The sequence below is a fragment of the Micromonospora sp. NPDC049366 genome, assembly GCF_044466625.1.
Classification (GTDB): domain Bacteria; phylum Actinomycetota; class Actinomycetes; order Mycobacteriales; family Micromonosporaceae; genus Micromonospora.
The window spans coordinates 1-55304 of the sequence record NZ_JBITMV010000016.1 but is presented as its reverse complement, the minus strand read 5'-3'; the positions used below and the strand labels follow the sequence as shown (position 1 = coordinate 55304).

Here is a 55304-nt window from a genome sequence, read left to right as displayed (position 1 = left end):
CTTCACCTGGATCGGCGACGAGGCGGCGGTCGCGCCGGTGGTGGCCGAGGTGGAGCAGCGGTTGGCGCCGTTCACGCCACGTCCGCACTGGGGCAAGGTCTTCGGACTGGACGCCGAGGCCGTCGCCGCCGCCTGGCCGCGCTACCGCGACTTCCGGGCCCTCCTGGACAAGCTCGACCCCGACGGCACGTTCCGCACCGACGAACTCGACCGCCTCTTCCCCCGCTGACCCCGGTCAGCGGCGGGAGAGGGCGGGCTGGTCGCGGAGGGTGTTGCGCTCGACGGCCCGGCTGATGTCGCTGGGGGAGACGATGCCGATGAGCCGGTCCTCGGTCACCACCAGGGCCCGCCCGTCGGCGCACTGGTTGAGCCGGGGGAGCAGGTCGTTGAGCTGCTCGTCCGGCTGGGCGAGCACCAGGTCGTCGGCCCGGCAGGCGACCTCGCCCAGGGTCGTCGCCGGCCGGCGGTCCACCGGGATGCCCCGCACCCGGTCGAGGGTGACCAGGCCGATCGGCCGCCCGTCCTCGATCAGGGGCAACGCCGAGTGCCGGTACGCGAACAGGTAGTTGTCCACGAAGTCCGCCACCGTCATCTCCGCCGACGCGGTCTGCGGCTGCGGGGTCATCACGTCGGCCACCCGCACGCCGCGCAGCGCGCTGCCCATCCGGGCCTGCCGCTCCTCCATGCTGGCGGCACCGATCAGGAACCAGCCGATCAGGGCCAGCCACAGCCCGCCGACGCCCACCCCGGAGAAGAACTGCCACAGGCCCAGCCCGATGAGCAGCACGCCGAGCGCCCAGCCGGCGCGGGACGCGACCACGGTCGCCTTCGTCCGGTCCCCGGTCCACCGCCACACCCCGGCGCGCAGCAGCCGGCCGCCGTCCAGCGGCGCGGCGGGCAGCGCGTTGAAGACCGCCAGCAGGATGTTGATGCCGGCCAGCCACGCCAGCACCCCCAGCAGCAGGCCGCGGTAACCGACCTGGGCGAGGATGATGGCGAACGCCCCGAAGACCAGCCCGATGCAGGCGCTCACCAGCGGCCCGATCCCGGCGATGCGTAGCTCGGCGCCCGGGTCCTTCGCCTCGCCGTGCAGCTCGGCCACCCCGCCGAACAGCCACAGCGTGATCCCGCCGACCTCCAGCCCGTTGCGCTTGGCCACGATCGCGTGGGACACCTCGTGGGCCAGCAGGCCGAGGAAGAAGACCACCGCCGCGACCAGCCCGGACAGGACGTACAGGGCCCCCGGACGGTCGGGGTAGGAGCGGGGGAACTGGTTGGCCGCCAGCCCCCACCAGATCAACGCGAAGATGACCAGGACGCTCCAGTTGACCCCGACGGGTACGCCCGCGACCCGGCCAAGCCGGAAGCTCGCCCTCATGGGTTCGTGGTACCCCCTCAGCGTCCCGCCATGCCAGGTTGCCCCGGCCGGTCTCCGGTCAGCGGCGCGGGCTCTCGCTGGCGACGGTCTCCCGACGCGGGAGCGCTGCCGCCTCCAGCGCCCAGTTCAGCGCGTAGTCGGCGACCTCCTCCCAGCCCTCCTGCCCGACGGTGAAGTGCGAGCGACCGGGGAACTCGTGGTACGCGGTCAGCGCCCGCGACTTCGTGTAGAGCGCGGCGTTGCTGCGCACGACCGTCGGCGGCACCACGTGGTCGGCGCCGCCGGCGAGCAGCAGCAGCGGCGCCCGGTCGTCCCGCCGGGTGTCGACCTGGGCGGGTGAGCGCGGGTCGAGGTTGGCGAAGGCTCCTTCGAAGAGCACCCGCCCGGCGCCGGGGACCGCGTAGCGCTGCCAGGCCCGGTCGGAGTCGGCCCGGCTCATCGTGTTGCCGAACGCGTAGTGGAAGTCGTCCTGGGTGAACGGCACCGCCTTGTGCCGGTTCGCCGGGTTGCGCAGGATGCTGAAGGCGGAGCGCAGGGTGCTCGGGGGCAGCTTGAGCACACCCTTGATCTGTGCGGAGTGGACGCCGACCGCCGCCGCGCCGAGCCCCCGGTCGACCAGGAGCTGCGTGATCAACCCGCCGAACGAGTGGCCCATGATGACCGGCTGGCGGGACATGGGCCGGATCATCCGCTCGTAGTGGTCGACGATGCCGCGGATGCTCTGCTCCGCGATCGGGCTGGGGTCGTCCCGGAGCTGCTGCACGTCGGCGTCCATGCCGGGCCAGCCGGGGGTGAGCACCCGCAGCCCGCGCTCCGCGTACCGGGCGGCCCACCCCTCCCAGCTGCGCGGGGTCATCCACAGCCCGTGGATCAGGACGACGGTGTCGACGTTGCCCTTCGGTGTGCTGCCCATAGCGCCCTCCCCGGCGTCGCGTCGTGCGGCACCGGCGGTTACCCGGCTGACGTCCGGGGAATCCTGCCCGCCCGGGGCACCCGGACCAGACCGTGTGGCCGGGGACCCGGCGGACGGCCCTGACAAATGTCACGGGCCCAACGTGACGGGCGCTCCGGGTACCTGGTCGGTCGCCGGCGGAGCATTTCCGGCATGACCAGTACGCATCCGGCCGTCGAGCTGAGCGGCCTCACCAAGACCTTCGGCGCGGTCACCGCCGTGGACGGGCTGAGCCTGCGGGTGGAGCCCGGCGAGGTGGTCGCCTTCCTCGGACCGAACGGCGCCGGCAAGACCACCACGATCGACATGCTGCTCGGCCTGGCCCGCCCGGACGCCGGCCGGGTGCGGGTCCTCGGCGGCAGCCCGGTGGACGCGATCGCCCGCGGCCGGGTGGCCGCGGTGCTCCAGACCGGCGGGCTGCTCAAGGACCTGACCGTCGGCGAGACGGTGCGGTTCACCGCCAACCTTTACCGGCGCACCCGCCCCGCCGCCGAGGTGCTGGAGCGGGCCGGCATCGCCGACCTCGCCGACCGGGTGGTCGGGCGCTGCTCGGGCGGCCAGCAGCAGCGGCTGCGGTTCGCGCTGGCCCTGCTGCCCGACCCGGACCTGATGGTGCTCGACGAGCCGACGACCGGTATGGACGTCGAGGGGCGCCGCGAGTTCTGGCAGGCGCTGCGGCGGGACGCCCGATCCGGACGGACCGTCATCTTCGCCACCCACTACCTGGACGAGGCCGACGCGTACGCGGACCGGATCGTGCTGGTCCGGCAGGGTCGGATCGTCGCCGACGGCACCACCGCCGAGATCAAGAACCTGGCCGCCGGCCGGCTGGTGCGGGCCACTCTGCCCGGCGCCGACCAGGCCGCCCTCGCGGCGCTGCCCGGCGTCGACGCGGTCGAGCTACGCGGCGACAGCGTGCTGATCCGTACCGGCGACTCGGACGAGGTGGCCCGTCACCTGCTGACCCGGACCGCTGCCCGGGACGTCGAGATCACCTCCCGCAACCTCGAGGACGCCTTCCTCGCCCTCACCACCGACCGGACCGGAGCCTGAACGATGACCGCCACCCTGCCGACCAGTGCCGCCACGACCGTCGACCCCCGCCGCCCGCCCGCCCTGGGCGGCTTCTCCCCGGCCCTGCTCGGCATCGAGCTGCGGCGGGTGCTGCGCAACCGCCGTACGCTCGCGTTCACGCTGATCATGCCGGCCGTCTTCTTCCTCATCTTCGGCCTGCCGGAGCGCGGCGAGCAGCTCCCCAACGGCCGCTCGGTCATCGCGTACGTGATGGTCAGCCTCGCCGTGTACGCGGCGATGGTCGCCACCACGAGCGCGGGCGCGGCGGTCGCCACCGAGCGGGCGCTGGGCTGGAGCCGCCAGCTGCGGCTGACCCCGCTGCGCCCGGCCGCGTACGTCGCTGTCAAGGTCGCCACCGCGATGGCACTCGGCGCGGTCGCGGTCTGCGTGGAGTTCGCCGTCGGCGCCGCCGCCGGTGTCCGGCTCCCCGTCGACGTCTGGCTGCTCTGCGGGGTCGCGGCCTGGCTCGGCTCGCTGGTCTTCGCCGCCTTCGGCCTCTTCATCGGCTACCTGGTGCCGGCCGAGAACGTCATGCAGTTCATCGGGCCGATCCTGGCCGTGCTGGCCATGTTCGGCGGTCTCTTCGTGCCGGTCGAGGTGCTGCCCGAGGTCATCGCCGACATCGCCCGCTTCACCCCGGTCTACGGTGTCGGCGAGCTGGCCCGCGCCCCGCTGACCGGGGACGGCCTGAGCCTGGGGGCGCTCGCCAACCTGGTGGCGTGGACGGTCCTCTTCGCGGTCGCCGCGACCCGGCTGTTCCGCCGGGACACCGCCCGGGTCTGACCGGGGCGGGACGTTAGCGTGGACCCGATGGACGTGTCGACGGGTCAGGCCCAGCCGGGGAGTCGCATGTGGCGGCTCACCGGCTGGTTGCTGGCCGCGGTCTGGCTGTTCTTCCTCAACGTGCCGTTCGCGACCGCGCTGCGGCAGGACGAGCCGTGGCGGCGGGCGCTCGGGCTGGGCACGCTGGTCGCCTTCGCCGTGGCGTACGTGCTGGTCTTCGAGTGGGCCCGGTCCCACCGGCAGGCCAGCCGGCCGATCCCGCGGCGCCGGGCGGTGACCGCCGTGCTGGGGTTGCTCGTCCTCGGCGTGCTCGGCATCCCCGGCACCGACGGCGACTGGATGACGACGCTGGTCTTCGTCGCGGCCGCGGCCGTGTTCCTGCTCCCGCCGGCGTGGGCCGCGGTCGTGGTCGTGCTGTCCGCGATCACCCCGCCGGTCGCCGGCCACCTGGTGCCGGGCTGGGCGGGGGAGAGCACGATCGTCTTCGCCGTGCTGCTCGCCTCGTTCGCCATGTTCGGGGTGTCCGCCCTGGCGCAGCGCAACGGCGAACTGCGGGCCGCGCAGCAGCAGATCGGGCGCCTGGCGGTCGCCGAGGAGCGGGCCCGCACCGCACGCGACCTGCACGACATCCTCGGCCACTCGCTCACCGTGGTGGCCATCAAGGCCGAGCTGGCCGGTCGGCTGCTGCCGGTCGACCCGGACCGGGCGGCGAGCGAGATCGCGGACGTGGAGCGGCTGGCCCGGTCGGCGCTGGCCGACGTGCGACGGACCGTCGGGGCGTACCGCGGGGTGCGGCTGGCCGAGGAGCTGGCCGGCGCCCGCTCGGCGCTCGCCGCGGCGGGCGTCGCGGTGGAGGCGCCGGACGACGTGCCGCAGCTGCCGGCCGAGCGGGACGAGCTGTTCGCCTGGGCGGTACGGGAAGGGGTGACCAACGTGGTCCGGCACAGCGGGGCGCGGAGCTGCACGATCCGGGTGCGCCCGGAGGAGGTGGAGATCGCCGACGACGGTCGGGGCCCGACACCGGAGGTGGCGACGGGACACGGTCTCACGGGCCTGCGGGAGCGGGCGGAGCGGCTGGCCGCGACGGTCACCGTCGGTCGCCGCCCCGACGGGCAGGGCTTCCTGCTCCGGGTCGGCGTGCCGGGAGCGCAGCGGTGAGCGCGCCGATCCGGGTGCTGCTCGCCGACGACCAGGCCCTGGTCCGGGGGGCGCTGGCCGCGCTGCTCTCGCTGGAGGAGGACCTCACGGTGGTGGCCGAGGTCGGGCGCGGCGACGAGGTGGTGCCCGAGGCCCGGCGCACCGACCCGGACGTCGCCCTGCTCGACGTGGAGATGCCCGGGCTGGACGGGATCGCCGCGACCGTGGCCCTGCGGGCCGCGCTGCCCCGCTGCCGGGTGCTGGTGGTCACCACGTTCGGTCGTCCGGGCTACCTGCGTCGCGCGATGGAGGCCGGCGCGAACGGGTTCGTCGTCAAGGACACCCCGGCCCGACAGTTGGCCGAGGCGGTGCGCCGCGTTCACGCCGGCCTGCGGGTGGTCGACCCGACGTTGGCCGCGGAGACGCTCGCCACCGGGGCCAGCCCGCTCACCGACCGGGAGACCGCCGTGCTGCGCGCCGCTCGGGCCGGCGGCACCGTCGCCGACCTGGCGCGCGCACTGCACCTGTCGGAGGGGACGGTGCGCAACCACCTCTCCGCGGTGATCGGTAAGACCGGCGGCCGCAACCGCGCCGACGCCGTCCGGATCGCCGAGCAGAACGGCTGGCTGCTCGGCGACTGAGGCGCCCGTCGGCCGGCTTCCGTCGTTCGGTGCCGGCTTCCGGCGGGTGGGCTGGCTTCCCGGTGCCGGCTACCGGCGGGCGGGGCGATGGGCGGCCGTGGGGTCAGACGGTCGGCGGCGGTTCGGGAAGCTCCTCGACGACCACCACGCTGCTGCCCGGTCGCACCTCGGCCAGCAGTTCGCGCTGCCCGCTCGGGGTCAGCCGGATGCAGCCGTTGGTGGTGCTCTTGCCCAACTCCCCGTCGTGGTACCAGGTGTGCAGGCCGATGTGCGCGCCGCGCAGGCCGGTCGGCACCGAGTCGGGGTCGTCGGGCACCGAGCCGAGGGCGAAGATGTCCACCCCGCCGTAGACGTCCTGCGGCGGCGGGGTCCGGCCGAGGATGAACGTCCGGCCGAGCGGCGTCTCCTGCCCCCGTTGGCCGAGACTGACCGGCCAGGTGCGGACCGCCGCACCCTCCCGGTACCAGGTCAGGCGGTGCAGGCGGCGCTCCACCACGATCTGGTCGCGCAGGTCGACGGTCTCGTACCCGCCCGCCGGGACCCACGCCAGCCGACGGTTCGCCGAGGGCAGCAGCACGGCCGTCCAGCCGGTCCGGCGCTCGGCGATCGGCATGGTCACCTCGACGCCGCTGATGGTCGGCGTGAGGAAGGCGAGCGGCTTGCCGCCGGGCGCGTTGTAGGCGGCGATCCGCCGGGTCGGGTGCAGCCCTTCGGTCAGCGGGGCGGTGTCCATGGTGGCCGGGTCGGCGGGGAAGCCGGCCGGCGCCGGGTCGTACGTGACCGTCGGCAGGCTCGCCGGAGCGGGCGCGGCGGACGGGACCGGCTCGTCCGGCGTCTGGTCGACGTCCGCGGGCTCCGGTGCCGACGAGGTGGCCGCCGCTCCCAGCGGGTGGGTGGGCTCCGCGGTCGGGGTGAGGGTCAGGCCGACGAGGAACGCGGCCACCAGCAGCGCCGGTACGCCGACACCGGCGAGGAGCCACCGTCGACGGCCCGGAGCGATCATTCGGTCAAACGCCACGAAAATCACTCTAAGGGTGATACCCGCCGGCATTGCCCACCTTCACAAAACCGCCCCGCCGGGCCCGGTTCGCCCCGGTGATCAAGAGGTTTGCGTCAGTCCGGGGCCGGACGTTGACGCAAACCTCTTGATCACCGCTTGGGGGCCGGGGGTCAGAGGCGGGCGTTGACGTGGATGGCCACGGCGTCGTGGGCGGGGATGTTGGCGGCGAACCAACCGTTGCCGTCCACGGTGATCACCGGTCCGCTGCACGAGCCGTTGCTGAAGGTGCCGTGGATGACGTCGCAGTAGCGGCCGGCGGGCAGGCCGGTGGAGTACGACCGCCCGTTGATCGCCGAGTCCTCGTCGTTGATCGTGATGTAGCCCTTGCCGGCCCGGCTGAACGCGATGTGGTTGTTGCCGTTGTCGTACCAGTTGGCGACCCCGGCGCCCTCGGTGGCGTTGCGGAAGCCGACCATGTTGGCGATGACGGGCCAGCGGTGCTCACACTCCCAGCCCGAGTAGCAGGTGGTGTTCAGCGTCCTGTTGGTCGCGTCCGAGGGTGGCCCCTGGTCGCGCCCGCTGAACGTGTAGCTGGACATGACGGTGGGGGAGCCGTACGGCCAGGCCAGCATGAAGGCGTTGGCCAGCGCGTAGATCCCCCGGTCGCGGTAGGTCAGCACACCGCCGTCGCGCTGGGTGTCGTGGTTGTCCACGAAGACCGCCGCCGGTCCGCTCGGCAGATGGCCCCAGCCCTCACCGAAGTTGCGCAGGTACGCGAGCCGCTCCGAGCGGAACACCCGGGCCAGGTCCTTGCCGTAGCGGAACTCGTGCACGTCCCCGTTGCCGGTGTACTCGCCCGGCTGGATCGGCTCGCCCGCGCCGTGGATGACCTCCTGCACGATGTACGCCGACCGGGACAGCCGCGCGCGCAGGGCCGCGATGTCGGCGGCCGGCATGTGCTTGCTCGCGTCCATCCGGAAGCCGTCCACGCCGAGAGCGAGCAGGTCGTTGAGGTACGCGGCGAGCCGGCCGCGGACGTAGTCGGACTCGGTGCGCAGGTCGGCCAGGTTGACCAGTTCGCAGTTCTGCACCTCGTAGCGGTCGTTGTAGTTGACGATGTCGTCGTTGCCGTTGCGACCGCAGTGGTGGAAGTCCTGGGTCTGGTAGATGCCCGGGTAGTCGTAGTGGCCGTACGTCGACCCGGCCCAGCCGGTGCCGCCCGCCTCCTGCCCGGACATGTGGTTGACGACCGCGTCGACGATCACCTTCACACCCGCCGCGTGGCAGGTGTTCACCATGGACTGGAACTGGGCGCGGGTGCCCTTGCGGGACTCGATCCGGTAGCTGACCGGCTGGTACGCGACCCACCACTGGGATCCGCGTACGTGCTCCTGCGGTGGGGAGACCTGCACGTACCCGTAGCCCTTCGGGCCCAGGGTGCTCTGGCACTCGGCGGCGACCGACGGCCAGTTCCACTCGAAGAGCTGGACGATGACCTTCTTGGTGCCGCCGGGGGCCGCGACGGCCGGGGGTGCCGGCGCGGCGATCGGAGTGAGGAGGGTGGCGAGCACGGCGGCGGCGAGGACCGCCGCGCGGCATCGGCGTCGATGCATCGGAGGCTCCTGACGGGGGTGGGGGAAGGTGCGGCGCGGCGCGGGCCGTAAGTTGCCGGGAACTTGCAACCACGGCTGAAATTTTCCGAAAGGTTACAAGCGCATTGCAGCGACTGTCAACGCATGGACATGTGTCGTTCTCTGCTCCGCCCCTCCGACCTGCGGTGATGACGCCTACACGCGCGCTCGCCCCACTCGGTTCGATCCGGCGACGGAAATTTCTCCGCCGCCGGTGATCCGGCCACGCCGCCGCTGCGTACTGGAGGGGGGAGCGGGTCGGTCGGTGGTGCGCCGCCGTTGGACGATCGAGGAGCAGATGGCCCGGGCAAAGCAGAACCAGAAGGCGACGACGGTCCGGAGCAGCACCAGCAGTCGCGGGGTGCGGGCACGGTCCCGGTCCTCGGTGGCCGTGCTGATCGTCTCCGCGCTCGCCGCGCTGTGGGCGGCCGTCATGCTCACCGGCGCCGGCCAGCGTGCCTACGCGTACGGCTTCTTCTTCACCGAGTTCTTCGCCGGGGTCGTCACCCTGGTCTCGTTGAGCCTCACCGTGATGCTCGGCCTGCTCGCCACCGACCGGCTGGTGCTGCTCATCCGGCACCGGGTGCTGCTGCAGTCCGCGCATCGGGCGACCGGCGTCCTCGGCACCGTCGGCCTGCTGTTCCACGTCCTGACGAAGATCGCTACCGGGCGGGCGGCGAGCACCGACGCGGTCGTGCCGTTCGTGTCCGGCAACGGGCTCTACGTCGGGCTCGGCACGGTGGCCGCGCTGCTGATGGTCAGCGTGCTCTGGACCGGCGTCATCCGGGCCCGGTTCGCCGGTGTCGGTCCGAAGTGGCTCTGGCGGGCGCTGCACTCGATGGCGTACGTCTCCTGGCCCTTCGCCCTGCTGCACGGCCTGTACGCGGGCCGCCCCGCGACCTCCTGGGTGACGCTCAGCTACCTGGCCTGCCTGCTGCTGGTGGTGCTGGCGCTGCTGGTCCGGCTCTCGGTGACCCTCGGCCGGCGCAGCCGGGAGCAGCACCAGGCCGCGGTGATGAACCAGGTCCTCGGCGGGCGCTCCACCGAGGACGGGCGGGGCCGGTCCCTCCTGGCCGGCCTGGGTTCACGCGCCGAGGCCAAGCTGGCCGCGCAGGCCGCCCGGGAGCGTCGCGAGGCCGAGTGGGCGCAGGCCACCGCCCAGTTGTCGGTGCCGGCCGGCGGTCGCCGCCGCGACCGGGAGCGATTCACCGTGCCCGTGGTGCCCGAGCCGGGCACCCTGCGCGAGCCGGTCGTCGCCCGGTCCCGCCCGCAGCGGGACGAGGAGCCGGCCGAGCCCACCCGGTCGCGTCGCCGTCGCGCCGACGAGCCGGCGGCCACCCGGTCCCGCGCCCGGTCGGAGGCGGTCGAGCCGAGCCGGTCGCGGCGCCGCCGGGCGGACGACGAGGTCGACGCCGCGCGGTACGCCACCACCTCCCGCCGACGCGCCGACGAGCCGGAGGAGCCGTGGACCAGCCCGCGCCGGTGGGAGGCCGGCGAGCCCGTGCCGGTGGAGCCGATCTCGGCCGGTCCCGTCTCGGCCGGCCCGGTCTCCGGCACGCCGATCTCCGCGCAGCCGCGCAGCGGCGCCGGCCGGCACAGCGCCGAGGAGGACGTGCCGGAGGAGCCGGACTACTGGCGGCCGCCGGCCCGGTACGCGCCGGAGCCGCCCCCGGTGCCGGTCGACGACACCCCGACCCTGGTCGACCTCGCGTCGCGGCGGGCCCGACGGGCGGCCGGCGAAGGCCGGTCCGGCCGGCGGAAGCGGGCCAACGCCAACGCCGACGCGGTGGACGGGGCGTACTGGGCCGGGCTGCGGGGTGAGGCGAAGTGATGCGGACGACGGTGCCGCCGGTCGCCTGCGTCGGCGAGCCCCGCCTGACCGCCGGCTTCGCGGAGTTCGGCCGGCTGGACCACGCCGCGCACGAGGAGGTGCACGGCCCGCTCGGCCCGATGGAGCCGGCGAGCCTGCTCCGCCTCGCCGAGGGCATCCAGCTCAAGGGCAAGGGCGGGGCCGGCTTCCCGTTCGCCCGTAAGCTGCGCGCCGTGCTGGAGTCCTGCGAGCGGCAGGACCTGAGCGCCGTCGTGGTGGTCAACGCCACCGAGGGCGAGCCGGCCAGCTGGAAGGACAAGGTGCTGCTCACCCGGGCCCCGCACCTGATCCTCGACGGCGCGGCCCTGGCCGCGTACGCCCTGGACGCCGACGAGATCGTGCTCGGCGTCGCGGACGACGGGGTGGGGCGGGAGTCGCTGATGGACGCCCTCGCCGAGCGCCGGATGCCGGTGCCGACCACCATCGTGACCGTCCCGCACCGCTTCATCTCCGGCGAGGGCGGCGCCCTGGTCAACGGGATCAACGGGCTGCCGCACATCCCGCCCGGCACCAAGAAGCGCGCCAGCGACTCCGGCGTCAGCGGGCTCCCGACCCTGCTCTCCAACGCGGAGACGTACGCCCAACTGGCCGTCGCCGCCCGGCTCGGCCCGTACGAGTACGCCGCCCTCGGCACCGACGACGAGCCCGGCACCGTGCTGCTCACGGTGACCGGCGCGGCCGGTCGACCGGCGGTCGTCGAGTGTGCCGCCGGCACCCCGCTGCGCGACATCCTCGACCTCTGCGAGGTGCCCGACGGGCCGGGCATCCTGACCGGCGGCTACCACGGCAAGTGGATCACCGCGGAGGCGGCGGACCGGGCGGAGATCTCCCGCAAGGGGCTCGCCGCCGTGGGCGGCACGCTGGGCGCGGGGATCATCATTCCGCTCGGCGTCGACACCTGCCCACTCGGCGAGGCCGCCCAGGTGGTGCGCTACCTCGCCGGTGAGTCCGCCGGCCAGTGCGGGCCCTGCAAGATGGGCCTGCCCGACCTGGCGCGCGCGGTCGACCTCGCGGTCGCCGGCAGCCAGCCGGCCGACGTCGTCCGGGCCGCCGCCGGCGAGGTGAAGGGCCGCGGGGCGTGCAGCCACCCCGACGGGACGGCCCGGTTCGCGCTCTCCGCGATCGAGGTCTTCGCCGAGGACCTGCGCCTGCACTCGACCGGCGAGGGGTGCGGCCGGCGGGTGAAGGCCGTGATGGGGCTACCCGGCGCGCCCGACGCGAACCCGCAGAAGCTGACCCTCGACTGGTCCCGCTGCGACGGTCACGGACTCTGCGCGCACGTGGTGCCCGACTTCATCCGGCTCGACGGCAACGGCTACCCGGCCTTCCCACCGACCCCCGTGCCGACCTGGCTGCGGGAGGGCGCGATGAAGGCGGTCAAGGTCTGCCCGGAGCTGGCCCTGCGGCTGGCCCGGGCCGAGTAGCGGCCACCCTCCTCACCCGCGCCGCCCCACCTCCCCGACGATCAGGCGGTTGTGGTGGTGGGGCGGGTCAGGCGCCCGGGGTGAGGCGGTCGGCGCCGAGCTTGTCGCGAAGCACCTCGGGCACGACGACCGAGCCGTCGGGCTGCTGGAACTGCTCCAGGATCGCCGGGAAGAGCCGGCTGGTCGCCAGCGCCGAACCGTTCAGCGTGTGCACGAAGCGGGTCTGCTTGCCGCCCGGCTCCCGGTAGCGGATCGCCGCCCGGCGGGCCTGGTAGTCGCCACCCCAGGAGACCGACGAGACCTCCTTGTACTTGCCGGTGCTCGGCATCCAGACCTCGACGTCGAGGGTCTTCTTCATCGACGCGCTGGAGTCGCCGGCCGCGAGCAGGCTGGTCTGGAAGTGCAGGCCGAGCTTGCCGACCAGGCCCTCCACGTGCGCGACCATCGACTCCAGCGCGGCGTCGGCCTGCTCCGGCAGGGTGAACTGGAAGATCTCCACCTTGTTGAACTGGTGGCCGCGCACCGTGCCGCGCTCGTCGGAGTGCGAGCCGGCGGCCTCGCGCCGGTAGCACGGCGTGTAGGCGAACGCCTTCAGCGGCAGCTTCGCGGTCTCCAGGATTTCGTCCTGGTAGGCGCCGAGGATCGCCGTCTCCGCGGTGGGCAGCAGGAACTGGCCGCGCGGGGCGGACTGCATGTCCAGGTGGTAGACGTCGTCGTAGAACTTCGGGAACTGGCCGGCCGCGAAACCGGCGCTGTCCAGCAGCAGGTGCGGCGGGAGCAGGAACTCGTAGCCGGCCTGGATGTTCTGCTCGATCAGCCAGTTGACCAGCGCCCACTCCAGCCGGGCACCGAGACCCGTGTACATCCAGAAGCCGGAGCCGCCCAGCTTGACGCCCCGCTCGTGGTCGACCAGGCCGAGCGCCCGGCTCAACTCCACGTGGTCGCGGACCTTCTCGATGGCCGGCTGCTCGCCGAAGGTCCGGACGACCCGGTTGGCCTCCTTGCCACCGGCGACCACGTCGTCGGCGGGCAGGTTGGGCAGCTCGCTCATGGTGGTGCGCAGCCGGGACTGCACCTCGTCCAGCTCGGACTCCAGCTGGGCGAGCTGCTTGCGCTCGGCATCGGCCGCACCGACCTGCGGCTCCACGCCGGCCCGCTTCGCCTCCGCGTACGCCCGCGCCTCCGCCTTGCGGCGCTGCCGCTCGGCGTCGATCTCCGTGATCAGGGCGCGGCGCTCCTGGTCGAGCCGCTGGATCTCGTCCAGGGCCCGGTTGACCTCGGCGGGATCCAGTCGCTTCGCCAGCGCGGTCGCCACCGCCTCGCGATCCTTCCGGATCAACTCCATGTCGAGCATGCTGCTCCGTACGCCTCCGTCCGGGGGTCTGGTGGACCCCCAGATGCTACCGCCGGCCCCGTCCACACCCGGACGCACCGTCGATCGCCGGCCCGGACCGTGGAGGGCGACCGGGTGCCGGCGCCCCGGACCGCCCTCCACCGCAACCGCTCAGAGGCGGATGGGCATCAGGATCGAGAAGGTGCCCTCGTCGGCGCGGCTGCGGATGGCCAGCGGGGCGATCGGGCCGTCGAGCTCCAGCACCAGCTGCCCGTCCCCGGCGACGTCGAGGGCGTCGAGCAGGTAGCGGCCGTCGACGCCGACCCGCACCCCGGCCGTCGACTCGTCCGGGCCGAGCACCCGCAGCCCGCCCTCGTCGGCGCCGAGCACGGTCACCAGGTAGGTCCGCCCGTCGTGCTCCCGCGCCACGGTCGGGGCGTCGGGGGCGCGCAGTGCGGCCCGTAGGGCGGCGGCGTCGACCGGGAAGCGGTGGGCCGGCGGCTCGCCCCCGGCGCGGGGCAGCAACCGGCGGTAGTCGGGGAAGTCGTCCGGCATCGTCGCCGCGTCCAGCGGGGTGCCGTCGACCGTGACCGTCACCCGGTCCGCGGCGACCACCGCCGTCACCTCGGCGGCCTGCCCACCCGCCAGGCGGAGCCGGACCGCGTCGACGGCGGCGGCGGGGAGCAACGCCCGCACCGGGGGGCCGTCGACCGTGGCGGCGGCCCGGGCCACCGCGAGTCGGTGCCGGTCGGTGGCGACCAGCCGTACGCCGTCGGGCTCGACGTCGAGCAGGACGCCGCCGAGCACGGGCAGGTCGGGGTCGGTGCCGACGGCGAACCGGACGGCGTCGACGGCGCGCGCCAACTCGGCGCGGGACAGGACGAGACGGGTGGACATCGTGGGCTCCTCGGAGTCGACCAGGGTGCGGATCCGGGAGAGCTCGCGGCGGGCGTCGGCGAGACCGTCCTCCAGCCGGCGCAGGTGCGCGTCGAGCAGGCGGTGCACGACCGCCGGCCCGGACCGGACCGCCGAGGCGATCTCGGCGACCGGCATGCCGACCCGGCGCAGGCCGGCGACCAGCCGGGCCGGCCGCACCTGGTCGTCGGTGTACCAGCGGTAGCCGGTCACCGGGTCCACCAGGGCCGGCACCAGGACCCCGGCCGAGTCGTAGAACCGCAGGGCGCTGACCGTCAGGCCGCTGGCCCGGGCCAGCTCGCCGATGCTGTGCAACTCGCTCTCCACGATCGCCGATCCTGTGGTCTCGACCAGGTCGAGGGTCAAGCCGCCGGGGTTTCCAGCACGCGGAAGGTGATCCCGGCCCGGGTGAGCCGGTCGAGCAGCGCCTCGCCCATCGCGGTCACCGGGGTGACCTGGCCGGCGGTGGGCGGAAGGTCGTCCAGGGCGAGGCAGAGGGCCGACTCGGCGAGCATCTTCGCGGTCTCGTCGTATCCGGGGTCACCGCCGGCCACCTCGGTGTGCACCCGCCGGCCACCGCCCGCGCCGATGAACCGGACCCGGAACCACGACCGGGCCCGCTGCTGCGGCGTGGGACCCTGCCCGGAGGCGAGCCGCCCGAGCAGCCAGCGCCGGGCCGGCGGCACCCGCACGAGGCCGGCCACGGCGCCGAGCCCGGCCGCCCCGACCAGCACGGTCGGCAGTCGCCGCACCGCGGCGAAGTGCCGGTAGCGGAAGTCGGGCCCGTACTCGGGACCAGCGGCCGCCGAACGCCGGACGATCTGCGGGTCGATGGTGGGCAGCGGCACCGTCCACATGCCCAGCTCGGCGGAGCGGGCGAGCCGGCCGGCCACCGCGCGGACCCGCCGGTCCGGCGGCCGGGGCTCGACCGCGCGGCGCTCCCGGGCCGCGCGGCTCGCCTGCGCGGCACGGGAGAAGGCGGTGAGCGCCGAATGGTACGTCCCGGCGGAGAAGCGGCCGCCGGCCCGCACGAACCCGTCGACCGTGATCGCGGCGTCGGCGGGGAGCTGCCGGACGGTGAACCAGGCACCGAGGTCGTGCGGGATGGAGTCGAAGCCGCAGGCGTGCACCAGTCGCGCCCCGGTGCGGACCGCCTCGGCGTGGTGGCGCAGGTACATCAGGTCCACGAACTCGGGCTCGCCGGTGATGTCCAGGTAGTCGGTGCCGGCGCGGGCACACGCGGCGACCAGCGGCTCCCCGTGGTGGATGAACGGCCCGACCGTGCTGGCCACCACCCGGCTGCTCTCCGCGACGGCCCGCAGCGAGTCGGCGTCGGTCACGTCGGCGGTCACCACGGGCAGCTCGGCCAGCGTCGGGTCGACGGCGGCGAGTCGTTCGCGGACGGCGGCCAGCTTGGCCGGGTCGCGCCCGGCGAGCGCCCAGCGGAGCCCGGTGGGGGCGTGCCGCGCCAGGTAGTCGGCGGTGAGCCCGCCGGTGAAGCCGGTCGCGCCGAACAGCACGATGTCGTACGTCCGCTCCCCGGCCATCCCCGGAGTCTGCCACCTGCCGGTGCGGGCGGCATCCCCTCAGTCCGCCGTACCGGTCCGGTCCACGGCCGACCGGTCCGCCCGCAGCACCTCGCCCGTCTCGACCAGCTGTTTGGCCTGCCGCAACGCGCGGCCGACGAGCCGACCCGGGTCGTCGCCGACCAGGTGCGCGGCGAGGCCCGGCGGCGCCACTCCGGGCCGGGAGCGGGCCGCGAGCTCGGTGCCCCGGCCGCCGGGCGCCGGGTGTACGCGCACCTCGACCGCGTCGCCGAGCCGCCGCAGCGGCTCCGGCCACCGCCCGTCGGGCAGCACCTCGCCGGGTGGCCGACCCACCGTCACCACCTGCCAGCGGTTCGGATCCCGCCGCTGGGCGGCGTGGTCCGGACGCCGGGGTACGACCAGCGCCCGGACCACCGCCCCGGCGACCGCCGACCCGACGAGGGCGAGTGCCGGCCCGGTGAGCCGTCCGGAACCTCCCACCCGTCCCTCCCTCGGCGGTCTGCGGTGTTCCGCGTACCCCGATGGTCGGCCCGGCACGGGTGAAACCGGCTCGCCCCGAAGGGGTGAACCTCCGCCGGCCGGGTAACCGGCCGCCGACCGGGGGAGGAACGACCTCGTGGGGGTGGGGCCGGGTGACGGAGCGGCAGAGCGGGGCACGGGTGGCGGCGGCGCGGGGCACGACCGGGCCGCCGCTGCTCGCCTCCCGGCTGAACCCGCCCGCCCTCCCCGAACCGGTGCTCGCCCGGCCGCGGCTGCTGAGCCGCCTGGACGCCGGCAGCGCCGGCCCGGTCACGCTGGTCCGAGCGCCCGCCGGATGGGGCAAGACCACCCTGCTCGTCTCCTGGACCCGGCTGGTCGGCGGCAGCGCCGGCGAGGGCGCCGAGGTGCGCGCCGACGGCAGCCTCGGCCACGGTCCCGGGCCGACGCCGGCGTGGGTGTCCGTCGAGGTGGGCGACGACGGCGACCGGCTCTGGTCGTATCTGGCCGCGGCGCTGCGCGCCACCACCGACCCGGCCCTCGATCCGCTGGACGCCCCGGTGCCGGACCGGGCGCCGCGCCCGGACCAACTGGAGCTGCTGGCCGCCGCCCTGGCCGCCCGCGAACAGCCGGTGCTGCTGGTCCTCGACGACCTGCACCGGGTCACCGACCCGGCGGCGCTGAGCGGGCTGGAGTTCCTGCTCCGCCACGGGGAGCAGCGGCTGCGCCTGGTCGTCGGCGCGCGGGCGGGGTTGCCGCTGGCCGTGCACCGGCTGCGGTTGGCGGGCGAGCTGACCGAGATCGGCCCGGACGAGCTGGCGTTCACCGACGACGAGGTGGCCGACCTGCTCAGCGCGCACGGGGTGCGGCTGCCCGCCGTCGCGGTGCGCCGGCTGCGTGAGCGGACCGGTGGCTGGCCGGCCGCGCTGCGGTTCGCCGCGCTCGCCCTCGACCGGCAGCCGGACCCGGCGCGCTGGGTGGGCCAGTTCGGTGGCGACCAGCCGGAGATCGCCGGTTACCTGCACGAGGAGGTGCTGGCGGCGGTCGACCCGGGGGCCCGGGAGCTGCTGCGGCGTACGGCCCTCGCCGAGACGGTCTGCGCCGACCTGGCGGACGCCTTGACCGGCGGCGTCGACGCCGAGCGGGTCCTGTCCGACCTGGCCGGCGACGGCGGGCTGCTGAGCCGCGACGACAGCCGGCCACCCTGGTACCGCTGCCATCCCCTGCTGACCGACCTGCTCCGGGCGGAGCTGGCCCGGCTGCCCGCCGACGAGCTGCGCGAGCTGCACCTGCGGGCCGCCGGCTGGTACGCCGACAACGGCCGCCCGGCCGACGGGCTGCGGCACGCGCTGTCGGCGGGGGACTGGGACCGGGCGACCGAGCTGTTCGTCGCGCGGTGGCCGGAGCTGGCCCCGTACGACGGGAGCGGGACCTCGGTGCCGGCGCCGGCCGCCCCGCCGCCGGAGGCGATCCGCCGCGACCCCGAGTTGGCGCTGGCCTGCGCCGCGGAGCGGGCGCACGCCGGTGACGTCGCGGCCGCCGGCGGGTACCTGCGCGACGCCGCCGCGCAGGCGGGCACCCTGCCGACGCCGCGCCGGGACCGGTTCCTGCGGTTGGCGACCGCGCTGGAACTCACCCTGGCCCGGTTGACCGGCGACCACAGCGAGGTACGCGCGGCGGCGGCCCGCCTCGTGCGGACGCGGAACGCCCCAGCGACGGCCCCCGCCGAGGGCGGCGCGACCGGCGGACCGCGTCCGGGGGGTGCGACCGGCGAACCGGTCCCGGCGGCACCCGGCACGGCCGGCGTGGGGCCTCGGGGCGGCGCCACCGACGACGCGGACCTGCGCGCCTTCGCCGGCACGGCGCTGGGCCTGACCGAGCTGGCCGACGGGCAGCTGCCGGCGGCCCGGTTCGCCCGGGCGTCGGCGGCGGCCCGGGAGGCCGGGCGACCGCGTACGGAGCTGGTCGCGGCGAGCCGCTCGGCGCTGCTGCACGCCCTGCATGGGGAGCTGCGCGCGGCCGAGGCGTCCGCCCGGGCGGCGCTGGCCATGCCGCCCTGCCACGGGTGGGCCTGTCGGCTCGACTGCGGCTACGCGTACCTGGCGCTGGCGGTGGTGGCCCTGCACCGGGACCAGCCCGAGGAGGTCGTGGCGAACCTGGCCCTCGCCGCACCGGCGATCGGCGGGACGGAGCCGGACGACGTGCCGCCCGGCGCGCAGCCGTCGAGGGCCGAGACCGCCGCCGAGGCGGTGGCCGCGCTCTGTCGCGCCCTGCTGCGGCACGACCAGGGCGACCCGGCCGCCGGCCAGCGGCTGCTCGTCGAGGCGCGGGGCCGGATCGCGGACCTCCCCGCCGCCGCGGAGTTGGCGCACCGGCTGCTCGCCGCGGAGGCGGACCTGCGCGCCGCCCGGGGCGACGTCGACGGCGCGCGGGAGCTGCTCACCGACCGGGTACGCGACGGGATCGAGCCGCTGGCACCGCTGGTGGTGGCCCTCGCCCGGGTGGAGGCTCGGGCCGGGGACCCGCGAGCCGCCGGCCGGAGCCTGCCGGACTGGTCGGCGCCGGAGGCGGCGGACTGGCCCCTGCCGGTGCGCGTCGAGGCCGGCCTGCTCGACGCGGTCCTGGCCCGGGACGGCGGGGACGAGCGGCGAGCCGGCCGACTCCTGGAACAGGTCCTCGACCTGGCCGGCCCGGAGGGTCTGCGGCGCGTCTTCACGCACGCCGAACCGGCCGTACGGGACCTGCTCGCCGCGCATCTCGACAGCGGCACGGCCCACTGGCCGACCGTGAGCGACCTGGTGCGCGGTGCGGACGAGCCGGCGGAGCGGGGGCCCGCCGAGGCGCCCCCGGCGCTGAGCGAGCCGCTGACCGAGCGGGAGCTCACCATCCTGCGTTACCTGCAGAGCATCCTGTCCAACGTGGAGATCGCCAGCGAACTGTCGCTGTCGGTCAACACGGTCAAGACCCACGTCCGCAACATCTACCGCAAGCTCGACGCGACCCGCCGCCGCGAGGCGGTACGGCGGGCGCGCGAGCTGCGGCTGATCTGACGCCGGTCCCGTCCCGGTCGCCGTCGGCGGCGCCGACCCGAGCCGCCGCCGACGGCGTTGCCTCAGGTGCCGGCGGCGGCGTCGACGGCGGCGAGCAGGTCGGGCAGCGCGTGCCCGCCGTCGTGGCGCACGTCGTTGACGAAGAGCGTCGGGGTGCCGTTGACCCCGCTGCGGATGCCGCCCACGAAGTCCCGCCGCACCCGGTCGGCGTGCGCCTGACGCTCCACCTCGGCGCCGATCTCGTCCGGTGGCAGGCCGAGCTGCTCCACCCCGAGCGACAGGTGCACCGGGTCGAGCTGGTCCTGGTGCTCGTAGAGCCAGTCGTGCATCTCCCAGAACCGGCCCCGCACCCCGGCCGCCTCGGCCGCCTCGGCCGCGCTCTCCGCGTACGGGTGCACGTTGGCGATGGGGAAGTACCGGTACACGAGCCGCACCGTCCCCTCCCGCTGCCGGAGCATCTCCCGCAGGTTCGGGTACGCCGCACCGCAGTACTGGCACTGGAAGTCGCCGTACTCGACGATCGTCACGGGCGCGTCCACCGCGCCCCGGATGTGGTCGCTGTCGCTCACCGGCGTCCGCAGCCGGGCGGTGACCTGCAGTGGCGTGGTCATCGGGCCACCACCCGCCGTTCGTCGGCCAACCGCTGCAACGCGTCCAGGATGCCGTCCACGCCGGGGTTGACGTCGCTCGGGGAGAGGTGACTCCAGGCGACCCGGCCGTCCGGGTCGAGCACCACCAGCGCCCGCGCCGCCTCGCCCCGCACGGTGTACGCGCCGTACGCCCGCGCCACCTCGCCCTTGGGCTCGAAGTCGGACAGCAGCGGAAATTCGATGCCCTGGCTGGCCGCGAACGCCCGGTGCGACCAGAGGCTGTCCACCGAGATGCCCAGCACGGCGGCCCCGTAGCGGTCGAGCTCCGGCATCGCGGCCTGGTAGAGCGCCATCTGGTCCCCGCAGACGGGACTCCAGTCGGCCGGGTAGAAGGCGAGCACGACCGGTCGCCCGCGGTGGTCGCCGGGGCCGGTGCGCCGCCCGTCCGGGGTGGCCGGCAGCAGGAAGTCCGGCGCCGGCCACCCCGGGCTGATCAGCCCAGTCGGATCAGTCATGACTCCCACGCTCGCGCGTGGTGGGGTGAGGCCGGCTCACCCCACCCGGGTGGTTCAGCGCAGCACCGGGGCGACGGCGATTTGGTTCTGCACCTCCCGGATGCCCGGCGCCGACCAGGCCACCCGCTCCACCTCGGCGCGCTCGGGCATCGAGTGCACCAGGCCGGAGAGCAGCACGGTGTCGCCGTGCACGCGTACGGTGACCCGCTCGGCCTCGGTGGCCCGGCTCCGGGCGAGCGCGTCGACGATCCGCTCGGCCAGGTCGTACCCGTCGGCGCTCGCGGTCGGCCGGACGGTGATGCCGTTGCTGACCCCGCGTACGCCGGTCAGCCGGCTGACCACCCGTTCGGCGGCCCGCCGTTGGTACTCCCACTCGACCTCGCCGTGCATCGTCACCCAACCGCCGGAGACGGTCACCTGCAACTGCTCCACCGGCACGAACGCGTCCCACTCCAGCGCGTGACCCACGGCGGCGGCGACGTCCGGGTCGGCCTGCTCCGCCCCGCCGGGCAGCTGCACCGTCAGGTCGTTGGCGACCGCCCGGACGCGGGCCACCCGGTGCGCGGCGCGTTCGGCGGCCCACTTCTTCGCGTAGCTGTCCACCCGCCCGGCCAGGGTGACGACCCCCTCGGCGACGGTCACCCCGATCTCGTGCGGCCGTACCCGCGGCTCCCACGTCAGCTCGTCGAGGACGTCGGACTGGATGTCCTGGTCGGTGCGGCTGGTGGTTTCGGTGGCCATCTGCCCCTCCTCCGGTCGCGGCGGGCGGCGCGGGCGCGCACGCCGCCTGCACCGATCCTGTCGCCGGGCGGGGTGACCGCCCCTCGTCCGGAGGGGGTGAGCCGTCGCGGCACGGGGCCCCGGGGCGCGATCCCGGACGAGGACGGCGGCTCGGGTGATCATGGGTCAGTGCCGGCTCGTAGGCTCAGCCGGGTCCCACCCCAAGGAGGTACGACATGGGTCCGATCAGGACGGCCTATCTCACCGCCGCGCACTCGGCCGTACGACTGCTGGACGATCCCGCCGTCGCCGCCCGCTGGGACGCTCCCAGCGCGCTCGCCGAGTTCGGCGTCGCCGGGCTCGCCGGCCACCTCGCCTCGCAGGTGTTCCAGCTCCAGACGGTGCTCGCCGAGCCGGTCCCGGATGGTCAGCCGGTCGGGCTCCTCGACCACTACGTGCCCGCCCGCTGGATCGGCGCGAGCGTCGACGACGAGGTGAACGTGGGCATCCGCCGGGTCGGTGAGGCGATCGCGGCGGAGGGGTCGGCTGCGCTGGTCGCCCGTACGGCCGCGGCGGTCGACGAGCTGGCCCAGGTCCTCGCCGCCGAGCCTGCGGACCGGGTCGTGCACCTGGCCCGGGGTCCGTGGTCGCTGACCCTGGACGACTACCTGACCACCCGGCTCATGGAGATCGCGGTGCACTCGGACGACCTGGCGGTCAGCGTCGGCGTGCCGACCCCGGAGCTGCCGGCCGACGTGCTCGACCCGGTGCTGTCGCTGCTCGCCCGCCTGGCCGTACGCCGGCACGGCCAGCCGGCGGTGCTGCGCGCCCTGACCCGCGCCGAACGCGCCCCCGAAACCATCACCGCCTTCTGACCCACCCCCACCCCCACCCCCCTCTCCCGCCCGCCCACCCTCCCGCCCTCCCGCCCTCCCGCCCGCCCACCCTCCCGCCCACCCACCCTCCCGCCCACCCACCCGGCCCGGCCCGATGATCAAGAGGTTCGCGTCATCGTTGATCTCCAACGTGACGCGAACCTCTTGATCATCAGGGGGGCGGAGCGGGAGCGGGTGGGGGAGCGGGGAAGGGCGGGGGGAAGGGTCAGTCCTGGGAGATGGGGGAGTTGGGGCGGTCCACGTCGACGAACTCGATGTCGTCGACCGCGGTGTCCTCGCGGCTGCCCGCGGCGCGGGCAGCCGTGCCGGCGGCCCAGCCGATCGCGGCACCGACCAGCGCGGCGCTGACCAGCAGCGTCCAGGGCAGGGCCGGCCGTCGACCGGCGAGCGCCTCGAACGCCAGGGTGGCGCGGCGGCGGGCCTCGTCGGCGGCGGAGCCGACCAGGTCGCCGGCCTCGTCGCCCAGGCGGTGACCGCCGCGGCGCGCCGACCGGGCGGTGTCCCGCACGCTGTCCCCCGCGGAGCCGACGACGGACACCAGGTGCTGCCACGCCTGGTCGGCGGTCCGCTCGGGCCTGCTGCGGCGGTCCAGCAGGTGAGTTCCGAACATCGTGTTACCTCCTCGGGTGCCGAAGTCGACGGCCTCTTCGGACGTCGGCGTCTGTCCCGCACGTCACGGTCCGACCACCGGCCAGTGCCCCGAGCGTCACCGCCGCAAACCCGCCGCCCAGGCGGATGCTCTCAGTGCAGCACGACGACGGCCGCTCCGCGGGCGAAGTCGTCGTCATCGTCGTCGTCACCGCCGCCGAAACCACAGGCCAGTACGAGGGCGAGCAGGGCGCCGACACCGGCGAGCGTCGCGAGTCGCTTGATCATCGATGGTCCTCTCCGTAGCGGTGAGCTTCCGTGGCCGATGCTAGGCAGCGCGGGCAATTCCGCAGGTGCGGACGAGGGCCGGACCAGGGCCTTCAGGACTGCCCCGGCGGGAGGTTCCGGGACGGGACGTGCCGTTTCCGCCCGAGTGGCCGGCACCGGTTACCCTGGGGCGGCGACGCGTCGGTCCGACGGATCGTTGAACGAACAGACGAAATGAAAACTCCGGACAAGGGCGACAAATGGTGCCCTGATCCGCGAATTGCTCATCCCGAGGGGTGGCGACCGAGGCCGTTGGAGGAATACTCTCGGTCGCGGCCCGCGTACTGATGAGACGCCCGGAGAACGGGCGGGTGGAGGTGCTCGCGTGAGCCTGTCGATCGTGAAGTCGGTTCTGTCCGGTGGTGTGGTGGAGATCGCCCCGCGTGGCGAGATCGACGTCGACACCGCGTACGAGGTGCGCGAGGCGATTGCCGAGGTGCTCGCCAAGGGACATCCGACCCGCATCGAGCTCAACATGCGGCTCGTCACCTTCATCGACTCCGTGGGCATCAGCGCGATGGTCGCCGGGTTCCAGACCGCCGAGGTGAGCGGCGTCAAGCTGGTCGTCACCGAGCCCAGCCGGTTCGTGCACCGGCAGCTCTGGGTGACCGGCCTGCTCGGCCTCTTCGGCGCGCCCGAGCCCTACTACGCGGGCGCCCCCGCGCCCGAGGTGCTCCCCGGCGCCTGACGCCCCGCCGGTCCCGCTCCGGCCGGACCACGCAGGTCCGCGCCGGCCGTACAACCCCGTACCTCCACTGCCGACGCTGCGCGCCCCGGTGACCGGGACCCGACGTCCGGGCTCGGGTCGCCCACCGTCCGGGCGTTGCCAGCGCGCCGGCCGTACGCGACGATCGGGCGATCGACGGCGGTGAGGGAGACGGTGTGCTCAGGCGGGATTCCTTCAGCTACACCGTCCAGGCGCGCTGCGCCCGGGACGACGCGGTGGCACTGCTCAGTGACCTCGGCCGGCAGGGCGACCTGCATCCGCTGATCGTGCGCGTGCGGCAGGTGCCGCCGCGGCCGGGCGCGCGGGCCAGCTACGTCATCAACGACCGGCTGGCCGCCGGACCGGTGCGCTTCCGTACGACCTACCGGGCGGACGTGCTGGTGATCGCCGACGACGAGATCGTGACGGTGGCCCGGCAACGGCCGGCCACCACCGTGCGCAACCACACCCGGCTGCGCGAGGAGCCGGGTGGGCTGGTGCGGATCGACGTCGAGATCACCCTCACCGCCCCGGCGCCACTGTTCGGGTACGCCTTCCGGCAGGCCCGGGCGGCGCACCTGGCGCTGGCCGCCCGACTGGGCGCGCTGCTGGACCGCGACCCCGGCCCGGCCACCGCCGACTGACGCGCCGACGTCGGGTGGCCCACGACGGCCACCCGACGTCCCGCGATCAGTACACCGACAGGTGCACGTGGTTGGTGTGGTCGCTGGACGGGTCTCCGCCCGCCCCGCTGTACGACTTCCAGCCGCTGCTGGGCAGCCAGATCTGCCGGTACCAGATCACGTAGAGCACGGCGAGCCGGTCGGCGTTGCGGATGAAGTACGCCGCCAGGTTGTTGCCGTACGTCTTGTCGCCGCCGGTGGCGTCGCCGCCGAAGCCGTTCTTCTGGGCCGCGAAGTCGCAGGCGCGCCCCTTCGGATGCTCACCGGAGCCGCCGCTGCGGTGACAGGAGACGTAGCGTGTGAAGCCGGCCGCCTTGGCCTGGTTGAGCGCGTGAAGCATGCGCGGCGTGATGCAGCCGGTCGCCGGGGTGGGGTCGTTGACGCTGCACGACTCGGAGGGCCACGAGCCGTCGGAGTTGCGCGGGGCCGGCCTGGCCGTCGCCGACGAGGTGCCCCGGTTGGAGGTGTCGACGGTGGTGGCCGCGCGGTTGTTGGCGACGGTGAGGGCCCGTTCCGCCTGTTCCTTCCGCTTGGCCATCACCGCGACCTGCTTGCGCTGCTCGCGGATCTCACCGTCGAGCGCGGTGCGGGTGCGGGTCACCTCGTCGCGGGTCTCCAACAGGTCGCGCAGCACCCGGTCCTCGTTCGCGGCGACCGCGTCGAGGGCCGCGGCCCGGTCCATGAAGCCGTCGGGCGTGTTGCTGTTGAGCAGCGCCGACACGGCCCCCAGCCGGCCGGTGCGGTAGGCCACTCCGGCGATCTCGCCGACCTTCTGGCTGCGGTGGTCCAGCTCCGCCTCGGTGGTCTTGAGCTGGGCGGTGAGCTCACCCTGCCGCTTGACCGACCGGTCGAGGGCGGTCTTCGCGTCCAGGTAGCCCTTGCTGGCCGCTTCGAGTTGGGCGCGCAGGGCGGGCGTGCCGCCCTCCTCGTCCTGGCCCGGTGCGGCGAGCTGGCCGACCGGGGGAGCGGCGGTGGCGGCGGTGCCGGGGCTTGTCGCGACGCCCAGGGCGAGCGTGGCGACGATCAGGGCCGCCGTGCGGGCGGCGCGTCGTCGTACGGGTGCCACTACTGGCATGCACATGTCCTTCCGTCAGCCGCCGACCGGGTTAGCTGACGGGTTCGGGACGGAAGATCCCTACCGCTTGCGCGGATGCACCCCACGAACGTGGTTCCCCGGCTCGCCGCGTCGGGCGATTAGGCGACGGCCACCGCCGGCGCCGGTGGGCGCCACCTGCCGGAGGCCGGAGCCGAGACTACCGGTGCCACCGGGGTCCGTGCAGCAGATGTGACTGACGGTGTCGACGTGGCTACGGCAAATTCCGGCATAACTGGACAATACACACCCAGATTTAAGGTTGTGCTCATTACCACTCAACCGACCCGCAGGCCCCAGCAGCCGCACCGGGCTCGATCTGCAACGTGGCGTGCTCGATGTGGAAGTCCTCGTGCAGCGCGGTCCGCGCGGCGGCGAGCACCGTCCCCACGTCGGCCCCTGGGCACATCGTGAGGTGCGCCGAGGCCACCTCCATGCCCGAGGTGAGCGTCCAGACGTGCAGGTCGTGGACGCCGGCCACGCCGGGCACGGCGGCCAGCCGATCGTGCACGGCGGTCACCTGCAGGTGCTTCGGTGCGGCCTGGACCAGGATGCGGACCGCCGCGCGCCCGAGCCGCCAGGTGCGCGGCAGGATGAACACGCCGATCGCGACCGCGACGACCGGGTCCGCCCACCACCAGTCGGTCACCGCGATCAGCGCCGCCGCCCCGATCACGCCGAGCGAGCCGAGCAGGTCGCCGAGCACCTCCAGGTAGGCGCCCTGGAGGTTGATGCTCTCGCGCGCCCCCGGCCGTAGGAGGGCGAAGGCGACCACGTTGGCGAGCAGGCCCAGCGCGGCGACGACGAGCATCGGCCCGGCGAGCACCTCCGGTGGGTCGCCGAAGCGGCCGACCGCCTCGACCACCACGTAGACCGCGACGCCGGAGAGTAGGACCGCGTTGGCGAGGGCGGCCAGCACCTCGAGCCGGTAGAGCCCGAAGGTGCGCTGCGGGTCCCGGTTGGCGTGCCGGGTCGCGGTGATCGCGGCGAGGGCCATGCCGATGCCGAGCACGTCGGTGAACATGTGCCCGGCGTCGGAGAGCAGGGCCAGCGAGCCGGTGCGCAGCGCCGCCACCGCCTCGACCACCATGAGCCCGCTCAGCAGGGCGAAGGCCGCCCAGAGCCGGCTGCGGTGCTGCTGGGCGGCGTTCGCCACCGACCCGTGGTGGTGGTCATGACCTGCGCCCACGGACCCACCCTCCGACAACGCTCCCGACCGATCCAACTTATGCTCACATCGCTATGTGTGCAAGTGACGGGCCGTAATCACCCACCGGTGACGTCCCACCCCGGTCAGCCCGTCGGGTCGACCGTGGTGAGCCGCTGGGTGGCCCGGGACAGCGCCACATAGAGCGTCCGCACACCCGACCCGGGGTCGGCCCGGATCTCGCTCGGCGCGACCAGCACCACCCCGTCGTACTCCATACCCTTCGCCTCCAGGCTGGTCACCACCTGAAGCCGCGGCGCGCCGAGCGTGCCGAGCCAGCCGGCCACCTCGTCGCGCCGGGCAACCGGCGTGATCACCCCGACGGTGCCCTCGACCTCACCCAGCACCTCCGTGGCAGCCGCCACGGTGGCGCTCGGCAGCTCCGCCGACGGCACGACGAGTTCGACCGGGTCGACCCCGGTCGAGCGGACCGCGGTGGGAAGGCGCAGCTCCGGGTCGACCCGGCGGATCTCGGCGGCCGCGACCGCGAAGATCTCCGCCGAGTTGCGGTAGTTGGTGGTCAGGGTGAACTCGTGCCTCTTGCGGCGGCCCAGCGCCTGGTCCCGCGCCCGGGTCAGCTCCGTCGGGTCGCCCGTCCAGGCGGTCTGTGCCGGATCGCCCACCACGGTCCAGGACGCCAGCCGTCCCCGCCGGCCGATCATCCGCCACTGCATCGGCGAGACGTCCTGCGCCTCGTCGACCACGACGTGCGCGTACTCCCGGTAGTCCTCCGGCCGCTGCCGGGCCGCCTCGCGGGCGGCGCGCTGCCGGTCGGCGAACGTGGTCAGCTCCCGCACGCCACCGGCGAGCTGGAACGGGTCCCGCCGCGCCCGCGCCGGCTGCACCGGCTTGCCGAGCAGCGCGTCCAACTCGTCGAGGAGGGCGATGTCCGCGATGGTCAGCCCCTCGGTGTCCAGCGTCCGGTACGCGGCCTCCAGCAGCCGGATCTCTCGGCCGGAGAGGATGCCGCCGGCGTACCGGCGCAGGCGGTCCGGACGGGCCAGCCAGCCGAGCACGTGACGGGGGTGCAAGCGGGGCCACCAGGCCTTCAGGAACTCCCGGAACTCCGGCCGGTCGGCGATCTCGTCCTCGAAGGCGCGCTGCTCGGGCAGCCGGTCGATCCGCAGCCGGCGGGCCTGCGCCCAGAGCGCGGCGAAGACGCCGTCGAAGCCGGCCCGGCGTACCTCGTTGCGGCGGGCGCCCCGGGGCAGCGCCCGGTCCCGGATCCCGTCCAGTTCCCGGCGGTCCAGCCGGAGCAGCTGCCCCCGGTAGAGCAGGCGCAACTCCGCCGGACCGTCCGGCGCGGCGTCCCGGACCGCCCGCTCCAGCACCCGGCGCATCCGCAGCGACCCCTTCACGGCGGCCACGTCGGGCGGGTCGGTGCGGGTGGCGCTCATCCCCGGGAAGAGTGTCCCCAGCGAGCGCAGGGTGGCCGTGTCCTCGCCGAGCGAGGGGAGCACGGAGGCGATGTACTCGACGAAGACCGACGACGGCCCGACCACCAGGATGCCGCCGCCGGCGTACCGGCTGCGGTCGGAGTAGAGCAGAAACGCCGCGCGGTGCAGGGCCACCGCGGTCTTGCCGGTGCCGGGGCCGCCGGCGACGATCGTCACCCCGGAGCCGGGGGAGCGGATCGCCTCGTCCTGCTCCCGCTGGATCGTGGCCACGATGTCGCGCATGCCCCGCCCGGTGGCCCGCGACAGCGTGGCGAGCAGCGCGCCGTCGCCCACCACCGCCATGTCCGGCGGGGCGGCGCCCGGGTCGAGCAGATCGTCCTCGATGCGGGTGACCCGCTCACCCGTCGACTGGATCATCCGGCGTCGTACGACGCCCAGCGGCTGCGCCGGCGTGGCCCGGTAGAAGGCCGCGGCGGCCGGGGCCCGCCAGTCCACCACCATGCTGGCCGCGTTCTCGTCCCGGATGCCGAGCCGCCCGACGTGCAGCACCTGCCGGTCGCGCAGGTCCAGCCGTCCGAAGACCAGCCCCTCGTGCTCGGCGTCCAGCGCGTGTCGCCGCTGCGCGGCGTGGAAGACCGTCGCGTCGCGTTCGACCAGCGCCCCGAAGTTGCCGACCCGGGCGAGCCGGTAGCCGTCCCGCTCCGCGCGAACCGCGGACTCCCGCAGCTCGGCGAGCCGGGCGTACACCCGGTCGAGATGCCGCTGCTCGGCGGCCATCTCCTGCTCCAGGGTGGTCTGGTCGGTCAACGCGCGCTCCTGATCCCCGTCGGCGCGGGCGCCGCGGAGTTCGCGGGCCGTGCGCCGGGCCAACCGAACGAGGGTACGGCCCCGGTCAGCCGCGCGGCGCCCGAGGTACGTCGGGAAGGCCTGGTCAGGCCGGGGCCCGGTCGGCCGCCGGCGGCGTCCCCGGGGTGGACCCGGCCGGCCCGCCCGGCGCGTCCGGGTCGAGCACCTGCCGGAGGACGGCGCGCAGGGCGTCGTTCACCTCGTCGGGGCGCTCCATCATCAGCATGTGCCCGGCGCCCGGACAGACGGTGAGCTCGGTCGCCGGCAGCGCGGCGGCGATCGACTCGGCGCACGGCGGCGGGGTGAGCCGGTCCCGGTCGCCGACCAGCGCGACGGCCGGTAGGTGGGCCAGCGTCGCCAGGGTCTCCAGCCGATGCTGGGCCCCGATGGAGGCGCGGAATCCGCCGATCGAGCGGAGCGAGGCCCGGGCCACCGCCGAGGTGACCAGGCGGATGTCGGTGGGATCGCAGCGGTCGCCGAAGAGCAGCCACCGGATGCTCGGGCGCAGCGCGCGCAGCAGCGCCCGGGGTGGTCGCCAGGCGCCGCAGCGGGCCAGTACGCCGGCGCCGGTGGTCTCGGCGAGCCGGATCAGCCGGGCGATCCGCGGCGACAGCCCGTAGACGGTGTGGGTGTGCCCCTCGGCGGTGGTCGACACGAAGGCGAGGCCGGCGGTGCGGGCGGCGAAGTGGTCGGGGTGCCGGTGCGCGTACTCCATGATCGTCATGCCGCCCATCGAGTGCCCGACCAGGACCACGCGGCCGGTCGGGGCGATCGCGTCCAGCACCGCGGCGAGGTCGTCGCCGAGCTGGGCGAGGGTGGCCGTGGGCAGCGGCATGCAGCTGGAACGGCCGTGGCCCCGGGCGTCGTACGCCACCAGCCGCACCGACGTGCCGAAGACCTCGTCCAGGGCGGCGAGCTGTCGGTGCCAGCTGCGCGCGTCGAGCGTCCAGCCGTGCAGCAGGATGACGGTCACCCCGGCGTCCGCCGCGCCGGCCACCTCGACGTGCAGGCGCACCCCGTCGGGGAGACGGATCTCCGTCTGCTCCGGCATCGTCACCTCCCCAGGTCGCCCGGATCGACCACCGGGATACCCGGCGGTAACACCGGCTACCCGCCATGACACCACGCCAACCACGGCGGTGAGAAGATTCGCGACCCGGGCCCCCGCCCGGCCGGTGCCGACCAAGCTGGGTGGATGGGGTCGCCGCAGGCACGGCCGCCCGAGTCGGGCCGCCTCGCCGGTGGCACGCCCCGGGCCGCGCTCGCCGCGCTGTTCGCCGGCAACCGCCGGTTCGTGAGCGGCCGGCCGGTGCACGGCCACGACGTCACCGCCGCCGCCGCGAGCGCCTCCGGCGAGCAGCAGCCGTACGCCGTGCTGCTCGGCTGCATCGACTCGCGGGTGCCGTTGGAGGCGATCTTCGACCAGACCTTCGGGTCGATCTGTGTGATCCGCACCGGTGGTCACGTGCTGGACCGGGCCGTGCTCGGCTCGATCGAGTACGTCGTCGACGCGCTGGGCGTGCCGCTCGTGGTGGTGCTCGGACACGAGCGCTGCGGCGCGGTGGGTGCGGCGGTCGAGGTGGCCCGCGGCGGAGAACGCCCGGACGGGGCGCTCGCCCACCTGGTCGACCAGATCGCCCCGGCGGTCGCGGAGGTGGGCGCCACCGACCCGCGGGTCCACCCGCTGGCCGTCCGGCGGCACGTCCTGCGGACGGTGGCCGCCCTGCGGGTCGAGGAGCGCCTGGCCGGGCCGATCGCCGCCGGCCGGGTGGACGTGGTCGGCGCCCTCTACGACCTCGCCACCGGCGAGGTCCGCCTGCTCAGCTGAGCGGGCCGGCCCGCAGACAGCGAACCGCCCGTCGGGATGTCCCGACGGGCGGTTCGTGCGCGTGAAGCGGGCGGCTCAGGCCTCGAAGACGCCGGCCGCGACCAGGCGCTTCTCGGTCGCGTCCCAGCCGTCGCCGGGGTGCGCGGCGGCCAGGGTGGTGATCTCGGCCCGGATCTTCGCGGCGTGGCCCGCGGCGGCCAGCGTACGGATCTCCTCGACGAAGGCCTCGGAGTCGGTGCGCAGGTGCGCGGTCTTGCCGTTGGTCAGGTTCCGCACGTAGGCGTGCTTGCCGCCGTTGAGCGGGATGAGGTACTTGAACTCGCCCAGCACGCTGAGGGCGCCACCCTGGCCAGCCTGGCCGGCCCGGACGGACGCGCGCGCGGTCTTAGAGGTGTTGCTCGCCACGGAGGTACTCCTTGCAAGACGTACGGGAGGACGAAACGTCCGGGGGCTGTGTGCGGGCGCCACCGTCGTGGTGAGCCCGCGAAGACGTGCGCGGCACAAAGCCGCCGGTGGAACTGTACACGAACACGATGCCTGGCTGGTCATCGCGCTGTCCTGAGAGACAACGGCGCTCACCCGGTCGGCTATTCCGGCGGACTCGCCCGGCGAATTTTCCGATTCCCTGGCGCATCATCCGTCACACAAGTCATCATGTGTAACCAGGAACCGCTCGGGCGTGTGAGGTCGTAGGGGAAGACGCACCTCGCTCTCCGGGAGGTCACCGTGCCAACGCGTGGCGTCGTATACGTCCACTCGACCCCACTCGCCGTGTGCTCACACGTCGAGTGGGCGATCGCGCGCGTCCTCGCCGCGCCGGTCAACCTGCAGTGGACAGCACAGCCCGTCGACCCCGGCGCCCGCCGGGCGGAGTGCGGGTGGACCGGTCGTCCGGGAACGGGCGCCGAGCTGGCTGCTGCCCTCCGGCAGTGGCCCATGATCCGTTTCGAGGTCACGGAGGAGCCGAGTCCGGGAGCCGACGGTGAGCGCTTCATGCACGTCCCGGGGCGCGGCCTGTTCCGCGCCACGGTGGGTGCGGCCGGCGACATCCAGCTCGGCGAGGACCGGCTGCGGACCATCCTGGCGACCGCCCGCGCACCCGAGGCGATCGCGCACGCGCTCGACAAGGCGCTCGGCACCGCGTGGGACGCCGAACTGGAGCCCTACCGCTACGCCGGCGACGGCGCTCCGGTGACGCTGCTCACCCGGGTCGGCTGACCGCCGAGGCCCGTGCCCCACCCGGCGACGGCCACGTGAAGGTCAAGTTGCCCCGATACGCGGAGAACTGGTGGGATGGGCGGCGTGTCGATTCGCCCGCGTCGCGCCGGCATCGCCGTCGCCGCCCTGACCGCCCTGCTGGCTTCCGCGTGCTCGACCGGCCCGGACCCGGCCGACCCGGCCCCGTCCGCGTCGACCTCGGCGCCGACACCCGCCACCTCGTCCGCGGCCGACCCGGCCGCCCGGGCCGCGGCCCTGGTCGCCACGCTCGCCGACGAGGATCTGGTCGGCCAGGTGCTGATGCCCTACGCGTACGGCAGCGCGGCCACCACGGTCTCGCCCGGCTCGGCGGCCGGCAACCGGGCGCTCGCCGGGGTGGACACCCCCGCCGAGATGATCGCCAAGTACCGGCTCGGCGGGCTGATCCTCGTCGGCTTCAGCGCCGACGACCCGACCAAGGCCAACCAGAAGACCACCAACGTCGACAACCCGAAGCAGGTCCACGAGCTGACCAGCGGGCTGCGCGAGGCGGCCGGCCGGCTGCCCACCGGCGCGGCGCCGTTCCTGATCGGCACCGACCAGGAGTACGGCGTGGTGACCCGGATCACCGACGGCGTGACCGCCCTGCCCAGCGCGCTGGCCGCCGGTGCGGCCGGTGACCCGGCGCTGACCGAGGCCGCCTGGCGGGCCGCCGGCGCCGAACTGGCCGCGATGGGGATCAACCTGGACTTCGCCCCGATCGGCGACGTCCTCGCCACCCGCAGCACGGTGATCGGCTCCCGGTCGTTCGGCGCCGACCCGAAGCAGGTCGCCGCCCAGGTGGGCGGTGCCGTGCGGGGGCTCCAGGCCGCGGGGGTCGCCGCCACCGTCAAGCACTTCCCCGGGCACGGGCACAGCGCCGACGACTCGCACAAGGAGCTGCCGGCGCTCACCCAGTCCCGCGCCGCGCTGGGGGCCGGCGCGTGGCCGCCGTTCACGGCGGGGATCGAGGCCGGGACCATGGCGGTCATGTCCGGCCACCTCGACGTACGCGCCATCGACCCGGGCACGCCGGCCACCTTCTCCCACAAGCTGCTGACCGACGTGCTCCGCAAGCAGCTCGGCTTCCAGGGCGTCGTGATCACCGACGGGATGAACATGGCGCCGGCGATGCGCTGGTCGCCGGGGGAGGCGGCGGTGCGGGCGCTGAACGCCGGTAACGACCTGATCCTGATGACCCCGAACGTCACCCAGGCGTACGACGGGCTGCTGGCCGCGCTGCGCGACGGCTCGCTGCCCCGGGCCCGGCTCGTCGACGCGGTGACCCGGGTGCTGACGATGAAGTTCCGGCTGGCCGGCTCCTCGGCGCCGGCGATGTCCACGCTCGACGACCCGGCGCACCGGGCGGCGGCCGAGAAGCTGGCCGGGGCGGCGGTGACCGTGCTGCGCGGCTCGTGCGGCACCACGCCCGTCAAGGGCCCGGTGACCGTCTCCACCTCCGGCGGACGGGACCGGACGCGGGCGCTGCTGACCGACGCCCTGAAGGCGGCCGGGGTGCCGGTGGTGCCCAGCGGCGGGACGGTGGTGCACCTGGTCGGCTACGGCGACGGAGCCTCGGACCTGCGCGCCGACGCCGCGGTGACGGTCGCCATGGACACCCCGTACGTGCTGGGGGACGCGAAGTCACCGAGGCTGCTGGCCACCTACTCGTCCAGCCGGTCGTCCATGACGGCGCTGGCCGCCGTGCTGGCCGGGAAGGCACGTCCCGCCGGCCGCTCCCCGGTCGCGGTGCCGCACCTGCCTGCGACCACCTGCGGCGCCTGAGGGCCGGTCAGCCGGCGGCCACCGACCGGTCAGCCGGCGACCGCGAGCCCCCGGGTCGCGAGCCGGTACGCCGGCAGCACGTCCGTCCGCTCGGTGATCAGGCCCTCGTTGACCGCGAACACCAGCGTCTGGCCCGCCGAGCGGACGGCCAGCGCCCAGTGCCGCGACGACTCCTCGTCGAGCTCGCCGGTCGCCAGCCAGGTGACCTCGGTGGCGTCGAAGGCGCCGGCCCGTACCTCGCGGAACCGCTGGTCGTCGATCGTCTCCCCGCCGCCGGTGACGAACGCCTCCAGCGCGGCCCGTGGCGCGGCGGTCGGTTGGTCGGCCGCCCACACCCGTAGGAAGCCGCCGCCGGCACGCCGGCCGTCCACCTCGCAGCGGGCGGTGGTGCCGCCGCGCTTGGTGAGCGCGTCGCCGACCAGCTCCGCCAGCTCGCCCTCGGGGACCTCGACCGGCTCCGCCGTCCAGCCCGCCGCGAGCGGGAAGCTCACCGGCAGGGCACACGGTGTCCCCGCCCCGCCCGCGGCGCCCTCGGCCGGCGCGGCGGCGATCTCGTCGTACCAGGGCTCGCCGGTCGCCCGCGGCGCCGGATCCCCGGCCGCCCCGGCGGAGCTGTCGTCGGCCCCGCCGCAGCCGGTGAGCACGCCGAGGGTGAGCGCGGCCAGCGCGGCGGCGCAGTTACGTCGGTCCATGTGTCCGCTCCTGGTGATCTTCGGTCGGCACAGCAAACCGGTTCGGGAGCGCGGCGTCAACCGGACGGTCGCCCCCACGCGACGAGGCCCCGCGCTCGACGAGCGCGGGGCCCCGTGGTGGAGCGTCAACGGCCTAGGCGGGGTGGTGGTGAGCCTCCGGGGGGAGGGCGTCAGACCCGCGCGAAGACGAGGGCCACGTTGTGGCCTCCGAAACCGAACGCGTTGTTGAGAGCGGCGGGGATGTCCATGTGACGCGCCTTGTGGGCGGCCACGTCCATCGTGAGGGCCTCGTCGGGATCGTCGAGGTTGATCGTCGGAGGAACGACCCCGTCGCGGATCGCCAGGATGGTGGCGATCGACTCCAGCGCGCCGGCCGCGCCGAGCAGGTGCCCGGTCATCGACTTCGTCGCGGAGAGCACCGGGTGGTCGCCCAGCGTCTTGTGCAGCGCGCCGATCTCCAGCATGTCGCCGACCGGGGTCGACGTGGCGTGCGCGTTGACGTGGACGATGTCCCGCTTGGCGATGTCCGCGTCGGCGATCGCCCGCGAGATCGCCCGGATCGCGCCGTGACCCTCCGCGTGCGGCTGCACGATGTCGTACGCGTCGGAGGTGATGCCGGCACCGGCGAGCCGGGCGTAGACCCGGGCCCCCCGCGCGGCGGCGTGGTCGGCGCGCTCGAGGACGACGATGCCGGCGCCCTCGCCGAGGACGAAGCCGTCCCGGCCCTTGTCCCACGGGCGGGAGGCCCGCTCCGGCTCGTCGTTGCGGGTCGACATCGCCCGCATCGAGGCGAACCCGGCGATGGGCAGCGGGTGGATGACGGCCTCGGTGCCGCCGGCCACCACCACGTCGGCGCGGCCGGACCGGATGATGTCCAGGCCCAGCGCGATCGCCTCCGCGCCGGTCGCGCAGGCACTGGCCACCGAGTGGACGCCGGCCTGTGCCCCGAGCTCCAACCCGACCCAGGCGGCCGGGCCGTTCGGCATCAGCATCGGCACGGTGTGCGGAGACACCCGGCGCGGCCCGGACGCCTCCAGAATGTCGTCCTGAGCGAGCAGGGTGGTCGCGCCGCCGATGCCCGAGCCGACGCTGACGGCCAGCCGCTCGTGGTCCAGGCCCGAGTCGGCCAGACCGGCGTCCGCCCACGCCTGCCGGGCCGCGACGATCGCGATCGCCTGAGAGCGGTCCAGCCGGCGCAGCTTGACGCGGTCCAGCACCTCGGAGGGCTCGACAGCCAACTGCGCGGCGATCCGTACCGGCAGTTGCGCCGCCCACTCCTGGGTGAGCGCACTCACCCCGGAGCGGCCGGCGACCATGGCCTCCCAGGTCGACGCGACGTCCCCGCCGAGCGGGGTCGTCGCGCCGAGCCCGGTGATGACGACGTCGGGGCGAGTCATGGTCAGGACTGCGCCTCGATGTAAGAGACCGCGTCCCCGACGGTCTTCAGGTTCTGCACCTCGTTGTCCGGGATCTTGACGCCGAACTTCTCCTCGGCCGCCACCACGACCTCCACCATGGAGAGCGAGTCGACGTCCAGGTCGTCGGTGAAGGACTTCCCCTCGGCCACGTCGTCCGGGTTCACCCCGGCAACCTCTTCGAGGATCTCGGCGAGGCCGGCGGTGATCTCGTCACGGGTCATTGCGGTGGGTTCCTCTCATCGGGTTGATCACGTCGGCGGCCTCGCCACCGACGATCCGTCGACGCGGACGCGTCGAGGCGGGACTCAGGGGCACCGGACGACCTGACCGGCGTAGGTCAGGCCGCCACCGAAGCCGAACAGCAGCACCGGCGCCCCCGAGGGCACCTCCCGCCGCTCGACCAGCTTCGACAGGGCCAGCGGCACACTCGCCGCGGAGGTGTTGCCGGACTCGACGATGTCCTTCGCGATGATCGCGTCGGGGATGTTCAGCCGCTTGGCGATGCCGTCGATGATCCGGGCGTTGGCCTGGTGCGGCACGAACGCCGCCAGCTCGGACGGGGCCACCCCGGCGCGCTCGCACGCCTGCAGGGCCAGCGGCGCCAGCGCCGTGGTCGCCCACCGGAAGACGGCCTGGCCCTCCTGCTGGATGTATGGGCGCCAGCCCTCGATCCGTACCGCGTCGCTCTTCTCCGGCACCGAACCCCACACGACCGGGCCGACCCCGGCCGGCTCGTCCTCGGCGGCGGCCGTGACCACGGCGGCGCCCGCCCCGTCACCGAAGATGATGCAGGTCGAGCGGTCGGTCCAGTCGGTGAAGTCGGAGAGCTTCTCGGCACCGATGACGATCGCGTTGCGCGACGCCCCGGCGCGGATGGCGTGGTCGACGGTGCCCAGCGCGTACGCGAAGCCCGAGCAGGCCGTGTTGATGTCGTACGCGCCCGGCGCGGTGATGCCGAGCTTGGCGGCGACCCGGCAGGCCACGTTCGGGCTGCGGTCGACCGAGGTGCAGGTGGCGACCACGACCAGGTCGATGTCGGCGGCGGTGAGGCCCGAGTTGGCCAGCGCCTTGCCGGCCGCGGCCGCGGCCATGTCGGCCACCGTCTCGCTGTCGGCGATGCGCCGGGTGGCGATGCCGACCCGGTCGCGGATCCACTCGTCGTTGGTGTCCACCATGCGGGCGAGGTCGTCGTTGGTGACCACCCGGGAGGGCTGGTAGTGCCCCAGGGCGACGATCCGGCTTCCGGCCATCAGGTGCATGCCTTTCGTTCGCGACTGTGCGCTCAGAGGTGCCCGTCGAGACGGGCGAGCGGTTGGCCCGGCGCGACCGGGTCGTCGTGGTGGGCGAGCCACTCGGTGAGCACGCCGCTGTCGTGCGCGGTCACGTCGACCGGGCCCTGTCGGGTGGCGACGTGGCCGATCACCTGGCCGGCGCGGAGGGTACCGCCCTCGGCCAGGTCCCGCGCCGGCGCGAAGGTGCCGGCGGAGGGTGCCACCACGACCCGGAACTGGAGGGCCGGCTCGTGGCTCGGCGCCGCGCCGTGCCGCGCGATGAGGTCGCGCGCGGCCGGAAGGTCGTCCGGGGTGTTCAGAGTGACGATCTCGGGAGCGTCCGGACCCTTCAGCTCCCGCTTCACCAGCCCGGCCAGGGTGCCGGCCGGGGGAAGCTCGATGATGCCGGTGACGCCGAGGTCGGCCAGCGTCCGCATGCAGAGGTCCCAGCGGACCGGGGCGGTGACCTGGCGGACCAGCCGCTGCAGAAGGACCCGCCCGTGGTCGACGGCGGCGCCGTCACGGTTGGAGAGCAGGATCCGGGCCGGATCGGCCGGGGTGATCCCGGCGGCCACCCTCGCGAGCGCGGCCTCGGCCGGCGCCATGTACGGGGTGTGGAACGCGCCGGCCACCTGGAGCCGGATGACCCGGGCCTTCGCGGGCGGCTCGGCGGCGAGCTTGTCGAGGGCGTCCAGCGCGCCGGCGGCGACGATCTGGCCGGCGCCGTTGCGGTTGGCCGGGTGCAGCCCGTGCCTCTCGATCGCGGCGAGCACCTCGTCCGGGTCGCCGCCGAGCACGGCGGCCATCCCGGTCGGCTCCAGCGCGCACGCGGCGGCCATCTCCCGGCCCCGTACGCCGGCCAGGGTGATCGCGGCCTCGGCGGGGAGCACCCCGGCCAGGGCGGCCGCGCCCAGCTCGCCGACGCTGTGCCCGGCGGTGACCGCCACGTCGTGCATCGGCAGGTGCTCGGCGGCGAGCAGCGCGGCGGCGACCAGCAGCGGCTGGGTGCGCGCGGTGTCCTTGATCTCCTCGGCGTCCGCGGCCGTGCCCAGGGGCACCAGGTCGACCCCGGCCAGGGCCGACCACCAACGCAGGCGAGCCTCTGCGCCGGTCAGGTCGAGCCACGGAGTCAGGAAGCCGGGCTTCTGGGAACCCTGCCCGGGGGAAAGTACGGCGAGCACGTGTATGACTCTCCCGGATACGCGTGGGTAGCGCTGTGCCGCCCTCGACCAAACCGAACTAGGACGTTTGGAGAGATCCTACAAAGATCGGCGGTGGTCATCACCGGTCTGTGAGGATTTACTCACGGCTGGGCCCAATGTCTGGGTCGGGACCATCGGGACCACCGGGTCGAGGCGGCCGACGGTCAGGGCCACCTGCAGCGCGAAGGCGTCCCGGGGGGCGAGCGGCGAGAACCCGGTCACCTCGGCGATGCGCCGCAGCCGGTAGCGGACCGTGTTCGGGTGCACGAACAGCGCCCGGGCGGCGCTCTCCAGGGTGCCGCCGGCGGCGAAGAAGGCGTCCAGCGTCTCCAGCAGCTCGCCGCCGGCGCGGACCAGCACGGCGTACACGTCGTGCCGCAGCCGTCGGCGGGCCTCCGCGTCGCCGGCCAGGGCGCGCTCGGGCAGCAGATCACCGGCGGGCACCGGCCGGGGGGCGGTGGGCCAGGCCGGAGCGGCCCGGAACCCGGCCAGCGCGGCGCGGGCCGACTCGGTCGCCTCGTCCAGGCTCGGCACCGCCGGGCCGACCACCACCGGTCCCTCGCCGAACGCGCCGAGCAGCTTCCCGGTGGCGGCCACCGGGTCGGCCGCGCCGCCGAGCACGACGACCAGCCGGTCACCGTGCACGCCGCCGATCACCTCCGCGCCGATCCGGCGGGCCTGCCGGTACACCGTCTGCAGCACGGCGGAGACGTCCCCACCCGGGGACCGGCCCACCGCCACCGCCACCGGCGGCGCGTCCGTCCAGCCCAGCGCGGCGGCCCGACTGGCGAGCACGTCCGGTGAGTCGCCGCGCAGCAGGGCGTCGACCAGCAGCGCCTGCAGTCGGGCGTCCCACGCGCCGCGCGACTCGGCGGCGCGGGCGTACACCCGGGCGGCGGCGAACGCGATCTCCCGGGAGAAGCGCAGAACGGCGTCGCGGAGCTGCTGCTCCTCGCCCTCTGCGGCGAGGTGGGGCACCTGCTCCTCGACGACCTCGATCGTGATCTTGATCAGGGCCACGGTCTGCTGGAGGGTGATCGACCGGGCCAACGCCTGCGGCGCCGCGGCGAAGACCTCGTCGGACACCTCCTGGGTGCCCTCGGTGCTGCCTCCGCCCGAGCGGAGCCACTGCACCAGGGACCGGACGCCGGCCTGGGCCACCAGCATGACCCAGGAGCGCTGGTCGGCCGGCAGCGCCCGGAACCAGGGCAGGGTCTCGTCCATCCGGGCGACACTGCCGGTGGCCAGCGCACCCGCGGCGCGCTCGATCCGGCGCAGCGTCGCGCCCAGCTCCCCATCTCCCGGCTCGTTCCCCACGGCCCCAGCCTGACATGCCCTGAGCTGCGCCCCCACGGCGGGCACCACCGGGGCGGTCGGGCGGGCGGCTTCCACCCGTGTCGGGGCGCCCCGCCGGTCAGGACGACCGGCACGCGGACGCCCGTCCGGGCCCTGCGCGGCCCGTCGGTCCCGGCCAGTACGGTGTCAGGGCACGTCGGCGCCACCGCCGGCGGGCGGAGCGAGCGTGAGGAGACCGGGATGGCGCAGGGGGAGGCCGAGCACGGCTGCGCCCAGGGCGAGCCCTGCCGGCCGGGCCACCACGACCAGCCGGCGGCGGCCAAGCACCGGCGTCCCGTGGGCGCGATCCTGCCGGTCCCGGTGGAGCCGGCGGCTCACCGCCCGGCCGAGGCGCCCAGCCCTCGGCCCGCCGACGCTCCCGGCGTCCGGCCCGGCGAGGCTCCCGGCCCTCGGCCCGTCGAGGAGCAAGTCGGGGTCCCGCGACAGCGCAGCGGTGAGGTGGTCCCGTCGGTCGAGCCGGAGCCCGTGCCGGCGGTCTCGGGCTGCCGCAGCGACCTGCCGGGGTGGGCCGGCGCCCACCGGCACGGCGCGGTCCGCCCGCCGGCCCGCGCCGCCCGGCGCGAGCGCCCCCCACGTCGCTGGTGCTGACCCCGAGCTGACAACAGTGGGCCCCGGACGGGCGGCTGGGCCGGTCAGCGACGGCGGGCGGCTCGTCATCGGCTTGCGGCGCGTTCGCTCAACGTGCGTGACCCGGCCGGCGGGTGCGGCGCGTGCCGTGCAGGCGGGTGGCGCCGCGTCAGCGGGTGCGGCGACGGATGAGCAGCGCGATCCCGGCGAGGCCCGTGGTGATGACCAGCATCACCGCCACGTTGAGCAGCAGCAGACGCTGAAGCTCCCCGAGCGCCTCGTCGATGTCCTCGGCCGGGTTCAGCGAGTCCTCCGGGATCACCCGCTCGCCACCGCCGATGCCGCCGCTGACCGTGTCGTACTGCCGCTCGAGCGGCACCCCGGCGGTGCGCAGCGTCTCCGACATGGAGAGTCGGCCGAGGAACCACCCGGCAGTGCTCTTGCGCGCGTCCGGCTGCTTGGCGGGGCGGTAGATGCGCGGGCCGCCGGCGGCCTTCGGGTAGAGGTCGTACGTCTGCTTCGGCGCGTCACCGGCGAGCACCACGATCGTGTACTTCGGACCGAGATCCGCCTGCTTCGGCCCGGTGGCCGCACCCGTGCGCGGCAGGAAGCTGACCTGGTCGATCAGCGCGTTGACCTGGGCCGCCTGGGTGTCGGTGCGCAGGCGCAGCGGCTCGGTGAGGCCGGTGCCGGTGATGTCCACGCCCGGCGGCGGCTTCGGCGCGGCCTGCGCCGGGCCGGCGAGGCCGTTCGACAGGGCCAGCGCGAGGGCGCCCACCAGCACGGCGGCGAGCCTTCTCACCTGTCGGACCATCGCCGCCTCCTCGCCCCGTTCGATGGATGGCTTCGCTGCGCCTGACGTGCCGGTCCCGCCGATGGTGTCGACTCGCCGCGCGGGCGAGCGCCCACCTTCAAGACTCCGCAGAATGTCGTTTGGTTGCAGCACGTGGAACAGTTATTGGAACTATCTGCGATCTCGGCCCGACTAATCAGCAGCCGTTGATCAGCGGGCGGATCGTACCTTTCAGGAGGGGTTCATGGGGGGCAGGGTCGCACGTGTGGCGGGGCTGGTGCCAGGGGTGCTCGGCGTGGCGCTCGGTGTGTCGTTGCTGGTGCCGGCGACGCCGGCGTGGGCGCACAACTCGCTGACCGGCAGCGATCCCCGCGACGGTGCCCGCGTGGCCGCCGCGCCGGAGCGGATCGAGCTGCGTTTCCTGTCCCGGCTGGACCCGGGTACGACGAAGATCACAGTTGCCGGACCGGACAATGTGGATGCTGCCGGCGGGGCGCCGACCTTCTCCGGCAGCCGCGTCCGGGTGCCGTTCAAGCCCGGCGCGGCCGGCCTCTACATCGTCGGCTACCAGGTGGCCTCCAGCGACGGGCACCCGATCACCGGCGAGGTCCGGTTCACCCTCACCACCGGCACCCCGGCCGACCCGTCGGCCTCCCCGGCGTCCCCGGGCGGCGCGCCCGCGACGAGCGGTGGCACCGCCCCCGCCACCCCGACGACCAGCCCGTCAACCGCGTCGGCCGCTCCCGGCACCCCCAGCGTGAGCCCGACCGCGGCGATCGTGCCGGCCTCCGACGAGCAGGGCGGCCCGAGCGGCTGGCTCTGGGCCCTCGGTGGCCTGGTGGTGCTCGCGGCCCTGGCGGCGGGTCTGCTGCTGCGCCGCCGCGCCGCCCGCCGCTGACCGCCCACGGCGGCGCCGGGCCAGGTCCAGCGGACTGGACGACCGGCCCGGCCGCCGCCGGCGGAACCTCAGACCAGGCGGACTCGGGCGGCGCGCAGCCGGGTGAGGGTGCGCTCGCGGCCGAGCACCTGCAGCGACTCGAACAGCGGCAGCCCCACGGTCCGGCCGGTGACGGCGACCCGGACGGGTGCCTGCGCCTTGCCGAGCTTGAGACCCCGCTCGGCGCCGACCGCCTCCAGGGCTGCCTTGGTGGACTCCGCGTCCCAGGACTCCAGCGCCTCGAACGCGGCGATGGCCCCGTCGAGCAGCTCCGCGGAGCCCTCCTTCATCGCCTTGGCCCAGGCCGCCTCCTCGATCAGCGGCGTTGCCAGGAAGAGGAAGTCGACGTTGGGCACGATCTCGCTGAGCACCGCGATCCGGGTCTGGGCCAGCGGGGCGACGGCGGCGAAGACGTCCGCGTCGAACTCCTCCGGCTGCCACGGCGGCGGCGCGATGGTCCCGGTGCCGGTCAGCCACGGCTGGCAGGCGTCGACGAAGTCCTCGACCGACAGGGCCCGGATGTACTCGCCGTTGAACGCGCGCAGCTTCTTCTCGTCGAAGAACGCCGGCGAGGGGTTCACGTCCTCCAGCCGGAACTCCTGCTCGATGACCGACCACGGGACGATCTCCCGGTCGCCGGAGGGCGCCCAGCCGAGCAGCATCAGGTAGTTGCGCATCGCGTCGGCCAGGTAACCCTCGTCCCGGTACGCCTCGAGCGCGACCTTGTCGCGGCGCTTGGAGAGCTTCTGGCGCTTCTCGTTGACGACCACCGGCACGTGCGCCCAGACCGGCGGCTTGACCCCGAGGGCGTCCCAGAGCAGCTGCTGCTTGGGCGTGTTGGGCAGGTGCTCCTCGGCCCGGATCACGTGCGTGATGCCCATGGTCATGTCGTCGACGACGTTGGCCAGCAGGAACACGGGGGAGCCGTCGCCGCGGGCGATGACGAAGTCCTCGATGAGCTTGTTCTCGAAGGTGGGCTCACCGCGGATCAGGTCGACCACCACTGTCTCGCCCTCGTCCGGCGTACGGAAGCGCAGCGCCCGCCCCTCGCCCGGGCCGAGCCCCTTGTCCCGGTGGTAGCCGTCGTAGCCGGCGTACTGGGAGCCGGTGCGGGCCTGCACGTCCTCCCGGGTGCAGTCGCAGTAGTACGCCCGGCCCGAGTCGTAGAGCCGCTGGGCGGCGGCCCGGTGCTCGTGGGCGTTCTCCGACTGGAAGTGGGGGCCCTCGTAACTGGTGCGCTCGATGCCGATCCAGTCCAGCGCGGAGAGGATCCCCTCGGTCCACTCGGGCTTGTTGCGCGCCGCGTCGGTGTCCTCGATGCGGAGCACGAACACCCCGCCCTGCTGCTTGGCGTAGATCCAGTTCTGCAGGGCCGAGCGGGCGCCGCCGACGTGGAACATACCGGTCGGGGAGGGGGCGAAGCGTACACGTACCGTCACGTCCCCAGCCTACGGCGCGGCGCCACCGGTTTCGGCCAGGGGTGCCGCTCAGGGCACCGAGCGGATCTTCACCACCAGGGCGCTGCCGAGCAGCGTCACCCCGGCCGTCACCGCGTAGAGCGTCGGGTATCCGCCCAGATGCACCACGATCGGCGCGGAGAGCGCCGGGCCGAGGACCTGCGGCGCGGAGTTCGCGATGTTGATCACCCCGAGGTCCTTGGCCCGGTCGGTGGCCCGGGGCAGCACCTGGGTGATCAACGCCGCGTCCACCGACAGGTAGACGCCGTAGCCGGCGCCGAGCAGCAGCGCGGCGACCACCGCCATCGACCAGACCGGGGCGACCGCCAGCAGCGTCGCCGCGACGGCCATGATCAGACCCGAGGTCATCACGAAGACCTTGCGCCGGCCGGAGCGGTCGGAGAGCCGACCCGCGACCACCGCCGTGAGCATCATGCCCAGCGTGTAGAGCAGGATGAGCACCAGCAGGGAGCCCTCCGGGTCGGGCACCCGGACGCCGTCGGTGAGGAAGTACAGCAGGTAGAGCGTGCCCAGCGCGTTGCCCGTCTGCACCAGGAACCGGGTGAACCAGGCCCAGGCGAAGTCGGGGTGCCGGCGAGGGCTGATCCACATCGAGGCCACCAGGGCGCGGAGCCGGAACGCCGGCCGATGTGCCCGGGGGAGCGGGTCGTCGGCGGTCAACAGCGCGAACGGCAGCGCCAGGACCAGCACGGCGAGCGCGATCGCGCGGTAGCCGGCCGCGTTGCCGGTGACCACGGCGGTGACCAGCACCGCGCCGAGGACCAGCCCGAGGGCCTGCGGGATGCCCACCCAGCCGGAGACGCCGCCACGCTGCGCGACCGGCACCCGGTCGGGGACGGCGGCGGTGAGGCTGGCCAGCATCGCGTTGAAGCAGACCTGGGCGGCGACCCAGAGCAGGGTCACCCCGAGCACGGTCCGCTGCTCGGCGAGCAGCACCAGGGCCAGCGCGCCCAGCAGCGCCCCGCCCGCGGTCCAGACGTGCCGGCGGCCGAACTCCCGCCCGGCCACCCGCAGGCAGGTGCGGTCGGACAGCGCGCCCGCGAGCGGGTTGGCGAGCACCGCGGCGAGCGCCCCGACGCCGGTGACGACGGCCAGCATCGCCTCCTTGTCGCCCGGTGCGATCCGCTCGATCTGCTGTGGCAGCAGCACCTGGATGGGGGTGAAGAAGGCCATCCACACGCCGAGGTTGGCCGAGAAGATCAACGCGATCCAGCCCCGCCGGACCGGTGCCGTCGGCTCGGCCAGCGCCGCCGGCAGCGACGTCGGTGTCGGGTCGACGGTGGTCACCGCGCCGACCCCCGGCGCGTCGCCGCGATGACGTCCCGCAGCCAGGCGTACGAGGACTTCGGGGTGCGGGCCTGACTGGCGTAGTCGACGTGGACCAGGCCGAAGCGTTTCGTGAAGCCCTCGGCCCACTCCCAGTTGTCGAGCAGCGACCAGACGAAGTAGCCGCGTACGTCGACCCCGTCGTCCAGCGCGGCGCGGACCGCCCGCAGGTGCCCGTCGAGGTAGGCGATCCGGTCCGGGTCGTGCACCCGTGCGTCCGGGCCGGGCGCGTCGTCGTACGCGCAGCCGCTCTCGGTGATCTCGATGGGTGGCAGCCCGTCGCCGTAGCTGCGGTGCAGCCAACCGAGCAGCTCGTGCAGCCCGTCGGGGGCCACCGGCCAGTCGAACGCGGTGCGCGGATAGCCGTCGAGGGGCACCAGGTCGAACGGCAGGGGTGAGCCGTCCTCCGGGGCCCGTACGCCGGTCGGGTTGTAGTAGTTGACCCCCAGCACGTCGATCGGGGCGGCGATGGTCGCCAGGTCGCCGTCGTGGACGAGCGACGGGTCGGTGACCGTGCCGTCCGGGTAGCCCCGGCCGAGCAGCGGGTCGGTGAAGAGTCGGTTGTGCAGCGCCTCGTACGCGGCGCCGGCGGCCCGGTCGGCGTCGGTGTCGCCGAACACCCGCACCGGCGAGTAGTTGTTGGCGATGGCGACCGGGCTCGTGGTGCGGGCGCGCAGCGCGGCGACCGCGAGCCCGTGCCCGAGCAGTTGGTGGTGGGCGGCCGGGAAGGCGTCGAAGAGCAGCATCCGGCCGGGGGCGTGCACGCCCATCCCGTAGCCGAGGCTCATGTGGATGAACGGCTCGTTCAGCGTGATCCAGAGCCGGACCCGGTCCCCGAGCCGGGCGGCGACCAGGTCGGCGTACGCGGCGAACCGGTGCGCGGTGTCCCGTGCGAGCCAGCCGCCGGCGTCCTCCAGGGGCTGCGGCAGATCCCAGTGGTACAGGGTCGCCACCGGGTCGATCCCGTGAGCGAGCAGGTCGTCGACCAGCCGGTCGTAGAAGTCCAGCCCTTCGGCGCGGACCGGCCCGGCGCCATCCGGCTGCACCCGGGGCCAGGCGATCGAGAACCGGTACGCGTCGACGCCCATCCCGGCCAGCAGGGCGACGTCCTCGCGGTGGCGGTGGTAGTGGTCGCAGGCCACGTCGCCGGTGCTGCCGTCGACGACGCGACCGGGGGAGTGGGCGAACGTGTCCCAGATGGACGGCCCGCGTCCGCCCGCGTCGACCGCACCCTCGATCTGGTAGGCGGAGGTGGAGACGCCCCAGCGGAATCCGGCGGGGAACTGCGGCATCGGTGCGGTCGGCATGCGCCCTCCCGGTCAACATGAAACGTGCTCGGGACTTTAGGACGCCGTCGGCGAATGCGCCATAGGCCGCGATGACTCGGTGCGCAATGGTTTTCGGCGTGTCTTTTTCCAAACCCGTCCAGGTACGTCCGAATTTGCGCATAGAGTGCCGATATCGTGGGATGTCCTCACTGGAGGAAGACGGAAATGATCCTCGTGGAACGCAGTGCGCACGTGGCGGCGCCGGTGGAAGCGGTCTGGGACGTCGTGCAGCGGGCCGAGCAGTTGCCGGCCTGGCTGGCGGGAGTCCGCGCGGCCGAGGTGCTCTCGGGGGAGGGCTTCGGGCGGCGGCAACGGGTCCAGGCCGGGCGTGGCGCGGCGCATGAGGCTGAAGTGATCGCCTATCAGGAGCCGACCCTCATCGGGTGGCGCGAACGCGCCAAGGGCGCCGGCGCCCGGGCCGAGGCGCGCACCGAGATCTATGTGCAACTCACTCCCGACGAGGAGGAGGGCGGCACCGTCGTGCGGCTGATCGTCGTACGCTGGCCGGCCGGTCCGGTCAAGGCCGCTCTGCTCCGGCTCGGTCTGCGCCGGGTCGGCGCCGACCTGGAGGACTCGTTGGCCCGGCTGACCGACCTGGCCGCCGTCGGCTGACCGGGCCCGTCCCCGGCGTCGCCCGCGATGGCGGTGGCCCGGCGTCCCCGCCAGGGACCCCGGGCCACCGCCCTACCCACCCGCGCCCGCGCGCCCGTGGCGCCCCGCCCGCGCGGCGCCCGTGGCGCCCGTGGCGCCCCGCCCGCGCGCCCGTGGCTCCGTCGATCATGCAGTTGTGGTGGTGGACGAAACGCGCTCATCGGGGCGTACCTGGCACCACAAGTCCATGATCGACGAGATCAGGGGGCTGAGATGCGCGAAGGGCCCGTGCCAGTGGCACGGGCCCTTCGTTCGTGACGCGGTCTAGCTGTCGCCGCCGGTCTCACCGACCGGGGCCGCGTGGACGTCGTCGATCGCGTACTTCTTCGCCGCCTCGGCCGGCACGGTGGCCGGCACCGCGCCGCGGAGCGCGAGCTGCCGCAGCGTGGCGACCACGATCGACTCCGCGTCGACGTGGAAGTGCCGGCGCAGGGCGTGCCGGGTGTCCGACATGCCGAAGCCGTCGGTGCCCAGCGAGGTGTAGTCACCCGGCACCCAGCGGGCGATCAGGTCCGGCACCGCCCGCATGAAGTCGCTGACCGCGACCTTCGGCCCGTCGGCGTCGGCCAGCTTCTGCTGGATGTACGGCACCCGCTGCTCGGCGCCCGGGTTGAGCAGGTTGTGCTCCTCGCACTCCACCGCGTCGCGACGCAGCTCGGTCCACGAGGTCACCGACCAGACGTCGGCGGCCACCCCCCAGTCCTGGGCGAGCAGCTGCTGCGCCTTGAGCGCCCACTGCATCCCGGTGCCGGAGGCGAGCACGTTCGCCTTCGGCGCGTCCCCGTCGACCTGCGGGGCGGGGGAGTAGCGGTGGATGCCCTTGAGGATGCCCTCGACGTCCACGCCCTCCGGCTCGGCCGGCTGGAAGATCGGCTCGTTGTAGACGGTGAGGTAGTAGAAGACGTTCTCCTGCGCCTCGCCGTACATCCGGTGCAGGCCGTTCTCCATGATGTGCGCGATCTCGAAGGAGAACGCCGGGTCGTACGCGACCACCGCCGGGTTGGTGGCGGCGATCAGCAGCGAGTGCCCGTCCTCGTGCTGCAGGCCCTCACCGTTGAGCGTCGTCCGCCCCGCGGTCGCGCCGAGCAGGAAGCCCCGCGCCATCTGGTCGGCGGCCGCCCACAGCCCGTCGGCGGTCCGCTGGAACCCGAACATCGAGTAGAAGATGTACATCGGGATCATCGGCTCGTCGTGCGTGGCGTACGACGAGCCCGCAGCGGTGAACGAGGCGACCGAGCCGGCCTCGTTGATGCCCTCGTGCAGGATCTGCCCGGTCGTCGACTCCTTGTAGGACAGGAACAGCTCCCGGTCCACCGAGGTGTAGCGCTGGCCGTGCGGCGAGTAGATCTTCGCGGTCGGGAAGATCGAGTCCAGGCCGAAGGTGCGCGCCTCGTCCGGGATGATCGGCACCCAGCGCTTGCCGAACTCCTTGTCCTTCATGATGTCCTTGAGCAGGCGGACGAAGGCCATCGTGGTGGCCACCTTCTGCTTGCCCGAGCCGCGCTTGACGTCGGCGAACCGCTCCGGCCCCGGGATGACCAGCTTCTTCGAGCTGGTGCGCCGCGACGGCAGGTAGCCGCCGAGCTGCTCGCGCCGCTCCCGCAGGTACTGCATCTCGTCGGACTTGTCGTCCGGGCGGTAGTACGGCGGCAGGTAGGGGTTCCCCTCCAGCGCCGAGTCCGGGATGTCCAGGTAGAGCCGGTCGCGGAAGGTCTTCAGGTCCTCCAGCGTCAGCTTCTTCATCTGGTGGGTGGCGTTGCGGCCCTCGAAGTGCGAGCCGAGCGTCCAGCCCTTGATCGTCTTGGCGAGGATGACCGTCGGCTGCCCGGTGTGCTCGGTGGCCGCCTTGTAGGCCGCGTAGAGCTTCCGGTAGTCGTGGCCGCCGCGCTTGAGGTTCCAGATCTCGTCGTCGCTCAGGTGCTCGACCATCTTGCGGGTGCGCGGGTCGCGCCCGAAGAAGTGCTCCCGGACGTACGCCCCGGACTCCGCCTTGTAGGTCTGGTAGTCGCCGTCGGGCGTGGTGTTCATGAGGTTCACCAGCGCGCCGTCGGTGTCCGCCGCGAGCAGCGGGTCCCACTCGCGGCCCCAGACCACCTTGATCACGTTCCAGCCGGCGCCCCGGAAGAAGGCCTCCAGCTCCTGCATGACCTTGCCGTTGCCCCGCACGGGGCCGTCCAGCCGCTGCAGGTTGCAGTTGATCACGAACGTGAGGTTGTCGAGCTCCTCGCGGGCGGCCACGCCGATCGCGCCGAGGGTCTCCGGCTCGTCCATCTCGCCGTCACCGAGGAACGCCCAGACGTGCTGGTCGGACGTGTCCTTGATGCCGCGGTGGTGCAGGTAGCGGTTGAACCGCGCCTGGTAGATCGCGTTCAGGCCGCCCAGACCCATCGAGACGGTGGGGAACTCCCAGAAGTCGGGCATCAGCCGCGGGTGCGGGTACGACGGCAGGCCGCCGCCCGGGTGGGACAGCTCCTGGCGGAACCCGTCGAGCTGGTCCTCGCTGAGCCGACCCTCCAGGAACGCCCGCGCGTACATGCCGGGGGAGGCGTGGCCCTGGTAGAAGATGTGGTCGCCGCCGCCCGGGTGGTTCTTGCCCCGGAAGAAGTGGTTGAAGCCCACCTCGTAGAGCGACGCGGAGCTGGCGAAGGTGGAGATGTGGCCACCGACGCCGATCTCCGGGCGCTGGGCCCGGTGCACCAGCATCGCGGCGTTCCACCGGATGTAGGCCCGGATCCGCCGCTCGACGTGCTCGTCACCCGGGAACCAGGGCTCCCGCTCCGGCGCGATGGTGTTGATGTAGTCCGTGGTGGTCAGGGACGGCACCCCGACCTGGCGCTCGCGGGCCCGCTCCAGCAGGCGCAGCATCACGTAACGGGCGCGCTTGGTTCCGCGCTCGTCGATGACCCCGTCGAGCGACTCGACCCATTCGCTGGTTTCTTCTGGGTCGATGTCCGGAAGCTGGCTCGGCAGGCCGGCGGTGATCACCGGGCGCTTGCGTTCCGTAGCCACAGGCGGTCCCTCGGTTGTGTGTGGGATAGGTCTCTAGCGCCATCCTGCCCCCTCGTGGCACTCGGCGTCACGTCTAGGTCCCCCCGACGCGACGCTGAACACAGGTACCCACCAGTAACTTTGTGCCATCGTCCGCCCTGCCCCGCCGGCTTGTCCGATCTCCCTACCCTGCCGGCATGAGATGGGCATCGAGGGTGCTCGCCGTGACGATGACGGCCGTCGGTCTGGCCGGCGCGGTGGCCGGCACGATCGCCGCCCGGCTCCGGACTCCCGACGCGCTGATGATCACCGCGCTCGGTGCGATCCTCGCCGTGCTCGGCGTCGGCCTGCTGCGCGACCTGCGACGACCGCGGCCCGCCGCCCGCCGACGCGACGACGCGGCCGGAGGTGTCCTGCCGACGTACCCGACGGGCGATGGCGGAGCAGACACCGGCGGCGGCTGGTCGGGTGGGGGTGACTCCGGTGGCGGCGGGTCGTAGGCCGGGCCGGCATCGTCGGTGCCGGCGACCTCGACGACCGCCCCGCCACGCTGCGGCAGAATGCGACGTATGCGAAGTGACGTGATCACCGTCCAGACCGGCCCCCGGGCGACCGTGCGGGACATCACCGCCGAGGCCCAGGGCTTCGTCTCCGGACAGGGGGACGGGCTGCTGCACGTCTTCGTGCCGCACGCCACCGCCGGGCTGGCGATCATCGAGACCGGCTCCGGCTCCGACGACGACCTGCTCAACGCCCTGGGCGACCTGCTCCCCGCCGACGACCGGTGGCGTCACCGGCACGGCTCGCCCGGCCACGGCCGAGACCACGTGCTCCCGGCCTTCCTTCCGCCGTACGCGACCCTGCCCGTGCTCGCCGGCCGCCTCGTGCTCGGCACCTGGCAGTCGCTCTGCCTGGTGGACACCAACGGCGACAACGTCACCCGCCAGGTCCGCCTATCCTTCCTGCCCGGCTGAGCCCGCCCCGCCGCCCCGCCGTCCCGCTTCCGCTCCGCCCCGCTCCGCTTCCGCCATCGCACTCGTTCATGGAAAGAGTGCTCACTCCCGCACGGTGTGAGCACTCTTTCCGCGATCGAGTGCTCAGGGGCCGACCGAGTCACTCGTGCCGGACTGGGCGCGGGTGGCCCCCGTCGGTAATGCTGTCCGACGTGACCACCCCGCACGATCTCGACGACCGGGTCCGGGAGACGCTCGCCGCGCTGGCCGCCCCACCACGGCGGCGTGACCCGGCCGAGCCGGTCTCCGACGGCGCGACGCTGACCGGCGCGCAGGCGCTCGCCCTCTTCGACGCGCAGGTCACCAGCCGGCAGCTCGACCTGGCCGGCCGCTGGCTGCGGAGCTTCGGCGAGGGCTTCTACACCATCGGCTCCGCCGGCCACGAGGGCAACGCCGCGGTCGCCGCCGTGCTGCGCCCCACGGACCCGGCGCTGCTGCACTACCGCTCCGGCGCGTTCTACTGCGTCCGGGCCGCCCAGGCCGCCGCCGAGGGTCCCGCCGCCGACGGCCCCGCGGCCGTAGACCCCGCGGCCGTAGACCCCGCGGCCGTGGGCGCCACCGTCGAGGGCCCCGCCGCCGTGGGCCCCGCCGCCGACAGGTCGGCTGCCGACCTACCCGGGGCGACCGCCGCGAACGGGACCGCCCCGGTCGACCCCTCCGACCCGTCCAGCCCGGCGGGCGGCCCCGCCCCGGTCGGCGCGGTCGAGGGTGCCGCAACGACCACCTCGGCCGGCGGTGCCGACACGTCCGTCGACGGGCCGGCGACCGACGGCACCGCCGACGCGCGGGCCGAGCGGTCCGACGGGTTCAGGACCACCGGCTCGCCCGCCCGGGCCTCCGAGGATTCGGGGACCACCGACCGGGAGGCCGCCGGACCTGCCGCGGGCGAGGTCGAGCGGCCCTGGGCGTACGCCGAGGCGGCGCGGGACGTGCTGCGCGGAATGGTCGCCTCGGCCGAGGAGCCGGTCGCGGGCGGGCGGCACAAGGTCTTCGGCCACCCCGACCTCGCCGTGGTGCCGACCACGTCCACGATCGCCTCGCACCTGCCCCGCGCGGTCGGGATGGGGCTGGCCGTCGAGCGGCTGCGCCGACGGGAGGCCCGCCGGGTCGGCGGTGGCGTCCGGATCGGCAGCGGCGGCGGCGCGGAGCACGCACCGTGGCCGGCGGACGCGATCGTCGTCTGCTCGTTCGGTGACGCCTCGGTCAACCACGCGAGCGCGACGGCCGCCCTGAACACCGCCGGCTGGTACGACCACACGGGTCTGCGCATTCCGGTGCTCTTCGTGTGCGAGGACAACGGGCTCGGCATCAGCGTCCGCTCGCCGCGGGGTTGGGTGGAGACGACGCTACGGTCCCGGCCGGGGATCCGCTACTTCACCGCCGACGGCAGCGACCTGTTCCAGGCGTACGCCGTGGCGAGCGAGGCGGCCGAGTGGGTGCGCCGGCACCGGCGTCCCGCCGTGCTGCACCTGCGCACGGTACGGCTGATGGGGCACGCCGGCGCGGACGCGGAGACCGCGTACCGCAGCCCGGCCGAGCTCGCCGCGGACCTGGACCGGGACCCGCTCACCGCGACCGCCCGGCTGCTGGTGGAGGCGGGCGTGGCCGACGGCGCGGAGCTGCTGGCCCGGTACGACGACATCGGCTGGCAGGTCCGTCGGGTGGCCGAGGAGGTCATCGGCGAGCCGAAGCTCGCCGACGCGGCCCAGGTGGTCGCCCCGCTGGCGCCCCGGCGCCCGGCCCGGGTGTCCCGGGCGATCGGCGACGCGGCGGCCCGCGCCGGTGGTGCCGGCGCCGCCGCCCGGGCCGAGGCGTTCGGCGGCAAGCCGCCGGAGCTGACCGGCCCGCTGACCCTCGCGCAGAGCATCAACGCGGCGCTCGCCGACGGGATGCTCGACCACCCGCAGATGGCGGTCTTCGGGGAGGACGTGGCCGCGAAGGGCGGGGTGTACGGCGTCACGAAGGGGCTGCGTGACCGGTTCGGGCCGGCCCGGGTGTTCGACACCCTGCTCGACGAGACGTCGGTGCTGGGGCTGGGGCTGGGCGCCGGGCTGGCCGGGATGCTGCCGGTGCCCGAGATCCAGTACCTGGCGTACCTGCACAACGCCGAGGACCAGCTCCGCGGTGAGGCGGCGACGATGCAGTTCTTCTCCCGGGGGGCGTTCCGCAACCCGATGGTGGTGCGCGTCGCCGGGCTCGCGTACCAGGAGGGGTTCGGCGGGCACTTCCACAACGACAACTCGGTGGCCGTACTCCGGGATGTGCCCGGCCTGGTCATCGCGGTGCCGGCGCGGCCGGACGACGCCGCGCCCATGCTGCGGACCTGCCTGGCCAGCGCGGCGGTGGACGGCAGCGTCTGCGTGTTCCTGGAGCCGATCGCGCTCTACCACACCCGTGACCTGTACGGCGACGGCGACGGCGAGTGGCTCGCCGGCTACGCCGAGCCGGGCGCGTGGGTGAGCGGTCACGTGCCGATCGGCCGCGCCCGCGTGTACGGGGTGGGCTCGGCCGAGGACCTGACCATCATCACCTTCGGTAACGGCGTACGGATGTCGCTGCGCGCGGCGGCCACGCTCGCGGGCGAGGGGGTCGGCACCCGGGTGGTGGACCTCCGATGGCTCGCCCCGCTGCCGGTCGCGGACATCATCCGGGAGGCGTCGGCGACCGGCCGGGTGCTGGTGGTGGACGAGACGCGTCGGTCCGGCGGGGTCGGGGAGGGTGTGCTCGCCGCCCTGGTCGATGCCGGATATGTCGGTGCGGCGCGGCGAGTAGCCGGAGTTGACTCGTTTGTACCATTAGGCCCGGCAGCGCGTCAGGTTCTGGTCTCGGAGGAAGCCATTACCGAGGGTGCCCGCACGCTCCTGGCACGGTAAATTCCGTTCCACCCGGTGCGCCACTTGCGCGGGGAGCCACAACTGTGTGGACTTTGCCTGACGGCGTCGACCGGACGCCGCGAGCAGGGACGAGATGAGGAGGCACGCGACAGTGAGCGCGACCGCTGGTCAGGCCGCCGACGGGGTACGCAGCCTGGCGGACCGGTTCGGTATCGAGCCGGGGATGGTCGTCATGGAGATGGGGTACGACGACGACGTCGACCAGGATCTCCGGGACGCCCTCACCGACCGCTCTGGAGACCTCGTCGACGAGGACACCGACGAGGTCGTCGACGCGGTGCTGGTCTGGTACCGCGACGGCGACGGTGATCTCTTCGAGATCCTCGTCGACGCCCTCGGCCCGCTGGCCGACAACGGGGTCGTGTGGCTGCTGACGCCGAAGGCGGGGCGCGACGGGCACGTGGAGCCCAGCGAGATCGCCGAGTCCGCTCCCACCGCCGGCCTCCAGCAGACCTCGACGATCAACGCCGGCCGCGACTGGAGCGGGGCCCGGCTGGTCCTGCGCCGCGGGGCCAAGGCCAAGAAGTAGCCGCCCCGGCAGGCCACCGCCCACCGCGGCAGCCCAGGTCACCCGGCGGGGACGCCGCCGGGTCGGCAGGCCCGTGCCGTTCCACCGCAGGCGAGGAGTCCCGCATGCCCATCGAGGTCGGCGCGCAGGCGCCGGACTTCGCCCTCAAGGACCAGAACAACCAGGAGGTACGCCTCTCCGACTTCCGGGGCAGGCGTACCGTGCTGCTGGTCTTCTACCCGCTCGCCTTCAGCGGCACCTGCCAGGGCGAGCTGACCGAGATCCGGGACAACCTCGACGACTTCGTCAACGACGACGTCCAGGTGCTCACTGTCAGCGTCGACTCGATCTTCAGCCACAAGGTGTGGGCCGAGCGGGAGGGCTACCGGTTCCCGATGCTCGCCGACTTCTGGCCGCACGGCGCGGTCGCCCAGGCGTACGGGGTCCTCAACGAGACCGCCGGCGTCGCCAACCGGGGCACCTTCGTGATCGACAAGGCCGGCGTGGTCCGCTTCGCCGAGATGAACATGCCGGGGCAGCGCCGCGACCAGCAGGGCTGGCGCAAGGCGCTGGCCGAGGCCGCCGGCTGAGATCCCACCGGCGACGCCATGCGACCGGGCCGGCGGCGAACAGGTAAGCTTGCCAGCCACCGGCCCGCCGTACGGGCGTTCCGGGCGCGTAGCTCAGTGGGAGAGCACTCGCCTTACAAGCGAGGGGTCGCAGGTTCGAAACCTGCCGCGCCCACCCTCCATCACCAGCCGAAACCGCCCCAGGAAGATCACTCCCCGGGGCGGTGGCAGCAACGGTGACAGCAGTAGTGGTTACGAGAGCCGTCCGTCGAGCTTCCCGAGCGCCTGACGCATAGCGTCGAGGTTGGCATGCGAGTAGACCTTCAGCGTGATCTTCACGTCGGCGTGCCGGGCGATGGCCTGTACGACGTGCGGCGGGACACCTAGCTCCATCAGCAGCGACACGACCGTGTGCCGTAGGTCGTGTAGCCGGACGTCTGGGCAGCCGGCCACCTCCCGCAAGGCGGCGAAGTGACGGTTCAGGTTGCGGGGCTCTATCGGTGTGCCGACCTCTGAGGGGAAGACCAGGCCGTGTTCCTGCCACACCTCAGCCAACCGAGAACGTTCCTTGCGCTGCCGTTCTTGGTGCCCCCCCTGTCACGCTGATGTGAGACAGCCCGTCTACCAGGGGATACTCTTCCTGGACGGCCCTGAGGAGAGCACATCAGCATGACGTCGAAGCCC

General features: G+C 74.2%; 51 protein-coding genes, 1 tRNA gene, 2 pseudogenes and 1 riboswitch (1 of these 55 running past the window's edge). Of the genes and pseudogenes, 24 read left to right on the top strand and 30 right to left on the bottom strand.

Annotated elements, in window-relative coordinates:
- A protein-coding gene (locus ACIBTV_RS22435) for an FAD-binding protein (RefSeq protein WP_396707718.1) crosses the window boundary here: on the top strand, positions 1–229 show its end. The gene continues 1043 nt to the left of window position 1, outside the view; 229 of the gene's 1272 nt are visible here — the last part of the coding sequence; its start codon lies off the left edge, out of view; the stop codon is at positions 227–229.
- A gap of 6 nt (positions 230–235) precedes the next feature.
- Here the strand turns inward: ACIBTV_RS22435 and ACIBTV_RS22430 are convergent, their stop codons facing one another.
- On the bottom strand, positions 236–1378 hold the full coding sequence (locus ACIBTV_RS22430) for a site-2 protease family protein (protein WP_396707716.1): 1143 nt from the start codon (positions 1376–1378) through the stop codon (positions 236–238).
- 58 nt (positions 1379–1436) lie between these two features.
- Positions 1437–2291, bottom strand: coding sequence for an alpha/beta hydrolase (locus ACIBTV_RS22425; protein ID WP_396707714.1), 855 nt, complete (start codon positions 2289–2291; stop codon positions 1437–1439).
- A gap of 192 nt (positions 2292–2483) precedes the next feature.
- Between ACIBTV_RS22425 and ACIBTV_RS22420 the strand changes: the two genes are divergently transcribed.
- Genes ACIBTV_RS22420 through ACIBTV_RS22405 form a run of 4 tightly spaced genes read left to right on the top strand, consistent with a single transcriptional unit; the run spans position 2484 to position 5965 of the window.
- On the top strand, positions 2484–3383 hold the full coding sequence (locus tag ACIBTV_RS22420) for an ABC transporter ATP-binding protein (RefSeq protein WP_396707712.1): 900 nt from the start codon (positions 2484–2486) through the stop codon (positions 3381–3383).
- 3 nt (positions 3384–3386) lie between these two features.
- Complete coding sequence (locus ACIBTV_RS22415; protein WP_396707710.1) at positions 3387–4187, top strand: ABC transporter permease; 801 nt, start codon at positions 3387–3389, stop codon at positions 4185–4187.
- A 27-nt stretch (positions 4188–4214) separates the two neighbouring features.
- Complete coding sequence (locus ACIBTV_RS22410) at positions 4215–5345, top strand: sensor histidine kinase (RefSeq protein ID WP_396707708.1); 1131 nt, start codon at positions 4215–4217, stop codon at positions 5343–5345.
- On the top strand, positions 5342–5965 hold the full coding sequence (locus ACIBTV_RS22405) for a response regulator transcription factor (protein ID WP_396707706.1): 624 nt from the start codon (positions 5342–5344) through the stop codon (positions 5963–5965). The genes ACIBTV_RS22410 and ACIBTV_RS22405 overlap by 4 nt, the downstream gene beginning before the upstream one ends.
- A gap of 103 nt (positions 5966–6068) precedes the next feature.
- On the opposite strand, the gene ACIBTV_RS22400 is transcribed toward ACIBTV_RS22405, so the two are convergent.
- Both ACIBTV_RS22400 and ACIBTV_RS22395 read right to left on the bottom strand, forming a co-directional pair.
- Positions 6069–6983 (bottom strand): L,D-transpeptidase, encoded by a 915-nt coding sequence (locus tag ACIBTV_RS22400; RefSeq protein WP_396707704.1) that lies wholly within the window; start codon positions 6981–6983, stop codon positions 6069–6071.
- Between the two features lie 152 nt (positions 6984–7135).
- On the bottom strand, positions 7136–8578 hold the full coding sequence (locus ACIBTV_RS22395; RefSeq protein ID WP_396707702.1) for an alpha-amylase family protein: 1443 nt from the start codon (positions 8576–8578) through the stop codon (positions 7136–7138).
- A 283-nt stretch (positions 8579–8861) separates the two neighbouring features.
- On the opposite strand from ACIBTV_RS22395, the gene ACIBTV_RS22390 reads away from it, so the two are divergent.
- Together ACIBTV_RS22390 and ACIBTV_RS22385 are read left to right on the top strand one after the other, a co-directional pair.
- Positions 8862–10427 carry a hypothetical protein gene (locus tag ACIBTV_RS22390; protein ID WP_396707700.1) on the top strand — a complete coding sequence of 522 codons (1566 nt, stop codon included), beginning with the start codon at positions 8862–8864 and terminating at the stop codon, positions 10425–10427.
- On the top strand, positions 10424–11890 hold the full coding sequence (locus ACIBTV_RS22385; protein ID WP_396707698.1) for an NADH-ubiquinone oxidoreductase-F iron-sulfur binding region domain-containing protein: 1467 nt from the start codon (positions 10424–10426) through the stop codon (positions 11888–11890). Before ACIBTV_RS22390 ends, ACIBTV_RS22385 begins: the two co-directional genes overlap by 4 nt.
- A gap of 67 nt (positions 11891–11957) precedes the next feature.
- On the opposite strand, the gene serS is transcribed toward ACIBTV_RS22385, so the two are convergent.
- The 4 genes from serS to ACIBTV_RS22365 form a co-directional block, all read right to left on the bottom strand.
- Complete coding sequence (gene serS, locus ACIBTV_RS22380) at positions 11958–13244, bottom strand: serine--tRNA ligase (protein WP_396707696.1); 1287 nt, start codon at positions 13242–13244, stop codon at positions 11958–11960.
- 150 nt (positions 13245–13394) lie between these two features.
- Complete coding sequence (locus tag ACIBTV_RS22375; RefSeq protein WP_396707966.1) at positions 13395–14453, bottom strand: MerR family transcriptional regulator; 1059 nt, start codon at positions 14451–14453, stop codon at positions 13395–13397.
- 47 nt (positions 14454–14500) lie between these two features.
- A complete protein-coding gene (locus ACIBTV_RS22370) occupies positions 14501–15685 on the bottom strand; it encodes a saccharopine dehydrogenase family protein (protein WP_396707694.1) in 1185 nt (394 codons plus the stop codon).
- A 39-nt stretch (positions 15686–15724) separates the two neighbouring features.
- Positions 15725–16165 carry a hypothetical protein gene (locus tag ACIBTV_RS22365; RefSeq protein WP_396707693.1) on the bottom strand — a complete coding sequence of 147 codons (441 nt, stop codon included), beginning with the start codon at positions 16163–16165 and terminating at the stop codon, positions 15725–15727.
- Positions 16166–16206: 41 nt separating this feature from the next.
- Between ACIBTV_RS22365 and ACIBTV_RS22360 the strand changes: the two genes are divergently transcribed.
- A complete protein-coding gene (locus tag ACIBTV_RS22360) occupies positions 16207–19212 on the top strand; it encodes a LuxR C-terminal-related transcriptional regulator (protein ID WP_396707691.1) in 3006 nt (1001 codons plus the stop codon).
- A gap of 62 nt (positions 19213–19274) precedes the next feature.
- On the opposite strand, the gene ACIBTV_RS22355 is transcribed toward ACIBTV_RS22360, so the two are convergent.
- The 3 genes from ACIBTV_RS22355 to ACIBTV_RS22345 are packed head-to-tail and all read right to left on the bottom strand — an operon-like array spanning position 19275 to position 21058.
- Complete coding sequence (locus ACIBTV_RS22355; RefSeq protein ID WP_396707689.1) at positions 19275–19823, bottom strand: DsbA family protein; 549 nt, start codon at positions 19821–19823, stop codon at positions 19275–19277.
- Positions 19820–20317, bottom strand: coding sequence for a redoxin domain-containing protein (locus tag ACIBTV_RS22350; protein WP_396707687.1), 498 nt, complete (start codon positions 20315–20317; stop codon positions 19820–19822). The genes ACIBTV_RS22355 and ACIBTV_RS22350 overlap by 4 nt, the downstream gene beginning before the upstream one ends.
- A 54-nt stretch (positions 20318–20371) precedes the next feature.
- Complete coding sequence (locus tag ACIBTV_RS22345; protein ID WP_396707686.1) at positions 20372–21058, bottom strand: BON domain-containing protein; 687 nt, start codon at positions 21056–21058, stop codon at positions 20372–20374.
- Positions 21059–21273: 215 nt separating this feature from the next.
- On the opposite strand from ACIBTV_RS22345, the gene ACIBTV_RS22340 reads away from it, so the two are divergent.
- Positions 21274–21912: a maleylpyruvate isomerase N-terminal domain-containing protein gene (locus tag ACIBTV_RS22340; protein ID WP_396707684.1), complete on the top strand. Its 639-nt coding sequence runs from the start codon at positions 21274–21276 to the stop codon at positions 21910–21912.
- A gap of 226 nt (positions 21913–22138) precedes the next feature.
- On the opposite strand, the gene ACIBTV_RS22335 is transcribed toward ACIBTV_RS22340, so the two are convergent.
- Positions 22139–22543, bottom strand: coding sequence for a hypothetical protein (locus ACIBTV_RS22335; RefSeq protein WP_396707682.1), 405 nt, complete (start codon positions 22541–22543; stop codon positions 22139–22141).
- Between the two features lie 131 nt (positions 22544–22674).
- Positions 22675–22809 carry a hypothetical protein gene (locus ACIBTV_RS22330; RefSeq protein WP_396707680.1) on the bottom strand — a complete coding sequence of 45 codons (135 nt, stop codon included), beginning with the start codon at positions 22807–22809 and terminating at the stop codon, positions 22675–22677.
- 364 nt (positions 22810–23173) lie between these two features.
- On the opposite strand from ACIBTV_RS22330, the gene ACIBTV_RS22325 reads away from it, so the two are divergent.
- The gene (locus ACIBTV_RS22325) at positions 23174–23536 is read left to right on the top strand and encodes an STAS domain-containing protein (RefSeq protein ID WP_396707678.1); all 363 of its coding nucleotides are present in this window, start codon (positions 23174–23176) and stop codon (positions 23534–23536) included.
- Positions 23537–23730: 194 nt separating this feature from the next.
- On the top strand, positions 23731–24198 hold the full coding sequence (locus tag ACIBTV_RS22320; RefSeq protein WP_396707676.1) for an SRPBCC family protein: 468 nt from the start codon (positions 23731–23733) through the stop codon (positions 24196–24198).
- A gap of 46 nt (positions 24199–24244) precedes the next feature.
- On the opposite strand, the gene ACIBTV_RS22315 is transcribed toward ACIBTV_RS22320, so the two are convergent.
- The 4 genes from ACIBTV_RS22315 to ACIBTV_RS22300 all read right to left on the bottom strand — a co-directional run bounded on the left by ACIBTV_RS22315 (position 24245) and on the right by ACIBTV_RS22300 (position 29831).
- Positions 24245–25312, bottom strand: coding sequence for a coiled-coil domain-containing protein (locus ACIBTV_RS22315; RefSeq protein WP_396707675.1), 1068 nt, complete (start codon positions 25310–25312; stop codon positions 24245–24247).
- Positions 25313–25316: 4 nt separating this feature from the next.
- Positions 25317–25448, bottom strand: a riboswitch (cyclic di-AMP (ydaO/yuaA leader).
- Between the two features lie 153 nt (positions 25449–25601).
- Positions 25602–26519 (bottom strand): cation diffusion facilitator family transporter, encoded by a 918-nt coding sequence (locus ACIBTV_RS22310; protein ID WP_396707673.1) that lies wholly within the window; start codon positions 26517–26519, stop codon positions 25602–25604.
- Between the two features lie 104 nt (positions 26520–26623).
- Positions 26624–28741, bottom strand: coding sequence for a HelD family protein (locus ACIBTV_RS22305; RefSeq protein ID WP_396707965.1), 2118 nt, complete (start codon positions 28739–28741; stop codon positions 26624–26626).
- 124 nt (positions 28742–28865) lie between these two features.
- Positions 28866–29831 (bottom strand): alpha/beta fold hydrolase, encoded by a 966-nt coding sequence (locus ACIBTV_RS22300; protein WP_396707671.1) that lies wholly within the window; start codon positions 29829–29831, stop codon positions 28866–28868.
- Positions 29832–29975: 144 nt separating this feature from the next.
- Between ACIBTV_RS22300 and ACIBTV_RS22295 the strand changes: the two genes are divergently transcribed.
- The gene (locus ACIBTV_RS22295; RefSeq protein ID WP_396707669.1) at positions 29976–30608 is read left to right on the top strand and encodes a carbonic anhydrase; all 633 of its coding nucleotides are present in this window, start codon (positions 29976–29978) and stop codon (positions 30606–30608) included.
- Between the two features lie 75 nt (positions 30609–30683).
- On the opposite strand, the gene ACIBTV_RS22290 is transcribed toward ACIBTV_RS22295, so the two are convergent.
- On the bottom strand, positions 30684–31013 hold the full coding sequence (locus ACIBTV_RS22290; RefSeq protein ID WP_396707667.1) for a hypothetical protein: 330 nt from the start codon (positions 31011–31013) through the stop codon (positions 30684–30686).
- Between the two features lie 321 nt (positions 31014–31334).
- On the opposite strand from ACIBTV_RS22290, the gene ACIBTV_RS22285 reads away from it, so the two are divergent.
- Positions 31335–31826 (top strand): DUF3145 domain-containing protein, encoded by a 492-nt coding sequence (locus ACIBTV_RS22285; RefSeq protein ID WP_396707666.1) that lies wholly within the window; start codon positions 31335–31337, stop codon positions 31824–31826.
- Positions 31827–31901: 75 nt separating this feature from the next.
- Entirely contained in the window at positions 31902–33629 is a 1728-nt protein-coding gene (locus tag ACIBTV_RS22280; RefSeq protein WP_396707664.1) for a glycoside hydrolase family 3 protein, read from the top strand.
- Positions 33630–33658: 29 nt separating this feature from the next.
- On the opposite strand, the gene ACIBTV_RS22275 is transcribed toward ACIBTV_RS22280, so the two are convergent.
- The 6 genes from ACIBTV_RS22275 to ACIBTV_RS22250 all read right to left on the bottom strand — a co-directional run bounded on the left by ACIBTV_RS22275 (position 33659) and on the right by ACIBTV_RS22250 (position 39529).
- Positions 33659–34321: a lipoprotein gene (locus ACIBTV_RS22275; RefSeq protein WP_396707662.1), complete on the bottom strand. Its 663-nt coding sequence runs from the start codon at positions 34319–34321 to the stop codon at positions 33659–33661.
- Between the two features lie 170 nt (positions 34322–34491).
- Positions 34492–35718: a beta-ketoacyl-ACP synthase II gene (gene fabF / locus ACIBTV_RS22270; protein WP_396707660.1), complete on the bottom strand. Its 1227-nt coding sequence runs from the start codon at positions 35716–35718 to the stop codon at positions 34492–34494.
- 2 nt (positions 35719–35720) lie between these two features.
- Positions 35721–35960 carry an acyl carrier protein gene (locus tag ACIBTV_RS22265; protein WP_007072348.1) on the bottom strand — a complete coding sequence of 80 codons (240 nt, stop codon included), beginning with the start codon at positions 35958–35960 and terminating at the stop codon, positions 35721–35723.
- A gap of 84 nt (positions 35961–36044) precedes the next feature.
- Positions 36045–36989, bottom strand: a complete 945-nt coding sequence (locus tag ACIBTV_RS22260) for a beta-ketoacyl-ACP synthase III (RefSeq protein WP_396707658.1) — start codon at positions 36987–36989, stop codon at positions 36045–36047.
- A gap of 32 nt (positions 36990–37021) precedes the next feature.
- A complete protein-coding gene (locus ACIBTV_RS22255; RefSeq protein ID WP_396707656.1) occupies positions 37022–38191 on the bottom strand; it encodes an acyltransferase domain-containing protein in 1170 nt (389 codons plus the stop codon).
- A gap of 78 nt (positions 38192–38269) precedes the next feature.
- Complete coding sequence (locus tag ACIBTV_RS22250; protein ID WP_396707654.1) at positions 38270–39529, bottom strand: PucR family transcriptional regulator; 1260 nt, start codon at positions 39527–39529, stop codon at positions 38270–38272.
- 219 nt (positions 39530–39748) lie between these two features.
- Here ACIBTV_RS22250 and ACIBTV_RS22245 point away from each other — a divergent pair, with 219 nt between their 5' ends.
- The gene (locus ACIBTV_RS22245) at positions 39749–40156 is read left to right on the top strand and encodes a hypothetical protein (RefSeq protein ID WP_396707652.1); all 408 of its coding nucleotides are present in this window, start codon (positions 39749–39751) and stop codon (positions 40154–40156) included.
- A 148-nt stretch (positions 40157–40304) separates the two neighbouring features.
- Here ACIBTV_RS22245 and ACIBTV_RS22240 read toward each other — a convergent pair whose 3' ends face one another.
- Positions 40305–40949, bottom strand: coding sequence for a hypothetical protein (locus tag ACIBTV_RS22240; protein WP_396707650.1), 645 nt, complete (start codon positions 40947–40949; stop codon positions 40305–40307).
- Between the two features lie 223 nt (positions 40950–41172).
- Between ACIBTV_RS22240 and ACIBTV_RS22235 the strand changes: the two genes are divergently transcribed.
- Positions 41173–41826 carry a copper resistance protein CopC gene (locus ACIBTV_RS22235; protein ID WP_396707648.1) on the top strand — a complete coding sequence of 218 codons (654 nt, stop codon included), beginning with the start codon at positions 41173–41175 and terminating at the stop codon, positions 41824–41826.
- A gap of 68 nt (positions 41827–41894) precedes the next feature.
- Here ACIBTV_RS22235 and gltX read toward each other — a convergent pair whose 3' ends face one another.
- The 3 genes from gltX to ACIBTV_RS22220 are packed head-to-tail and all read right to left on the bottom strand — an operon-like array spanning position 41895 to position 45976.
- On the bottom strand, positions 41895–43304 hold the full coding sequence (gene gltX, locus ACIBTV_RS22230; protein WP_396707646.1) for a glutamate--tRNA ligase: 1410 nt from the start codon (positions 43302–43304) through the stop codon (positions 41895–41897).
- A 48-nt stretch (positions 43305–43352) separates the two neighbouring features.
- Entirely contained in the window at positions 43353–44630 is a 1278-nt protein-coding gene (locus ACIBTV_RS22225) for an MFS transporter (RefSeq protein WP_396707644.1), read from the bottom strand.
- Complete coding sequence (locus ACIBTV_RS22220; RefSeq protein ID WP_396707642.1) at positions 44627–45976, bottom strand: GH1 family beta-glucosidase; 1350 nt, start codon at positions 45974–45976, stop codon at positions 44627–44629. The genes ACIBTV_RS22225 and ACIBTV_RS22220 overlap by 4 nt, the downstream gene beginning before the upstream one ends.
- Positions 45977–46162: 186 nt before the next feature.
- Here ACIBTV_RS22220 and ACIBTV_RS22215 point away from each other — a divergent pair, with 186 nt between their 5' ends.
- Positions 46163–46609, top strand: coding sequence for an SRPBCC family protein (locus tag ACIBTV_RS22215; protein ID WP_091596218.1), 447 nt, complete (start codon positions 46163–46165; stop codon positions 46607–46609).
- Between the two features lie 303 nt (positions 46610–46912).
- Here ACIBTV_RS22215 and aceE read toward each other — a convergent pair whose 3' ends face one another.
- Positions 46913–49657, bottom strand: coding sequence for a pyruvate dehydrogenase (acetyl-transferring), homodimeric type (gene aceE / locus ACIBTV_RS22210; protein ID WP_396707640.1), 2745 nt, complete (start codon positions 49655–49657; stop codon positions 46913–46915).
- A gap of 176 nt (positions 49658–49833) precedes the next feature.
- On the opposite strand from aceE, the gene ACIBTV_RS22205 reads away from it, so the two are divergent.
- From ACIBTV_RS22205 to ACIBTV_RS22175, 7 genes and pseudogenes are all read left to right on the top strand, one after another.
- On the top strand, positions 49834–50136 hold the full coding sequence (locus ACIBTV_RS22205; RefSeq protein WP_396707638.1) for a hypothetical protein: 303 nt from the start codon (positions 49834–49836) through the stop codon (positions 50134–50136).
- 69 nt (positions 50137–50205) lie between these two features.
- Positions 50206–50610 (top strand): YjbQ family protein, encoded by a 405-nt coding sequence (locus tag ACIBTV_RS22200; protein WP_396707636.1) that lies wholly within the window; start codon positions 50206–50208, stop codon positions 50608–50610.
- A gap of 179 nt (positions 50611–50789) precedes the next feature.
- A pseudogene (locus ACIBTV_RS22195) lies at positions 50790–51128 on the top strand (transketolase); the annotation flags it as partial.
- Positions 51129–51557: 429 nt separating this feature from the next.
- Positions 51558–53522: pseudogene (locus ACIBTV_RS22190) on the top strand (thiamine pyrophosphate-dependent enzyme); the annotation flags it as partial.
- A 112-nt stretch (positions 53523–53634) separates the two neighbouring features.
- Complete coding sequence (locus tag ACIBTV_RS22185) at positions 53635–54072, top strand: DUF3052 domain-containing protein (protein WP_396707634.1); 438 nt, start codon at positions 53635–53637, stop codon at positions 54070–54072.
- Positions 54073–54176: 104 nt separating this feature from the next.
- Positions 54177–54641 (top strand): peroxiredoxin, encoded by a 465-nt coding sequence (locus ACIBTV_RS22180; protein ID WP_396707632.1) that lies wholly within the window; start codon positions 54177–54179, stop codon positions 54639–54641.
- Positions 54642–54723: 82 nt separating this feature from the next.
- Positions 54724–54795, top strand: a tRNA-Val gene (locus ACIBTV_RS22175).
- 77 nt (positions 54796–54872) lie between these two features.
- Here the strand turns inward: ACIBTV_RS22175 and ACIBTV_RS22170 are convergent.
- Positions 54873–55166: a tyrosine-type recombinase/integrase gene (locus tag ACIBTV_RS22170; RefSeq protein ID WP_396707964.1), complete on the bottom strand. Its 294-nt coding sequence runs from the start codon at positions 55164–55166 to the stop codon at positions 54873–54875.
- Between the last annotated feature and the right edge of the window lie 138 nt (positions 55167–55304).

What these genes read in the sequence shown, in the direction of transcription:
- ACIBTV_RS22425 (WP_396707714.1), bottom strand. Translation starts at nt 2,291, where the DNA reads ATGGGCAGCACACCGAAGGGCAACGTCGACACCGTCGTCCTGATCCAC.
- ACIBTV_RS22340 (WP_396707684.1), top strand. Translation starts at nt 21,274, where the DNA reads ATGGGTCCGATCAGGACGGCCTATCTCACCGCCGCGCACTCGGCCGTA.
- ACIBTV_RS22395 (WP_396707702.1), bottom strand. Translation starts at nt 8,578, where the DNA reads ATGCATCGACGCCGATGCCGCGCGGCGGTCCTCGCCGCCGCCGTGCTC.
- ACIBTV_RS22430 (WP_396707716.1), bottom strand. Translation starts at nt 1,378, where the DNA reads ATGAGGGCGAGCTTCCGGCTTGGCCGGGTCGCGGGCGTACCCGTCGGG.
- ACIBTV_RS22180 (WP_396707632.1), top strand. Translation starts at nt 54,177, where the DNA reads ATGCCCATCGAGGTCGGCGCGCAGGCGCCGGACTTCGCCCTCAAGGAC.
- ACIBTV_RS22335 (WP_396707682.1), bottom strand. Translation starts at nt 22,543, where the DNA reads ATGTTCGGAACTCACCTGCTGGACCGCCGCAGCAGGCCCGAGCGGACC.
- ACIBTV_RS22355 (WP_396707689.1), bottom strand. Translation starts at nt 19,823, where the DNA reads ATGACCACGCCACTGCAGGTCACCGCCCGGCTGCGGACGCCGGTGAGC.
- ACIBTV_RS22300 (WP_396707671.1), bottom strand. Translation starts at nt 29,831, where the DNA reads ATGCCGGAGCAGACGGAGATCCGTCTCCCCGACGGGGTGCGCCTGCAC.
- ACIBTV_RS22420 (WP_396707712.1), top strand. Translation starts at nt 2,484, where the DNA reads ATGACCAGTACGCATCCGGCCGTCGAGCTGAGCGGCCTCACCAAGACC.
- ACIBTV_RS22220 (WP_396707642.1), bottom strand. Translation starts at nt 45,976, where the DNA reads ATGCCGACCGCACCGATGCCGCAGTTCCCCGCCGGATTCCGCTGGGGC.
- ACIBTV_RS22350 (WP_396707687.1), bottom strand. Translation starts at nt 20,317, where the DNA reads ATGACTGATCCGACTGGGCTGATCAGCCCGGGGTGGCCGGCGCCGGAC.
- ACIBTV_RS22205 (WP_396707638.1), top strand. Translation starts at nt 49,834, where the DNA reads ATGAGATGGGCATCGAGGGTGCTCGCCGTGACGATGACGGCCGTCGGT.
- ACIBTV_RS22215 (WP_091596218.1), top strand. Translation starts at nt 46,163, where the DNA reads ATGATCCTCGTGGAACGCAGTGCGCACGTGGCGGCGCCGGTGGAAGCG.
- ACIBTV_RS22280 (WP_396707664.1), top strand. Translation starts at nt 31,902, where the DNA reads ATGGGCGGCGTGTCGATTCGCCCGCGTCGCGCCGGCATCGCCGTCGCC.
- ACIBTV_RS22410 (WP_396707708.1), top strand. Translation starts at nt 4,215, where the DNA reads ATGGACGTGTCGACGGGTCAGGCCCAGCCGGGGAGTCGCATGTGGCGG.
- ACIBTV_RS22240 (WP_396707650.1), bottom strand. Translation starts at nt 40,949, where the DNA reads ATGGTCCGACAGGTGAGAAGGCTCGCCGCCGTGCTGGTGGGCGCCCTC.
- serS (WP_396707696.1), bottom strand. Translation starts at nt 13,244, where the DNA reads ATGCTCGACATGGAGTTGATCCGGAAGGATCGCGAGGCGGTGGCGACC.
- ACIBTV_RS22260 (WP_396707658.1), bottom strand. Translation starts at nt 36,989, where the DNA reads ATGGCCGGAAGCCGGATCGTCGCCCTGGGGCACTACCAGCCCTCCCGG.
- ACIBTV_RS22275 (WP_396707662.1), bottom strand. Translation starts at nt 34,321, where the DNA reads ATGGACCGACGTAACTGCGCCGCCGCGCTGGCCGCGCTCACCCTCGGC.
- ACIBTV_RS22295 (WP_396707669.1), top strand. Translation starts at nt 29,976, where the DNA reads ATGGGGTCGCCGCAGGCACGGCCGCCCGAGTCGGGCCGCCTCGCCGGT.
- ACIBTV_RS22200 (WP_396707636.1), top strand. Translation starts at nt 50,206, where the DNA reads ATGCGAAGTGACGTGATCACCGTCCAGACCGGCCCCCGGGCGACCGTG.
- fabF (WP_396707660.1), bottom strand. Translation starts at nt 35,718, where the DNA reads ATGACTCGCCCCGACGTCGTCATCACCGGGCTCGGCGCGACGACCCCG.
- ACIBTV_RS22235 (WP_396707648.1), top strand. Translation starts at nt 41,173, where the DNA reads ATGGGGGGCAGGGTCGCACGTGTGGCGGGGCTGGTGCCAGGGGTGCTC.
- ACIBTV_RS22360 (WP_396707691.1), top strand. Translation starts at nt 16,207, where the DNA reads ATGGTCGGCCCGGCACGGGTGAAACCGGCTCGCCCCGAAGGGGTGAAC.
- ACIBTV_RS22315 (WP_396707675.1), bottom strand. Translation starts at nt 25,312, where the DNA reads ATGCCAGTAGTGGCACCCGTACGACGACGCGCCGCCCGCACGGCGGCC.
- ACIBTV_RS22265 (WP_007072348.1), bottom strand. Translation starts at nt 35,960, where the DNA reads ATGACCCGTGACGAGATCACCGCCGGCCTCGCCGAGATCCTCGAAGAG.
- ACIBTV_RS22330 (WP_396707680.1), bottom strand. Translation starts at nt 22,809, where the DNA reads ATGATCAAGCGACTCGCGACGCTCGCCGGTGTCGGCGCCCTGCTCGCC.
- ACIBTV_RS22245 (WP_396707652.1), top strand. Translation starts at nt 39,749, where the DNA reads ATGGCGCAGGGGGAGGCCGAGCACGGCTGCGCCCAGGGCGAGCCCTGC.
- ACIBTV_RS22415 (WP_396707710.1), top strand. Translation starts at nt 3,387, where the DNA reads ATGACCGCCACCCTGCCGACCAGTGCCGCCACGACCGTCGACCCCCGC.
- ACIBTV_RS22345 (WP_396707686.1), bottom strand. Translation starts at nt 21,058, where the DNA reads ATGGCCACCGAAACCACCAGCCGCACCGACCAGGACATCCAGTCCGAC.
- ACIBTV_RS22370 (WP_396707694.1), bottom strand. Translation starts at nt 15,685, where the DNA reads ATGGCCGGGGAGCGGACGTACGACATCGTGCTGTTCGGCGCGACCGGC.